Annotated in this window: 53 protein-coding genes (1 of these 53 only partly in view); 18 read left to right on the top strand and 35 right to left on the bottom strand. The window is 64.4% G+C overall.

Annotation, left to right across the window (positions count from 1 at the left end):
- From ilvG to C7435_RS17150, 4 genes are all read right to left on the bottom strand, one after another.
- Positions 1–1,623, bottom strand: partial view of an acetolactate synthase 2 catalytic subunit gene (ilvG, locus tag C7435_RS08900; RefSeq protein ID WP_199288363.1) — the 5' portion only. The gene continues 99 nt to the left of window position 1, outside the view; 1,623 of the gene's 1,722 nt are visible here — the first part of the coding sequence; the start codon lies at positions 1,621–1,623; the stop codon falls past the left edge of the window.
- 32 nt (positions 1,624–1,655) lie between these two features.
- Entirely contained in the window at positions 1,656–2,672 is a 1,017-nt protein-coding gene (gene ilvC, locus C7435_RS08895) for a ketol-acid reductoisomerase (RefSeq protein ID WP_075188449.1), read from the bottom strand.
- A complete protein-coding gene (gene ilvD / locus C7435_RS08890) occupies positions 2,669–4,393 on the bottom strand; it encodes a dihydroxy-acid dehydratase (RefSeq protein ID WP_121210999.1) in 1,725 nt (574 codons plus the stop codon). The genes ilvC and ilvD overlap by 4 nt, the downstream gene beginning before the upstream one ends.
- A gap of 86 nt (positions 4,394–4,479) precedes the next feature.
- Positions 4,480–4,617, bottom strand: a complete 138-nt coding sequence (locus C7435_RS17150) for a hypothetical protein (RefSeq protein WP_158025516.1) — start codon at positions 4,615–4,617, stop codon at positions 4,480–4,482.
- A gap of 191 nt (positions 4,618–4,808) precedes the next feature.
- Here C7435_RS17150 and C7435_RS08885 point away from each other — a divergent pair, with 191 nt between their 5' ends.
- The 3 genes from C7435_RS08885 (at position 4,809) to C7435_RS08875 (ending at position 8,028) form a co-directional block, all read left to right on the top strand.
- Positions 4,809–5,186 (top strand): YbaN family protein, encoded by a 378-nt coding sequence (locus tag C7435_RS08885; protein WP_075188451.1) that lies wholly within the window; start codon positions 4,809–4,811, stop codon positions 5,184–5,186.
- 570 nt (positions 5,187–5,756) lie between these two features.
- A complete protein-coding gene (locus C7435_RS08880; RefSeq protein WP_121210997.1) occupies positions 5,757–7,106 on the top strand; it encodes an ammonium transporter AmtB in 1,350 nt (449 codons plus the stop codon).
- 250 nt (positions 7,107–7,356) lie between these two features.
- Positions 7,357–8,028, top strand: coding sequence for a TorF family putative porin (locus tag C7435_RS08875; protein ID WP_121210995.1), 672 nt, complete (start codon positions 7,357–7,359; stop codon positions 8,026–8,028).
- Positions 8,029–8,091: 63 nt separating this feature from the next.
- Here the strand turns inward: C7435_RS08875 and C7435_RS08870 are convergent, their stop codons facing one another.
- A complete protein-coding gene (locus C7435_RS08870; RefSeq protein WP_121210993.1) occupies positions 8,092–9,126 on the bottom strand; it encodes a beta propeller repeat protein in 1,035 nt (344 codons plus the stop codon).
- The gene (locus tag C7435_RS08865) at positions 9,123–11,648 is read right to left on the bottom strand and encodes a zinc-dependent metalloprotease (RefSeq protein WP_233350724.1); all 2,526 of its coding nucleotides are present in this window, start codon (positions 11,646–11,648) and stop codon (positions 9,123–9,125) included. The genes C7435_RS08870 and C7435_RS08865 overlap by 4 nt, the downstream gene beginning before the upstream one ends.
- Before the next feature lie 245 nt (positions 11,649–11,893).
- On the opposite strand from C7435_RS08865, the gene C7435_RS08860 reads away from it, so the two are divergent.
- Together C7435_RS08860 and C7435_RS08855 are read left to right on the top strand one after the other, a co-directional pair.
- Complete coding sequence (locus tag C7435_RS08860; RefSeq protein WP_121210989.1) at positions 11,894–12,814, top strand: dihydrodipicolinate synthase family protein; 921 nt, start codon at positions 11,894–11,896, stop codon at positions 12,812–12,814.
- Positions 12,815–12,829: 15 nt separating this feature from the next.
- Positions 12,830–13,831, top strand: coding sequence for a 4-hydroxyproline epimerase (locus C7435_RS08855; RefSeq protein WP_121210987.1), 1,002 nt, complete (start codon positions 12,830–12,832; stop codon positions 13,829–13,831).
- Positions 13,832–14,151: 320 nt separating this feature from the next.
- Here C7435_RS08855 and C7435_RS08850 read toward each other — a convergent pair whose 3' ends face one another.
- The 7 genes from C7435_RS08850 to moaA form a co-directional block, all read right to left on the bottom strand.
- The gene (locus C7435_RS08850; protein ID WP_121210985.1) at positions 14,152–14,829 is read right to left on the bottom strand and encodes a GntR family transcriptional regulator; all 678 of its coding nucleotides are present in this window, start codon (positions 14,827–14,829) and stop codon (positions 14,152–14,154) included.
- Positions 14,830–14,919: 90 nt separating this feature from the next.
- The gene (locus C7435_RS08845) at positions 14,920–16,104 is read right to left on the bottom strand and encodes a molybdopterin molybdotransferase MoeA (protein ID WP_233350723.1); all 1,185 of its coding nucleotides are present in this window, start codon (positions 16,102–16,104) and stop codon (positions 14,920–14,922) included.
- Entirely contained in the window at positions 16,101–16,589 is a 489-nt protein-coding gene (gene moaC, locus C7435_RS08840; protein ID WP_121210981.1) for a cyclic pyranopterin monophosphate synthase MoaC, read from the bottom strand. The genes C7435_RS08845 and moaC overlap by 4 nt, the downstream gene beginning before the upstream one ends.
- Positions 16,589–17,101, bottom strand: a complete 513-nt coding sequence (gene moaB / locus C7435_RS08835) for a molybdenum cofactor biosynthesis protein B (protein ID WP_121210979.1) — start codon at positions 17,099–17,101, stop codon at positions 16,589–16,591. Before moaB ends, moaC begins: the two co-directional genes overlap by 1 nt.
- Positions 17,101–17,571: a molybdenum cofactor biosynthesis protein MoaE gene (locus C7435_RS08830; protein WP_121210977.1), complete on the bottom strand. Its 471-nt coding sequence runs from the start codon at positions 17,569–17,571 to the stop codon at positions 17,101–17,103. Before C7435_RS08830 ends, moaB begins: the two co-directional genes overlap by 1 nt.
- A 3-nt stretch (positions 17,572–17,574) precedes the next feature.
- Positions 17,575–17,826, bottom strand: coding sequence for a MoaD/ThiS family protein (locus C7435_RS08825; RefSeq protein WP_075188462.1), 252 nt, complete (start codon positions 17,824–17,826; stop codon positions 17,575–17,577).
- Positions 17,827–17,829: 3 nt separating this feature from the next.
- Entirely contained in the window at positions 17,830–18,843 is a 1,014-nt protein-coding gene (gene moaA / locus C7435_RS08820; RefSeq protein WP_121210975.1) for a GTP 3',8-cyclase MoaA, read from the bottom strand.
- Positions 18,844–19,240: 397 nt separating this feature from the next.
- Here moaA and C7435_RS08815 point away from each other — a divergent pair, with 397 nt between their 5' ends.
- The 3 genes from C7435_RS08815 (at position 19,241) to ppa (ending at position 25,829) form a co-directional block, all read left to right on the top strand.
- On the top strand, positions 19,241–20,662 hold the full coding sequence (locus C7435_RS08815; RefSeq protein ID WP_075188464.1) for an NAD(P)-dependent oxidoreductase: 1,422 nt from the start codon (positions 19,241–19,243) through the stop codon (positions 20,660–20,662).
- Complete coding sequence (gltB, locus tag C7435_RS08810) at positions 20,659–25,191, top strand: glutamate synthase large subunit (RefSeq protein WP_075188465.1); 4,533 nt, start codon at positions 20,659–20,661, stop codon at positions 25,189–25,191. Before C7435_RS08815 ends, gltB begins: the two co-directional genes overlap by 4 nt.
- 110 nt (positions 25,192–25,301) lie before the next feature.
- Positions 25,302–25,829: an inorganic diphosphatase gene (ppa, locus tag C7435_RS08805; RefSeq protein ID WP_121210973.1), complete on the top strand. Its 528-nt coding sequence runs from the start codon at positions 25,302–25,304 to the stop codon at positions 25,827–25,829.
- Between the two features lie 62 nt (positions 25,830–25,891).
- Here ppa and C7435_RS08800 read toward each other — a convergent pair whose 3' ends face one another.
- The 6 genes from C7435_RS08800 to C7435_RS08775 form a co-directional block, all read right to left on the bottom strand.
- Positions 25,892–27,538 carry a phytoene desaturase family protein gene (locus C7435_RS08800; protein ID WP_121210971.1) on the bottom strand — a complete coding sequence of 549 codons (1,647 nt, stop codon included), beginning with the start codon at positions 27,536–27,538 and terminating at the stop codon, positions 25,892–25,894.
- Between the two features lie 70 nt (positions 27,539–27,608).
- Positions 27,609–27,998, bottom strand: a complete 390-nt coding sequence (locus tag C7435_RS08795; protein ID WP_121210969.1) for a hotdog family protein — start codon at positions 27,996–27,998, stop codon at positions 27,609–27,611.
- Positions 27,995–28,390 carry a MaoC family dehydratase gene (locus C7435_RS08790; protein WP_121210967.1) on the bottom strand — a complete coding sequence of 132 codons (396 nt, stop codon included), beginning with the start codon at positions 28,388–28,390 and terminating at the stop codon, positions 27,995–27,997. The genes C7435_RS08795 and C7435_RS08790 overlap by 4 nt, the downstream gene beginning before the upstream one ends.
- Complete coding sequence (locus tag C7435_RS08785; protein ID WP_170150412.1) at positions 28,387–29,889, bottom strand: acyl-CoA synthetase; 1,503 nt, start codon at positions 29,887–29,889, stop codon at positions 28,387–28,389. The genes C7435_RS08790 and C7435_RS08785 overlap by 4 nt, the downstream gene beginning before the upstream one ends.
- Positions 29,889–30,686, bottom strand: coding sequence for an enoyl-CoA hydratase/isomerase family protein (locus C7435_RS08780; RefSeq protein ID WP_121210963.1), 798 nt, complete (start codon positions 30,684–30,686; stop codon positions 29,889–29,891). The genes C7435_RS08785 and C7435_RS08780 overlap by 1 nt, the downstream gene beginning before the upstream one ends.
- Positions 30,683–31,291: a TetR/AcrR family transcriptional regulator gene (locus C7435_RS08775; RefSeq protein WP_075188472.1), complete on the bottom strand. Its 609-nt coding sequence runs from the start codon at positions 31,289–31,291 to the stop codon at positions 30,683–30,685. Before C7435_RS08775 ends, C7435_RS08780 begins: the two co-directional genes overlap by 4 nt.
- Positions 31,292–31,372: 81 nt before the next feature.
- Between C7435_RS08775 and C7435_RS08770 the strand changes: the two genes are divergently transcribed.
- From C7435_RS08770 to C7435_RS08760, 3 genes are all read left to right on the top strand, one after another.
- Positions 31,373–32,284 (top strand): alpha/beta fold hydrolase, encoded by a 912-nt coding sequence (locus tag C7435_RS08770; RefSeq protein WP_170150411.1) that lies wholly within the window; start codon positions 31,373–31,375, stop codon positions 32,282–32,284.
- Positions 32,281–34,578: a TonB-dependent receptor gene (locus tag C7435_RS08765; protein ID WP_121210959.1), complete on the top strand. Its 2,298-nt coding sequence runs from the start codon at positions 32,281–32,283 to the stop codon at positions 34,576–34,578. Before C7435_RS08770 ends, C7435_RS08765 begins: the two co-directional genes overlap by 4 nt.
- 111 nt (positions 34,579–34,689) lie before the next feature.
- Complete coding sequence (locus C7435_RS08760) at positions 34,690–35,655, top strand: alpha/beta fold hydrolase (protein WP_121210957.1); 966 nt, start codon at positions 34,690–34,692, stop codon at positions 35,653–35,655.
- A gap of 19 nt (positions 35,656–35,674) precedes the next feature.
- On the opposite strand, the gene C7435_RS08755 is transcribed toward C7435_RS08760, so the two are convergent.
- Complete coding sequence (locus C7435_RS08755) at positions 35,675–36,043, bottom strand: BlaI/MecI/CopY family transcriptional regulator (RefSeq protein ID WP_158025517.1); 369 nt, start codon at positions 36,041–36,043, stop codon at positions 35,675–35,677.
- Between the two features lie 125 nt (positions 36,044–36,168).
- Here C7435_RS08755 and C7435_RS08750 point away from each other — a divergent pair, with 125 nt between their 5' ends.
- The 3 genes from C7435_RS08750 to C7435_RS08740 are packed head-to-tail and all read left to right on the top strand — an operon-like array spanning position 36,169 to position 38,960.
- Positions 36,169–36,483, top strand: coding sequence for a DUF4212 domain-containing protein (locus C7435_RS08750; protein ID WP_121210955.1), 315 nt, complete (start codon positions 36,169–36,171; stop codon positions 36,481–36,483).
- Positions 36,480–38,180, top strand: coding sequence for a sodium:solute symporter family protein (locus tag C7435_RS08745; protein WP_121210954.1), 1,701 nt, complete (start codon positions 36,480–36,482; stop codon positions 38,178–38,180). Before C7435_RS08750 ends, C7435_RS08745 begins: the two co-directional genes overlap by 4 nt.
- 9 nt (positions 38,181–38,189) lie before the next feature.
- Entirely contained in the window at positions 38,190–38,960 is a 771-nt protein-coding gene (locus C7435_RS08740) for a DUF1295 domain-containing protein (protein WP_121210952.1), read from the top strand.
- 213 nt (positions 38,961–39,173) lie between these two features.
- On the opposite strand, the gene C7435_RS08735 is transcribed toward C7435_RS08740, so the two are convergent.
- From C7435_RS08735 to hppD, 12 genes are all read right to left on the bottom strand, one after another.
- A complete protein-coding gene (locus tag C7435_RS08735; protein ID WP_121211398.1) occupies positions 39,174–39,638 on the bottom strand; it encodes a GFA family protein in 465 nt (154 codons plus the stop codon).
- 65 nt (positions 39,639–39,703) lie between these two features.
- Positions 39,704–40,456, bottom strand: coding sequence for a hypothetical protein (locus tag C7435_RS08730; protein WP_121210950.1), 753 nt, complete (start codon positions 40,454–40,456; stop codon positions 39,704–39,706).
- Positions 40,457–40,547: 91 nt separating this feature from the next.
- Positions 40,548–41,300 carry a hypothetical protein gene (locus tag C7435_RS08725; protein WP_121210948.1) on the bottom strand — a complete coding sequence of 251 codons (753 nt, stop codon included), beginning with the start codon at positions 41,298–41,300 and terminating at the stop codon, positions 40,548–40,550.
- Entirely contained in the window at positions 41,297–42,022 is a 726-nt protein-coding gene (locus tag C7435_RS08720) for a hypothetical protein (RefSeq protein WP_121210946.1), read from the bottom strand. Before C7435_RS08720 ends, C7435_RS08725 begins: the two co-directional genes overlap by 4 nt.
- Positions 42,019–42,789, bottom strand: a complete 771-nt coding sequence (locus C7435_RS08715; protein ID WP_121210944.1) for a hypothetical protein — start codon at positions 42,787–42,789, stop codon at positions 42,019–42,021. The genes C7435_RS08720 and C7435_RS08715 overlap by 4 nt, the downstream gene beginning before the upstream one ends.
- Positions 42,786–43,523, bottom strand: coding sequence for a hypothetical protein (locus C7435_RS08710; RefSeq protein WP_121210942.1), 738 nt, complete (start codon positions 43,521–43,523; stop codon positions 42,786–42,788). The genes C7435_RS08715 and C7435_RS08710 overlap by 4 nt, the downstream gene beginning before the upstream one ends.
- Positions 43,520–43,951: a hypothetical protein gene (locus tag C7435_RS08705; RefSeq protein WP_147422665.1), complete on the bottom strand. Its 432-nt coding sequence runs from the start codon at positions 43,949–43,951 to the stop codon at positions 43,520–43,522. Before C7435_RS08705 ends, C7435_RS08710 begins: the two co-directional genes overlap by 4 nt.
- A gap of 119 nt (positions 43,952–44,070) precedes the next feature.
- Positions 44,071–44,601, bottom strand: a complete 531-nt coding sequence (locus C7435_RS08700; protein ID WP_121210939.1) for a DUF4199 domain-containing protein — start codon at positions 44,599–44,601, stop codon at positions 44,071–44,073.
- A 103-nt stretch (positions 44,602–44,704) separates the two neighbouring features.
- A complete protein-coding gene (locus C7435_RS08695) occupies positions 44,705–45,187 on the bottom strand; it encodes a helix-turn-helix transcriptional regulator (protein ID WP_233350722.1) in 483 nt (160 codons plus the stop codon).
- Positions 45,180–46,997, bottom strand: a complete 1,818-nt coding sequence (locus C7435_RS08690; protein WP_147422664.1) for a hypothetical protein — start codon at positions 46,995–46,997, stop codon at positions 45,180–45,182. The genes C7435_RS08695 and C7435_RS08690 overlap by 8 nt, the downstream gene beginning before the upstream one ends.
- Before the next feature lie 162 nt (positions 46,998–47,159).
- Positions 47,160–47,693 carry a VOC family protein gene (locus C7435_RS08685; protein ID WP_121210935.1) on the bottom strand — a complete coding sequence of 178 codons (534 nt, stop codon included), beginning with the start codon at positions 47,691–47,693 and terminating at the stop codon, positions 47,160–47,162.
- A gap of 9 nt (positions 47,694–47,702) precedes the next feature.
- Positions 47,703–48,782 (bottom strand): 4-hydroxyphenylpyruvate dioxygenase, encoded by a 1,080-nt coding sequence (gene hppD / locus C7435_RS08680; RefSeq protein WP_121210933.1) that lies wholly within the window; start codon positions 48,780–48,782, stop codon positions 47,703–47,705.
- Positions 48,783–48,921: 139 nt separating this feature from the next.
- On the opposite strand from hppD, the gene C7435_RS08675 reads away from it, so the two are divergent.
- The 3 genes from C7435_RS08675 to typA all read left to right on the top strand — a co-directional run bounded on the left by C7435_RS08675 (position 48,922) and on the right by typA (position 52,745).
- Positions 48,922–49,473, top strand: a complete 552-nt coding sequence (locus C7435_RS08675; RefSeq protein ID WP_170150410.1) for a MarR family winged helix-turn-helix transcriptional regulator — start codon at positions 48,922–48,924, stop codon at positions 49,471–49,473.
- 83 nt (positions 49,474–49,556) lie between these two features.
- Positions 49,557–50,807 (top strand): cache domain-containing protein, encoded by a 1,251-nt coding sequence (locus tag C7435_RS08670; RefSeq protein ID WP_121210931.1) that lies wholly within the window; start codon positions 49,557–49,559, stop codon positions 50,805–50,807.
- 111 nt (positions 50,808–50,918) lie between these two features.
- Entirely contained in the window at positions 50,919–52,745 is a 1,827-nt protein-coding gene (gene typA, locus C7435_RS08665; protein WP_198928851.1) for a translational GTPase TypA, read from the top strand.
- Positions 52,746–52,932: 187 nt separating this feature from the next.
- On the opposite strand, the gene C7435_RS08660 is transcribed toward typA, so the two are convergent.
- A complete protein-coding gene (locus C7435_RS08660) occupies positions 52,933–53,385 on the bottom strand; it encodes a hypothetical protein (RefSeq protein ID WP_121210929.1) in 453 nt (150 codons plus the stop codon).
- A gap of 752 nt (positions 53,386–54,137) precedes the next feature.
- On the opposite strand from C7435_RS08660, the gene C7435_RS08655 reads away from it, so the two are divergent.
- The gene (locus tag C7435_RS08655) at positions 54,138–54,917 is read left to right on the top strand and encodes an SDR family oxidoreductase (protein ID WP_121210927.1); all 780 of its coding nucleotides are present in this window, start codon (positions 54,138–54,140) and stop codon (positions 54,915–54,917) included.
- A 471-nt stretch (positions 54,918–55,388) separates the two neighbouring features.
- On the opposite strand, the gene C7435_RS08650 is transcribed toward C7435_RS08655, so the two are convergent.
- Both C7435_RS08650 and C7435_RS08645 read right to left on the bottom strand, forming a co-directional pair.
- Positions 55,389–55,793, bottom strand: a complete 405-nt coding sequence (locus C7435_RS08650) for a hypothetical protein (RefSeq protein ID WP_147422663.1) — start codon at positions 55,791–55,793, stop codon at positions 55,389–55,391.
- A 9-nt stretch (positions 55,794–55,802) separates the two neighbouring features.
- A complete protein-coding gene (locus C7435_RS08645) occupies positions 55,803–56,513 on the bottom strand; it encodes a hypothetical protein (protein WP_121210923.1) in 711 nt (236 codons plus the stop codon).
- Positions 56,514–56,613 lie beyond the last annotated feature (100 nt).

The raw sequence follows: 56,613 nt of genomic DNA, 5'->3' as shown, positions 1-56,613 counted from the left end.
GGCGTTGAGCAGGCGGTCGATGGCCGCGGGAACTTCCTCGCGGCTGTGAACGGTGAAGGCCTCGATACCGAAGGCATGGGCCACTTCCGCGAAATCGGGATTGTCGTAGAGGTCGATCTCGGAGAAATTCTGGTCGAAGAAATATTCCTGCCACTGCCGGACCAGGCCCAGCGAGGCATTGTCCAGCAGCAGGATCTTGACCGGCACGCCATAGCGACGGGCGGTCGCCAGCTCCTGGATATTCATCATGATCGAGCCGTCGCCGGTGATGGTGACGACCTTGGCGTCGGGCCGCGTCATGGCAGCCCCGATCCCGGCTGGCAGGCCATAGCCCATGGCACCCAGACCGGCCGAGGTCAGATGATGTTCCGGGCGCGAGAAACGGCAATGCTGGGCGACCCACATCTGGTGCTGGCCGACATCGCAGGCGGCGATGAAATCGTCACCGGCCGCCTCCGATAATTGTTTCAGCATGGCCGGGGCGTAGACGCCGGATCCGGGCGCGTCATAGCGAAAGGCGTGGCGATGTTTGCGATCGACACAGGCATCACGCCATTCGGCGATGTCCAACCAGTCATTGGTGATGCCGGCCAGGATGGCGGTGATGTCGCCGGCCAGACCGATCTCGGCCCGGCGCAACTTGTCGATCTCGGCGGCATCGCCATCAATATGGATGATGCGGGCACCCGGCGCGAAACTGTCCAGCCGACCGGTCGCCCGATCGTCGAAACGGGCGCCGCAGCAGATCAGCAAATCGCTCTCATCGACGGCGACATTGGCGGCGCGGCCGCCATGCATGCCCAACATGCCCAGAAAGGTCTCGCTGTCCGGATCAGGACAGCCCAGCCCCTTCAGCGTCGCGACCGTCGGGATTCCGGTGCGGGCCATGAAGTCACGCACGGCCTCGACCGCGCCGCCAAGTGTGACGCCGCCGCCGATATAGAAGACGGGGCGTTTGGATTGGGCCAGCAGGGCCGTCGCGGCTGCCAGGTCTGATTCAGGCGGCTGCGACGGCCCGGCCTCAGGCCGAGGCTCTGGGGGTAGGGTGGGGTACGCCTCGGCTTGTAGGACATCCTTCGGCAGGTCGATCAGGACGGGGCCGGGGCGGCCACCCTCCGCGATCGCGAAGGCTTCGGCGATCATTTCCGGAATCCGCATCGGGTCGCGGATGATGATCGAGTGTTTGACGACCGGCATCGACATGCCGAAGACATCGACTTCCTGGAAGGCATCCGTGCCCATCAACCCTGACGGGACCTGGCCGGTCAGGATGATCATCGGGACGCTGTCCAGATAGGCATTGGCAATGCCGGTCAACAGGTTGGTGGCCCCTGGGCCGGAGGTCGCCAGGCAGACGCCGGCCTTGCCGGTCAACCGCGCTTGGGCGTCGGCGGCAAAGGCGGCGGCCTGCTCATGGCGGACCAGGATATGCTGCAGGGACGAGCCGGTCAGCGCGTCATAGACCGGCATGATGGCCCCGCCCGGATAGCCGAAAACGCGGGTGACACCCAGGGCTTCCAGCGTGCGCACGACCGCGTGCGCCCCGGTCTGTCGAGGGGCGGGGCGGGCGGCAGCGGCGGCGGTCGCCGTGTCGTCGATTTCGGTGGCGGGCAGGGCCGTCATCTCACTCAGTCCTTCTTGCGGTCACGGCCGGGTCAGGCATTGGCGCCGGGCTGCAGCCACGGCATGTCGGCGCGCAGGGCGGCACCGGTTTTCTCGATCGGGTGTTCCAGGTCCTTGCGCAGGAGCGCTTGGTATTGCGGCTTGCCGGCCTGGTTCTCGGTGATCCAGTCGCGGGCAAATGTGCCGTCCTGGATGTCCTTGAGGACTTCGCGCATGCGGGCGCGGGTCTCGTCATTGATGACGCGCGGGCCCGAGCGCAGATCGCCGTAAATGGCCGTTTCCGAGATGAATTCATGCATCTTGGCCATGCCGCCCTCATAGAGGAGGTCAACGATCAGCTTGAGCTCGTGCAGGCATTCGAAATAGGCCACTTCCGGCTGGTAGCCGGCATCGACCAGCGTCTCATAGCCAGCCATGACCAGCTCGGTCGCGCCGCCGCACAGAACGGCCTGTTCGCCGAACAGATCGGTCTCGGTCTCTTCGGCAAATGTGGTTTCGATGATGCCGGAATTGGCGCCGCCAATACCGGCGGTATAGGCCAGCGCCCGGTTGCGGGCTTCGCCGGTGGCGTCCTGCTGGACGGCAAACAGGCAGGGTACGCCGCGTCCGATCTCGTATTCACGGCGGACCAGATCGCCGGGACCTTTCGGGGCGACGAGGATGATGTCGACGCCTTCTGGCGGGGTGACGCGGCCGAAATGGACCGAGAAACCGTGCGCGAACAGGACCGCATCGCCGGCCGACAGGTTGGGCGCGATCGACTCGCGGAACAGGGCTTCATGGCTCATGTCCGGGGTCAGGATGGCGATCAGCTTGGCACCCTTGGTGGCTTCGTCCGGCGTCGCCGTCTTCAGGCCATCGGCCTTGGCCTTGGTCTCGCCGGCACCGCCGGGGCGGACGCCGACCGTCACGTCAAACCCGCTTTCCTTGAGGTTCATGGCGTGGGCGCGGCCCTGGCTGCCATAGCCGATCACGGCGATCGGCTGGGCTTTATAGGCTGTCGTGTCGACCTCGAAGGCGGCACGGCGGGACGGGGTGGACGCGGTCATGCGGGCATCTCCTGCTTGGATTGCATGGCTGTGGGTTGCGGCGACGCCTTGGCGGGCGACGGCGCGATGAGGGTGGTGGCGCCGCGCGAGGCCGAAGCGACCAGGGCGGCGTATTTGGCGAAGACACCGGTCGGTGCGGGCCGGCCGGAGGTGGATTGCGGGCGATTGGCCAGATCGGCCTCGACATCGATCCGGCGGGCGGCGACATCGATACGGATCATGTCGCCATTGCGGACCCGGCCGATCGGGCCGCCATCAGCCGCTTCCGGGCTGACATGGCCGATCACGAAACCCTTGGAGGCGCCGGAAAAGCGGCCATCGGTGACCAGGGCGACATCGCCGGCCAGGCCCTGGCCGACCAAGGCCGCGGTGACGCCCAGCATTTCACGCATGCCGGGGCCGCCCTTGGGGCCTTCATTGCGGATGATGATGATGTCGCCGGCCTTGACCGAATTGGACTCAACGGCGGCAAAGGCATCCTCCTCGCACTCAAAAACGCGGGCCGGACCGGAGAATTCCGAGCGGTCATGGCCGGACAGTTTCAGGACGGCGCCCTCGGGCGCCAGATCGCCGGTCAGGACGCGGAAGCCGCCATCGGGTTTGACCGGATTGGCGACGCTGTGAATGACGCGCTGATTTTTGGCCTCGGTGGCGCTGGCGCATTCGGCGTGCAGGCTCTGACCGGTCACGGTCGGTGTGTCGGTCAGGAGACCGCCCTCGATCAGGCGTTGGCCGAACAGGCGCGAGCCGCCGGCCAGGAACATGTGGTGGGCCAGGAAACGACCGCCGGGCTTCAGATCGGTGATGACGGGGGCCTGGCTGGAGATGCGGTCGAAATCGGCAATGTCGAACGGCACACCCGCTTCAGCCGCGATGGCGGCGACGTGCAGGACAGCATTGGTTGAGCCGCCGGAGGCCGAAGCAGCGATGACGGCGTTGCGCAGGGAGGCTTCGGTGATGAAACGGCGCGGCGTGGTGCCGGATTTCGCCAATTCGACAGCCAGTCGGCCGCAGCGGGCGGCGGCCGCTGGTTTCTCAGGGTGCGGCGCCGGGATGTCGTTCACGCCCATCGGCGACAGGCCCAGCATGGTCAGGATCATGGCCATGGTATTGGCCGTGAACTGGCCACCACAGGCACCGGCGCCGGGGCAGGCGGCTTTTTCGACCTTGGCCAGGCCGGCATCGTCGAGTGTGCCGGCGGCGTGGGCACCGACGGCCTCGAACACGTCCTGGATCGACAGGGCCTGGTCGCCCAGCTTGCCGGGCATGATCGTGCCGCCATAGAGGATGCAGCCGGGCACATCCATCCGGGCCAGTGCCATGGCGGCGGCCGGGATGGTCTTGTCACAGCCAACCAGGATGACGACGCCGTCCAGGCTATGGCCGCGCGTCGCCAGCTCGATCGAGTCAGTGATCACCTCGCGTGAGATCAGTGAGGCGCGCATGCCCTCGGTGCCCATCGAGATGCCGTCGGAGACAACAATGGTGTTGAAGTCGACCGGATGGCCGCCGGCCTCGCGCACGGCCTCACGGACCGGCTCGGCGAGATCGGCCAAATGCATGTTGCAGGGCGTGACCGTGGTCCAGGTGTTGATCACCCCGATCATCGGCTTGTCGAAATCGCCATCCTCCATGCCGGTGGCGCGCAACATGGCACGGGCCGGCGCGCGGGCCGGGCCTGCCGTGATGGCGTCTGAGGATTTGCGGTGGTCCTGGGTCATTTCATGTTCCGTGGTTCGAAACACAAAAAACCCCGCTCCGTGTCCGGGAGCGGGGTTTTTTGTGTCTGCGTGTCCGAGGTCTCTCGTCAGGCAGGCGCGCTAACCGCTCCCGTTATGGTGGGGATAATAAGTACAAGTACGAGAAGGAGGAGGCCGAGCGTGTTCGCCCGCTCGCCGGTCAGGGCAGCGGCCGGTGCAACCGGCAGGGCGTACGCAGTGATCATCAGATCGGCTTTCCAGAACTCTATTGCGGTGCAACGTGACCGGTGAATTTGGTTAAGGCAACCCCGATTTGGAAAAAAACTGCACCGAAGCTCAAATTTTGGCACAAAGCGGCAGGTTCATTCCCGGAATGAGGCTTTTGAGCACTGGAATACTACGCGCTCGCGCGCGCGAAACAGGGTAGGTTGCCACGATGTGGTTGAAACGCATGATCTGGCGCGGGCTTGGCCTGGTCTTTGTGGCCCTGGCGATCGCCGGTGTCGTGCTGCCACTTGTGCCGACGACACCCTTTCTCCTGCTTGCGGCCTTTTTCTTCGCCCGCTCCTCGCCCCGCCTGCATGCTTGGCTGTTGTCGCACCGGCAGTTCGGCCCCTTGATCCGCAACTGGCATGACCATGGCAGTATTGGCCGGCGGACCAAGTATTTTGCGGTTGGCGCGATGCTGGCGGCATTGCTGATCAGCATCGCCTTGGGGCTTCGCCCGCTCCTGATCGCGATACAGGCGCTGGTCCTGTCCGGTGCCGCCTATTTCATTTTGAGCCGCCCTGAGGGACCTCAAGACGAGGCCTGAAGCGCCATGTGACGGCCGGTTCACCTTGCTGCATCGGCAGGCAGGCCTGTTCATTTTCGTGCAGCGGGAAACGTCAGCACCGGAATCCTGATTAACCGGTTGACGGAACATTGAGCGCGCGCAGCAAATTTTCGGGCGACATCCGATCATGTCGCGACTCTGTGGATTGAACTGCTGGCGGCGGCCGACGCCAGCCTCTTTCCCGGAGAAGAAATTTGCAGGTCGGAGCAATATTTGGACCCGCGGTGAAAAAAAGCACCGCAAATGCATCGTTCGGAGAAATTTGTTGCGATGCAGCATAATGGGTCCTACACTGATGATATCAAGAGTCGCCTCAAGGTGACCTGACCACAGAGCGCACAGATTGGATCCGTCACCACAGCGATGTGGTGCGGATCGTGAGGGACGGCGAAACCACAGGGTTTTCGCTGGTGCGCGCCACGTATGGCGACCGTCAACTCATTGATCCTCGACAAGTTTTTTCAAGTGCTGCGGGCAGTCCGCAGCCCTGTTCGCGACCTGATGACAGGCCGGATGGTGAGGGGCAGTTGCCAGAACGGGGGGATCCCAATGATTGGCAGAACACAGATGAACAAGACACTGGCCAGGGGCGCATTGTGCGCCGTGGTGGCAGGTATCGGTTTGACCGGTGCCGCCCACGCCGAGGTGTCAGAGGAAACAGCGTTTGTTTTCAACACGCTCTTATTCCTGATCGGGGGGTTCCTGGTCATGCTCATGGCGGCCGGGTTCGCCATGTTGGAAGCCGGTTTCGTGCGCACCAAGCACACGGCCGCGATCTGCCTCAAAAACATCGCCCTCTACTCGATCGCCGGCATCATGTTCTACTTGGTCGGCTATCAGGTCATGTATGGCGGGCAGACCCCCTATTTCGGCATCCCTGAAATCTGGGCTCCCTCCGAGGTGGCCAGCGATGAGGCGATTGACCTGGGAACCGGCTATGCGGCGGCATCAGACTGGTTCTTCCAGATGGTGTTCGTGGCCACTGCGGCTTCGATTGTCTCCGGCACGATCGCCGAACGGGTCAAGCTGGGTCCCTTCTTCATCTTTGTCGTTGTCCTGACTGCGGTGATCTACCCGATCCAGGGCAGCTGGGAGTGGGGCGGCGGCTGGCTGGATGCCGAGTTCGGCTTCTCTGATTTTGCTGGCTCCACCCTCGTTCACTCGACCGGTGGCTGGGCGGCGCTCGCCGGTGCCATTCTGCTCGGTGCCCGCGCCGGGCGGTTCGGCCCAGACGCCAAGCCCATGATACCCGGCTCCTTGCCGCTCGCCACGCTGGGCACCTTCATCCTCTGGTTCGGCTGGTTCGGCTTCAACGGCGCCTCCCAGCTCGCCCTGGGGTCCTCGGCCGATGCGGTCGCGATCTCGCAGATCTTCGCCAACACCAATATGGCCGCAGCCGGCGGTGTGGTGACGGCTTATCTTCTGTCCATGCTGCTCGGTGGCGGCAAGGCCAATCTGGCCTATTGCCTCAACGGCGCCCTCGCCGGTCTTGTGGCCATCACCGCCGAGCCGCTGACGCCGACCATCATGGAGGCCATCGCCATCGGTGCGGTGGGTTCCGTGATCGCGACATTCGGTGCCAAACTGCTGGAACTGGTCCGCATCGACGACGTCGTCGGCGCCATCCCGGTCCACCTGTTCGCCGGTATCTGGGGCACGATGGCGGTGCCGCTGACCAATTCCGACGCGACCTTCTTCGGTCAGGCGGTCGGGGTCGGCGCCATCGGTGCCTTTGTCTTCGCCACCAGCTTCGTCGTCTGGCTGGTCCTCAAGATCACGGTCGGGATCCGACTGTCACCGGATGCCGAGAATGTCGGTGGCGACCTGTCCGAGCTGGGACACAATGCCGGCTCGATCTTCGCCAGTGACGTGGGAAAGACGTCGGCCCCGGCGCAGTAACGGCACATGTGGCCGGATCCGGTGAGCCTGTCTCGCCGGATCCGGCCCCGCCGCCGGACGGGGCCGTCCCGCAGCCAAGCCAGACCGTTTCATCAACCCCGGAGCGCCGGTCCAGCCCGACCTCCCTGCAGACACTGAAATCCGCGCCGGTCGTCACGCGGTCAACGGGAGAGCTGCGCTCCCGACCAGCGGGCCGGAGCACTCTGAAATCCAGACCATCAACACCCGATTTTCCACCCAGGAGTAAGTCATGAAAACCAAGTTTCTCGCCCTCGGCCTCGCGGCCTGCTGCTTCACCGCCCCGGTTGCCGCCCAGGAAATCACCGGCAATGTCGCACTCGCGACGGACTATATCTTCCGCGGCATCACCCAGACCGATAATGGCCCGGCGATTTCCGGCGGCTTTGACGTCGAAAGCGGTGGCTTCTATGGCGGTGTGTGGGCGTCCAGCGTCGATTTCAGCGACGACACCACCATGGAACTCGACCTCTATGGCGGTTACGGCTTCGCCGCAGGCGGTTTCGACTTTGACGTTGGCGGCATCTACTATGCCTATCCCGATAGCCCGAGTGCCGGGGGCGATCAGAACTTCTTCGAGTTCTATGGCGGCATTGCGCGCAGCTTCGACATCCTGAGCTGGGACGCCAAGCTGTCCTATTCGCCGGAATTCTACGGCGAGACCGGCCCGGCCATCTATCTCGAGACCGGCCTCGGTCTGGAAATCGGCGCCGGCATCACGCTGGACGGCCGTGTCGGAGCCAGTCGCTTCGATGACTTCTCAGGCGCGGATTATGAGGATTATAGCATCGGCCTCTCTGGCACGATCTTCGACAATGTCGGTTGGGGCCTGCGCGCTCACGATGTGTCGGGTGGCGGCAATGAGTCGGTCGTCCTGTCCTTCTCGCAGAGCTTCGGCGGTTAGTCGCGGCAACCCTCCGCTTAACGCGAACGCATTGACGGGCCCGGCCTTGCGCCGGGCCCGTTTCTATTGGGCCGTCAACCGCCAGATGCCGCCATTGGCACCAATGATCCAGCCGGTCTCGCCGGACGGTGAAAAGGCAACCGCATTGGGAGCGGCAATCTCCCAGCCGCTCGCCTCCCAGCTAATGGTGTCGCCACTCACACGACCCAGATCCACACCATTCGTGCCCACCGACATCCAGCCATCGCCGAGCGGGCTGATGTCAGAGCGGTAGCCATTCGGCTGCGGATCGCCCCAGACCCAGCTTGCGCCACCATCCCTGGTCAGGGCGAATGTGCCGTCCCGGCGTTCCGGGTCCTGGTAATCGCCACCGACTGCTGCCAGCAGGCCGTCCGGCCCGGCTGCCAGCGCGAAAATCCCGGCCCCGCCGGACCCCGCCGCCAGAGGCGCAGGCCGCGCGACCCAGCTCTCGCCGAAATCACAACTTGCGAGAACGCGGGCGATGGCACCGCCCCCGGTTCCGATATAGGCGCAACCGTCCGGGGCAAGCGCGATCGACGTGTTGGAAGCGGCAAACCCGGCTTCGCCGTCAAGCGGTTCGGGTAGTCCTTCGACCTGTTCCCAACTCGCCCCCCCATCGCGTGTTCGGAGGATCAGGAATTGACCATCGACCGGGTCGGAAAAAGCAAGGCCTTGCCTATCATCCCAGAAAGCGAGGCTGTCAAAGAAGGCGGACCCGCTCCCGTCTTCCCAGGCGATCGTGAAACTTGCTCCGCCGTCTCGCGTTTCCAGAATCCGGGCGGGCTGGCCTGCTGTGATGAACAGCGCGTGGCTGTCGTCAAAACCATGTGCCGAGCGCAGATCGGCGCCCTCGGCCGGCCCGGCTGTGGTGACCTGCCAGGACAGGCCGCCGTCCAGCGTCCGCAAAACGCCGCCTTCAGGCGCCCCGATCCAGACGACCTGGTCCGAGACGACACTTAGTCCGCGCAGCGACGTTGTGACACCGCTGTCCTGGCGCTCGACCTGCCAGGTCTCGGCGGAACACCCGGTGAGCGCGAGTGCGACCGTGGCCAGGCCGAACCGGGACTGCCGCTTCACTCTCCCAGCCCCAGCAAGCTTGCGCTGTCGCAATGCCAGCATGTGTCGGCCCCGATCGGGCTGCCGGGCGGGACCGGCGTGTCGACCAGCTCCGGCGTTTCGCCCTCATCAAACCGGGCCAGGCCGGCCGCCGCCGCACGGGCCAGCCAGAGCTGGTGGCTGGCTGCTGCGTCATTGCGCTGCCGGGCGGGTTCATTGCGAGCAATTGTTTCAAGGCGCTGCCGGGCCGCGGCGGAAGGTGCGGCGGGGTCCGAGACAAGAATGTCGAGCAATTGCGCGACATATTCGGTCTGGAGCACCCGGCGCAGCGGCACCAGCCGGGCCGCCTCATTGCGGGGCGCGTCGAACAATTGCGCCTCGACCCGGTCAAACAGGCTCGCAAGGTTCATCTGGCTGCCGTCCCGAGCCGCCTGGTCCGCCAGGCGGGACAGCCGGGACGGGTTGAGCATGGCTTCAAGCGTGATCTGTCCGGCTGCGGCGGCGGCGCCGGTGCGGCTGAAGGCCGGGTAATCATCGGACCGGAAGAGTTCCCGCGTTGCGGCCGGATCATAGTCGGCGAAGGGGGCCGGCACCATCAGGGTGAGGATATCATCGGAAATATCCAGCACTTGCGGATCGAGCGTTGCGAGGAGGGCGTCGAGCGCCCGGGTCTGATCTGCAGCGCTCACCGGCGTCAGCCCGATCAGGCCAGCCTGGTTGGGCCCGTAGTTGAACACCACGCCGCCAATGGATTTTCCAACTGCCTCAACCTGATAACGATGGTAGAGATAGATCGGCGGCAGCACCTGACGCAGGCCGCTGGCGGGTTCGCCCTGTGCCAGCACATGGGGACCAAAAGCCGCGAGAGCTCGCGCCCGGACGGCCAGCGTCTCCTCAAGCATGGCGACCGGATCGGCGCCATTGTCCCACAGATTGGCGAGCGGGTGGGCGCTGGCATTGCCGCGGGCATGACGGTCAGTGATGTAAAGCAGGCCGTTGGCGGCGGCGTCATCAAGAATGGCGTTGAGCGCTGCAGTCTCTGTCGACCCCTCACCGAACTCGCCATAAAGCCATGAAATCGCGACACGATCCCAGGCCGCTATGCCGGTGTCATAGGCCGCGCTGGTATCGATCTCGCCATTGCTGTCGAGTGTCACCAGGGGGGCCGGATAGTCCATCACCGAGGCGCGGTCCGAGACGCTGGCGGCGAAATTGTGGGCGAGGCCGATTGTGTGGCCGATCTCGTGCGCCGAGAGCTGCCGGATACGGGCAAGGGCGAGTTCCAGCGGATCATTTGCGGCACCGGTCCCGGTATTTTCCACTCCCATAAGCCCTTCAAAGATCATGCGATCCTGACGCACGCGCTGGGAGCCGAGTATGACATGCCCTTTGAGAATTTCACCGGTACGCGGGTCAATCACCGAGCCGCCATAGGACCAGCCGCGGGTCTGGCGGTGCACCCATTGGATGACATTATAGCGGACATCGAGCGGGTGGGCGCCTTCCGGCAGAAGCTCGACACGGAAGGCGTTTTCATAGCCGGCCGCGGTGAAGGCCTCGGCCCACCAGTTGCCGCCTTCGATCAGCGCGTCACGGATGAGGGATGGCGTGCCGCGGTCGAGATAATAGACGATCGGTTCGACGACTGGCCCGGATTGTGCTGACGGATCAACACGCTCCAACCTGTGGCGCAAGGCGAGCGAGCGCCGGACGGGGGCGTCCAGCGGTGTTGCCATGTCGTAGAAATCCAGCGTGATCGCGCCCGAGCGATCATCGGCTTCGCGCGCTTCATAGCCGGGTTCGGGCAGGGCCGCGAAGGAGTGGTGGACGGTGAGGGTGACCGACTCCGGTGCCGGCGTCACAGCCCGCACTTCCGACCCTGGACTGGAGCTGGATAGCGTCAGAAGGGCGTCAATTTCAACATTTTGCGGAAAGACCAGCGCACTGTCGGTAAGGGCGGTAGAGCGGTCGGTAGCGATCGAGAAACTGCCCTGGCCGCTGTTCGACAATTGCCGCACCGTGCCGATCGGATCGCGCTTGAGGAAATCGCCGAGATCGATCAGCACCGAACCGCCCTCTTCGGCGACGATATCGGTCGACCAGATGACCGAGCGGGCGAAGGAGTTTCGGGTCGCCGCAGCCTCGTCCGGCCCGGCACCCTCGGCGCGATAGCCCGTATTCTCGAACTCGGCGAACACCCGGTCGTTGACCCGGAAAAAACGCAGGATTTCGGAGCTTGAGCCGAGTCCGCGATCCAGTCCGACCGGATTCGATCCGAGGCCGGATGTCAGCCGGGCGGTGTAGATCATGCGACCAAGGTCATTGCCTTCGCCGCCGGTTAGCCGGGCCAGGATGCGACCGTCGGACGGATCGAGATAGAGCGGGATGAAACCGTCGCGCAATTCCAGTTCGGCAATCGTCTCGGCATAGCCCGCCGCGTCATTGTCCTGCCCCTGCGCGACCGGCGTCAGGGCGGAAAAGGCGAGTGCGCAGCCGGCAATCATGGCCAGCGTCTTCGTCGTGGTCATCCTGGTGATCTTCATGGTGGTCCTGGTCCCCTTCTTTGCGGCGACGCTAGCCGAGCTGTCACGCACTGTCACGTTGGCGGTTGACCGAATTGGATATTGTATACAATTTGGGTCTTGTTGATTTTCCCGCCGGGAATGACAGGCTGGTCGAGGCCGATCCGGTCGTTCGTCAGGCGCGGCGGCGGACACGGATGACACAGCGTTGAGCGAGACCCGGATGGCGCCCGAACAGGGCGTCGGTCCGGCAGAAGGGGTGAGTGATGACGGTATCAAGCTGGCGCGGGGTTTTCCCCGCCGCAACGACGCAATTTGCCGAGGATCTCTCGGTCGATCTCGAAGCGACCACGGCGGTGGTCAAGGCCCTGGTCGAGGACGGGGTGCACGGCCTCATCGCCATGGGTACTGTGGGTGAGAACAATTCCCTCACCGCAGCGGAAAAGCGGGCCGTCCTCACCGCCATCATCGATGCGGTCGATGGCCGGGTGCCGGTACTGACCGGCGTCTCCGAGCTGACCACCGACCTGGCCCGGACCTATGCCGTCGACGCGGCGCGGATCGGGGCGGACGGGCTGATGCTGTTGCCGGCCATGGTCTATGTCCCGTCCGAAGCCGAGCTGGAGGCCCATATCCGCACCGTCGCAGCGGCGACCTCACTGCCGGTCATGCTCTACAACAACCCGCCCGCCTATCGTGTCGCGATCTCCCTCGACACGCTGGAGCGCCTGAAAGATGTCGAGACCCTGGTGGCGATCAAGGAAAGCGCCCCCGATCCGCGCCGCATCACCGACATTCTCAATCGCTGCGGCGACCGTTACCGGGTCTTCGCCGGGCTGGATGATGTGGCGTTGGAGGAAATCCTGCTCGGCGCGGTCGGCTGGGTGTCCGGCCTGACCAATGCCTTCCCGGCCGAGTCGATTGCCCTGTGGGAAGCCGTCGAGAGCGGTGATCTGGAGACCGCCCGCGCCATCTATCGCTGGTTCATGCCGCTGCTTCATCTCGATGCCGAGCATGACCTGGTGCAATCGATCAAGCTGGCCGAACAGGTCATGGGCCGTGGTTCGGAGCGGGTCCGCATGCCGCGCCTGCCGCTGTCGGGCGCCCGCCGCGCCGAGGTCATCAAAATGGTCGAGACAGCGCGCGACACCCGTCCGGTCAAACTGCCCTCGGTGCTGGCGCACTAGGACGGGAGCGCGCCGGTGACACGCCATGTCTTCCAATGCCTGGACGGGCATGCCTGCGGCAATCCGGTCCGCCTGATCACCGGACCCTTGCCCTTCCTGGCAGGCGACACGATGAGTGAGAAGCGGGCCGATTTCATGGCCCGTTTCGACTGGATAAGGCGTTCGCTCATGTTCGAGCCGCGCGGCCATGACATGATGTCCGGGGCGATGTTCTACCCGCCCTGTGACCCCGATGCCGACGCCTCCATCCTCTTCATCGAGACCTCGGGCTGCTTGCCCATGTGCGGCCATGGCACGATCGGGGCGCTGACCATGGCGCTGGAAAATGGTGTCTTCACGCCGGCCGATCGCACCTGCGTCAAGCTCGACGCCCCCGCCGGACGGATCGAGGCCGAGATTGACTGGCAGGGCGATCGGGTCGCCGGCGTGCGCATCCGCAATATCGCCTCCTATCTGGCGGTCACCGGCCTGATGCTGGACATTCCCGGCTGGCAGGCGATCAGTGTCGATATCGCCTATGGCGGCAATTTCTACGCCATCATCGAGCCGCAGCCCGGCTATGGCGATCTCGACGAGATGAGTGTCGCCGACATCCTGCGCCTCAGCCCGCTGATCCGCGCCGCCGCCAATGAAGCCGTCACCCTCAGCCATCCCGACGACCCTCGTGTCCAGGGTGTCAGCCACGCCCTGTGGACCGGCCGTCCGCGCGACCCGAAAGCCCACGCCCGCAACGCCGTCTTCTACGGCGCACGCGCCATCGACCGCTCCCCCTGCGGCACCGGCACCAGCGCCCGCATGGCCCAGCTCGCGGCAAGAGGCGAACTCAAGCCCGGCGACGCCTTCATCCATGAAAGCCTGATCGGCAGCCTGTTTGAGGGCAAGGTGGAGGCCGCCACCACCGTCGGCGACCACGCCGCGATCATCCCCAGCATCAAGGGCTGGGCCATCCAGACCGGCATCAACACGATCTGGGTCGATGAGCGTGATCCGTATGCGGGTGGATTTACGGTGGGGTAGGGGCTTTCTTCTGACACGCACCCACCTTCCCTCTCCCCTGGGAGAGGGTCAGGGTGAGGGGGAAATCCAGGCGAACGCCGGAGCATCCCCCCTTATCCGGCCCTTCGGGCCACCTTCTCCCAGGGGAGAAGGACGGTCGTCATGGCACCGCCCTTTCAAACCAAACCCACCCTCATTTTTCCCGGACGCAGGCCCGGCCCTGAGCCGGGCGGAGATCCGGGACCCACCGCCTCCTCCGGCAAGCGATGAGCCTCCCGTCGGTCCCGGATGGCGCTTCGCGCCTCCGGGAAAAATGAGAGGGGAGGAAAGGGGGCGGAAACCTATCCCTCAAACGCCGTCACCAGCGCCGTTCGCGCCGTCACGATATGCTGCGTCATGCGATTGGCGCCGGCGATGGGGTCGCGGGACTTCATCGCGTCCAGCAGGCCGTCATGTTCGGTGTTGGCGGTCTTGCGGGCGTTGGGGGTGAGGGCGAGCTGGAGCCTCACATAGCGATCTATGTGCTGGTTGAGGGATTGCACGATGACCTGCGTGCGCGGGCGGTTGGCCGGGGCGTGCAGGGCGGCGTGGAAGTCGCGGTTGAGGGCGCCAAAGCGGGCGGTGTCGCCCTCGGCCAGGGCGGCGGTTTCGCGGGCGCGGATGGTCTCGACGGCGGCGATGTCGGCGGTGCTGGCGCGCTCGATGGCGTGGGCGAAGAGGCCGGGTTCCAGTTGCAGGCGGATATCGAACAGCTCGGCCATTTCGTCGACGGAGACAGGCGAGACGGTGACGCCGCGATTGGGCTGGAAGACTACCAGGCCCTCCACTTCCAACCGCCGCAGCGCTTCGCGGACCGGCATGCGGGACACCTTGTAGGCGTCGGCCAGTGTCTCCTGGCGCAGGGCTTCGCCGGGCTTGAACTCATTGGCCAGGATGCGGGCGCGGATGCGCGCAGCCAGCTGGTCGACGACCGAGGGCTGGGCGATGGGGTCGGAGAAGCTAGTATCAGTGCCCGGCAAGGGGGGCGCTCCCGGATGATTGGCGTCGGGGCAGATTAGGCAGGTGTGTCGCGCGTGTCATGCCGCCAGGTCCGCTGGCGGTCTTGTGGCTCAGTCGAGCAGCAGGACATTGATCATCTGGCCCGCCCGTGTCGGCGGCGCGTCGACGGCGCGCGGGATGAGGAGCTCAGCCCGGGCCAGGGCCGAGATCAGGCCGCTGTCCTGACTGCCGGAGGGGCGGACACGGCCCGTTTCGGCATCGAAACGACCGCGAATCCAGGTCTCGCGCGGCCCATTGCCGGGCAGGTCGACCATCAGCCGCACCGGGCGCAGGCGCGAGCGCGGCGTTTCGTCCAGCAGACGTTCGACCGCCGGGCGCACGACCAGTTCGGCGACCACAAGGGCGGAAACCGGATTGCCTGGCAGGCCCAGCACCGGCAGGCCCGGCAGCTGTCCGAACCAGGTCGGCTTGCCCGGTTTCAGCGCGATCTTGTCGAAGGCGAGCGTGCCGCCCATCTCGGCGAAGACCCGGCGCAGATGGTCATGATCCCCCACCGAAGCACCGCCGATCGTGACCAGAAGGTCGAGATCGCGGGCCTGTTCCAGCGCCGTTCGGACCGCGCTCGGCGTGTCGCGAGCGATGCCGAGATCAATGGCGATGGCGCCCCAGGCATTCAGCAGGGCCATCAGGGCCGGGCCGTTGGAATTGATGATCTGGCCGGGACCGGGCGGGGCACCGGCGGCGACCAGCTCGTCGCCCGAGGCCAACACGCCGATGCGCGGCTGGCGGCGGACCCGCAGCGAAGCGGCACCGCCCGCGGCGGCCAGCGCCAGGCGCGGCGCGGTCAGGCGCAATCCGGCTTCCAGCAGGGTCTGGCCGGTGGTGAAGTCCTCGCCGCTGGCGCGGACATGGCGCCAGGGCTGGGGCGGGTCCTGCAGGGTGATCTGGTCGCCGGTGCGCGTCGTGTTCTCCTGGATCACGACCTGGTCTGCGCCGTCGGGCAGGGCGGCGCCTGTGGAGATACGCACCGCGCTGCCGGGACGGATCGGACGGTCGAGGGCATGACCGGCGGCGGATTCGCCATCGAGCGGCAGGGTGACGGGATTGTCGCCGAGATCACCGGAACGTACGGCATAACCATCCATCGCCGAGGCATGGAAGGGCGGCTGGGTGAGACCGGCGGTGACCGCTTCGGCCAGCACCCGGCCCGCCGCCTCGCCAAGGCCGACCGTCTCGACCTCAATCGGCGTGAGACCGGCCCGCACGCGGGCTATGGCGTCGGAGAGCGGGATCACGGCGTCGTCGTCTCGCGCTGCCAGTCGCCGGACTTGCCGCCGCGCTTGCTGTCCAGCTGGATCGCGGTGATGCGCATGCCCTTGTCGAGCGCCTTGGCCATGTCATAGAGGGTCAGCGCCGCGACCGAACAGGCCGTCAGCGCTTCCATCTCGACGCCGGTCTTGCCGTCGGTGCGCACGGTGGCGGTAATGGCAAAGGCGGTCTCGCCGGCAACAGGTTCGATGGCGAGCTCAACCTTGGTGATCGGCAGCGGATGGCAGAGCGGGATCAGGTCGGATGTCTTCTTGGCGCCCATGATGCCGGCCAGCTCGGCGGTGCGGCAGGCATCGCCCTTGGGACCCTGGCCGTCGCGCACGGCGGCAAAGGCTTCGGCGCTCATCTCGATGCGGGCACTGGCCGAGGCGGTGCGGCGGGTGACGGGTTTGTCGCCGACATCGACCATGCGCACGCGGCCCTCTTCATCCTGATGGGTCAGTGACGACATCAACTTTCTCCCAGGCGCGGCAGGATTTCGACCAGGTTGCAGGGCTTGTGTGTGGCATCGAATTCATGCCGCAAAATCCCGTTCCAGGCATCCTTGCAGGCGCCCATCGAGCCGGGAATGGCAAACACATAGGTCGCCTTGGCAATGCCCGCCAGCGCCCGCGATTGCAGGGTCGAGACGCCGACCGACTGGAAGGAAATCTGGTGGAAGACGACGGAGAAGCCGTCGATCTCCTTGTCCAGCATCGGTCGGATCGCCTCCGGCGTGACATCGCGCCCGGTCAGGCCGGTGCCGCCGGTGGTGATCACGGCATGTATCGCTGGATCATCGAGCCATGACTGCAGGCGGGCGCGTATGGTCTCGATCGTGTCCGGCACGATGCCATGGTCGATGATGGCGTGACCGGCGGCGGCGATCTGTTCGCGCAGCCAGGGACCGGTCTTGTCGCTGGCCGCATCGCGCGTGTCGGAAATCGTCATTACGGCAAAGCCGAGCCGGGTCTCGTCGCTCATCAGGCATCCTCCTGCGCGATCTGGTCGCGCCAGTATTGCGATGCTGATGTGTCGCTGTCACGGGCCGCAACCCAGTGACTGCCGTCCTTTGTGTGGACCCGCTTCCAGAACGGCGCTTCGGTCTTCAGCCGGTCGATCAGGAAGCTGACCGCCTCCAGTGCGGCGCGGCGGTGCGGGGCGCTGGCGGCGACCACCACGATGGTCTCGCCGATGGCCATGCGGCCGACCCGGTGATGGATCAGGGCCTGGCTCAGCGACCAGCGGCTGATGGCTTGTTCGCGAAGCTCGGTCAGGGCGGTTTCGGTGACGCCGGGATAATGTTCCAGTTCGAGCGCTTCAAGGCCCGGCTCGGCGCGGACCTGGCCGACAAAGCTCGCCATCGCGCCGTCATCGGGATGGGTTCCTGTCAGGGCGGCGATCAGGGCCGCTGCGTCGAGCGGATCAGGCGTGACCAGGATGTCCGTCGTCATGGGTCAGCCTCCGGTGAAGGGCGGGCAGAAGGCAAGCCGGTCGCCATCATCCAGCGGGCTGGGGCGGGTGACGATGCGGTCATTGCGGATCAGGCGGATTTCCGGTGCTGCAAGCGCGGCGGCTGCAACGTCAGCGGATGTGAGATGGGCGATCAACGCTTCGCTGTCGGTGATCTCGCCGGGCAGGTCGAGCGTGGTTTCGCCCGCGCCGAGCCGGTCGCGCAGGGCAGCCAGATAGCGGATATGAACCTGCATGGATCAGCCTCCCGTGATGGCCATGTGCCGTGTCACCGAAGGTTTGGCCCCCGGGCTGACGTCGAAATTATGCGCTTCCGGCTTGGCGGCCACGGCGGCCTCCAAGGCTGAATGCAGGCCGGCGACACCGTGCTCGCGCAGGGCGCCGCGCAGATCGACGCTGCCCTCCTGTCCCAGGCAGGCATGCAGCTGGCCGGTGCAGGTCAGGCGGACGCGGTTGCAGCCGGCGCAGAAATTCCCGGTCAGCGGCGTGATCAGGCCGAGCTTGCCGCCAGTCTCCGCGACATGATGATAACGCGCCGGCCCGCCGGTGGTTTCATCCAGCGGAGTCAGGGTCCAGCGTTGGTCGAGGCGATCCCGGACCGCGCTCAGCGGCAGGAACTGGACCGAACGATCGGTGCCGACATCGCCGACCGGCATGACTTCGATCAGGGTGATGTCATGGCCCTGGCGATGCGCCCAGGCGATGAGGTCGGGCAGTTCGTCCTCATTCTCGCCCTTCATGGCGACCGCATTGATCTTGACCTTGAGACCGGCAGCCTTGGCCGCTGCGATGCCGGTCAGCGTGTCGGCGAGACGGCCGCCACGGGTCAGGCGGGAAAAGCGCTCGGCGTCCAGCGTGTCGAGCGAGACATTGATGCGCATCATGCCGGCAGCAGCGAGGCGTTCGGCAAAGCGCGGCAGCTGGGTGGCATTGGTGGTCAGGGTCAGCTCGTCGAGGCCGCCTTCCTGACCCAGACGGGCGCCGAGCCGTTCGATCAGGCTGACCACATCACGCCGCACCAGGGGTTCGCCGCCGGTGATGCGGATCTTGCGGACGCCGCGCGCGATGAAGGCGCCGGCGACCTGTTCCAGCTCTTCCAGGCTCAACAGCTCCGATTTCGGCAGGAAGTCCGGCTGCGCTTTCATGCAGTAGACACAGCGCAGATCGCAGCGGTCCGTGACGGACAGGCGCAGATAGAGGATCTGGCGACCGAAACTGTCGATCAGCGGCGAGTAGGGGTGGGAGACGGCCATGCTGCGAATTTGGGGGGGAAGGCGAGGCGGGGCAAGGCGTTTTGGCGGATGAAAGCCGGTGGCACGCAATCGTGACCGGGCGTGTTGCCAGCGGGCATTGGTTCTGCAAATTGCGCCCGGAGGGCACGTCTCGCCCGCGTCGTCGCGCTGATGATCCCCAATCTGCCACATTGGCGAGCAGGCTTGCATCATTCTTGCGCGCTCGGGTCGGGCGGCCACCCCACGGGATGCCAAGTATTTGCCGTGGTGGCGGTATCAAGTCATAATTCGTGGAAATCCATTCCCTGAATTCCACTTTCAGGGCATAAAATGCCAATTCGCCGCACAGGCTCCGACTTGTGCGCATGCGAAGTCTGTGCTGCATTAGCGAACTTTCGGCTGTGTGAAGGGGGCAGGATTGCTCAGATTTGTGGACATCGACCAGGCCTATCCGGAGAAGCGCTCGGAGAGCGAACGGCGCAAGGATTTCAATGAAATCTATCGCGGTTTCTCGACCGAGGCCGCGGCCGGCCAGGCCTCGCGCTGTTCACAATGCGGCGTCCCTTTCTGCCAGTCCGGCTGTCCCTTGCAGAACAATATCCCCGACTGGTTGATGCTGGCCGGCGAAGATCGTCTCAAAGAGGCCTATGACGCCTCCGCCGCAACCTCGACCATGCCGGAGATCTGTGGCCGCATCTGCCCGCAGGACCGTCTGTGTGAAGGTTCCTGCGTGGTTGAAAAGTCCAAGCACGGCGCCGTGACGATCGGTGCCGTCGAGCAATACATCACCGATACCGCCTGGAAAGAAGGCTGGGTCGAGCCGCTCAAACCCGGCCCTGAACGCGGTCAGAGCGTCGCCATCATCGGCTCCGGCCCCGCCGGTCTTGCTGCCGCAGAACGGCTGCGCGAGAGCGGGTTCGCGGTCACCGTCTACGAGCGCGCCGACCGCGCCGGCGGCCTGTTGATGTATGGCATTCCCGGCTTCAAGCTGGAAAAGTCCGTTGTCCAGCGTCGGCTCGACCGGCTGGCCCGGGGCGGTATTGCCTTCAAGATGAATTTCGAGGTCGGCCGAGACGCGACGCTGGACGAGATCCGGGCCGAACATCATGCGGTCCTGCTGGCAACCGGGGTCTATAATGCCCGCCTGCTGACCTGTCCGGGCTCCGGTGACGGGGTGCTGGCGGCGCTGGATTACCTGACCCGCTCCAATCGCGATGATCTGGGCGACCCGGCGGCCAATGACAGTGTGCTCGATGCCAAGGGCAAGGATGTCGTCGTGGTCGGCGGCGGCGATACGGCGATGGACTGTGTCCGCACCGCCGTGCGCCAGGGCGCCAAATCCGTGACCTGCCTCTATCGCCGCGACCGCGCCAACATGCCCGGTTCGGCCCGCGAAGTGAAACATGCCGAGGAGGAGGGGGTCGTGTTCGAATGGCTCTCCGCCCCGCTCGCCGTCCTGACCAAGGGCGATGCCATTTCAGCCGTCCGCGTCCAGGGCATGCGCCTCGGCGCGCCCGACCTGTCGGGACGCCGCGCCCCCGAGCCCGATCCCGGCAAGACCTGGGACCGGCCCGCCGACATGGTGATCTCGGCCCTCGGATTCACCCCGGAAGACCTCCCCGTCCTGTTCGACGCGCCGGACCTCTCCGTGCATCGCGACGGCCGGGTCGAGGCGGATCGGGATACCCGCATGGCCAGTCTTGACGGCGTGTTTGTCGCCGGCGACCTGCATCGCGGCGCTTCGCTGGTGGTCTGGGCGATCAAGGACGGACTCGATGCCGCGCGCTCGATCGAATCCTATCTCGACAACCGTATGCGTGTTCTGGGAGCGGCCGAATGACGAACAAGACCTGGTCCGAAGCCGCCCACCGCCAGGGGCTGGAAACCCTCACTCGTGCCGGCCTGATCGATCCGCGTGATGAACGCGATGCCTGTGGTGTCGGCCTTGTCGCCGACATGAAGGGCCGCGCCCGTCGCGATATTGTCGAGCTGGCGATTGATGCGCTCAAGGCAGTCTGGCACCGCGGGGCCGTCGATGCCGACGGGCTGACAGGTGACGGGGCCGGCCTGCGCGTTGGCGTGCCGCAGGACTTCTTCAAGGCGGCCGTGGCCCGCACCGGCCACGAGCCCGAGCGCGGCGATGTCATTGTCGGCATGGTCTTCCTGCCACGCACCGATTTTGCCGCCCGGGAACGCGCCCGCGCCATCATCGAGGCGGAAATCCTGCGTGAGGGTTTTGCCTTTTACGGCTGGCGCCAACCGCCGATCGACACGTCTGTTCTGGGCGACAAGGCCCGCGCCACCCTGCCGGAAATCGAACAGGTCCTGTTCCGCGATCCGCGCGAACGCGACAGCGAGGCGGTCGAGCGCGTGCTCTATATTGTCCGCCGCCGCATCGAGCGTCGGGCCCGTGAGGAGAATCTCCGCGACCTCTATGTCTGTTCGCTGTCCTCGCGCGACATCATCTACAAGGGCCTGTTCCGGGCCGAGGATATCGATGCGTTTTATCGCGACCTGCAATCGCCGGACTTCGTCTCGCCCTTCGCCATTTTCCACCAGCGCTATTCTACCAATACCTTCCCGGAGTGGCGGCTGGCCCAGCCCTTCCGGATGCTGGCCCACAATGGCGAGATCAACACGATCCGCGGCAATATCAACTGGATGCGGAGCCATGAGGTCCACATCGCCGAGACGGCCTTTGCCGATGTCATCAGCGATGTGAAACCGGTGATCCAGCCGGGGGCCTCGGACAGTGCCGCGCTCGACCAGACCTTTGAAATCCTGGTTCGCGCCGGCCGCTCGGCGCCGATGACCAAGACGCTGCTTATCCCGGAAGCCTGGTCCAAGCGGGCCGATGTCATGCCCGAGGGCTGGAGCCGGATGTATGAGTATTGCAATGCGGTGATGGAGCCCTGGGACGGGCCGGCCGCGATTGCCGCCTTTGACGGTCGCTGGGCGATTGCCGGTCTCGACCGCAATGGCCTGCGGCCGATGCGCTATGCCCTGACCAATGACGACGTCTTCGTCGCCGGCTCGGAAACCGGCATGGCGCCGGTTGATCCGGTGACCGTCACCGAGCGCGGTTCGATCACGCCGGGCCGCCTGATCGCGCTCGATATCGTCGAAGGCAAATTCTACCGCGAGCAGGACATCCTCAACGAGCTGTCGGAACAGCACCCCTATACGCGTTGGCTCGGCGAGATGGAGGATCTTGAATCCGTCGTCGGACCGGGATCGGAAGACCAGATTTTCAGCGAGGATGACCGCACGCGGCGCCAGGCGGCATCGGGCTTTACCTTCGAGAATATAGAACTGGTCATCAAGGCGATGGCCGAGGATGGCAAGGAGGCGGTCGGCTCGATGGGCGATGATGCGCCGCTGGCCGTGCTGTCTGAGAACTATCGCCCGCTCTCGCACTTCTTCCGGCAGAATTTCTCCCAGGTCACCAATCCGCCCATCGACCCGCTTCGCGAAGGCCGGGTGATGGGACTGAAGACCCGCTTCAGAAATCTGGGAAACATTCTCGGCCAGGGCGAAGCACGCGCGAGCGTGCTCGTGCTCGACAGCCCGATCCTGACCAATGGCGGATATGAACGCTGGCGCGGCCATATGGGCGGTGCGGTCAAGGAGATTGATTGCTTGCTGCCGGTCGTGGCGGCCTCAGGCGACGGTCAGGTTCTGCGCCAGGCCATTGATGATGTGATCCGCGAATGTGTCGCCGCCGTCCGGGATGGTGCTGCCCATCTCGTGCTCACCGATCACCGACAGGATGCCGAAAATGCGGCCCTGCCGATGATCCTGGTGGCCGGTGCCGTCCACTCGACCCTGACCCGCGAGGGGTTGCGCAATTTCTGCTCGCTCAATGTGCGGGCGGGGGAGTGTTTTGACGCCCATTATGCCGCCGTGCTGATCGGGCTCGGCGCGACCACGGTGAACCCCTATCTCGCCTTCGACACGGTGACGGCCGGACGCGAAAGCGTGGGCGGCGAAAGCTGGGCCCGCGCCCGGGCCGGTCGCCTCAAGGCGGCGCTTGATGGCGGGCTTTTGAAAATCCTCTCCAAGATGGGGATCTCGATCATTTCCTCCTATCGGGGCGGCTGCAATTTCGAGGTTCTCGGCCTGTCACGCGCCCTGGTCGAAGCCTATCTGCCGGGCGTGGTCAGCCGGATTTCCGGCATCGGCCTGCCGGGCCTGGAAGTGCGGACAGTGGAGCTGCATCGCAAGTCCTGGCGCGATGACGAGGCGCGCCTGCCGATCGGTGGCTTCTATCGCCAGCGTTCCAGTGGCGACCGCCATGCGCTCAACGCGCCGGTGATCAGCGCCCTGCAGGCCGCCGTGCGCGGCAATGATGCCAAGGCTTGGAAATCCTATCGCAGCGCGATCCGTGACCAGGGCCCGATCCAGCTTCGCGATCTGATGGACATGCGCCCCATCGGCCCGGCCGTCGGGCTCGACCGGGTGGAATCGATCAATGGCATCCGTCGCCGTTTCGTGACGCCGGGCATGTCGCTGGGCGCCCTGTCGCCGGAAGCGCATGGCGCGCTGAATGTGGCGATGAACCGGATCGGTGCCAAATCGGTGTCCGGCGAGGGTGGCGAGGATCCGGCCCGCTACAAGCCGCTGCCCAATGGCGACAACATGAACTCCGCCGTCAAGCAGATCGCCTCCGGCCGGTTCGGCGTGACGGCGGAATATCTCGGCCAGTGCCGCGAGATGGAAATCAAGGTCGCCCAGGGCGCCAAGCCCGGTGAGGGTGGCCAGCTGCCCGGCTTCAAGGTCACCGAATTCATCGCCCGCATGCGACTGGCGACGCCGGGCGTCAGCCTGATCTCGCCGCCGCCGCATCATGACATTTATTCGATCGAGGATCTGGCCCAGCTCATCTATGATCTCAAGCAGATCAATCCGACCGCCCGGGTCGGTGTGAAGCTGGTCGCGGCCGCCGGTGTCGGGGCTGTCGCCGCCGGCGTGGCCAAGGCCAATGCCGACATCATCAATATCTCCGGCTCGGTTGGCGGGACGGGCGCTGCGGCCCTGTCCTCAATCAAGTTTGCTGGCGGTCCGCTGGAACTCGGCCTCGCCGAAGCCCACCAGATGCTGTCACTCAACGGGCTGCGTGAGCGCGTCACCCTGCGTGCTGATGGCGGGATCCGCACCGGGCGCGACATTGTCATTGCCGCCATGCTGGGGGCCGAGGAATTCGGCGTCGGCACGGCCTCGTTGATCGCGCTGGGCTGTCTGATGGTGCGGCAATGCCATTCCAACACCTGCCCGGTCGGCGTCTGCACCCAGGATGATGATCTGCGCGCCCGTTTCGGCGGTTTCCCGGACCATGTCGTCAACCTGATGACCTTCCTGGCCCAGGATGTGCGCGAAATCCTCGCTGGTCTTGGTGCCACGTCGCTGGAAGACGTGATCGGGCGGGCCGACCTGCTCGACCAGGTCTCGCGCGGTTCGGAATCGCTCGACGATCTCGACCTCTCGGCGATCATGTCGCGGGCCGATGCGGTGGAGCGTCCGGCACGCTCGACCCGCAGCCTGCGCAATCCTGTCGCTCCGGCGCTCGACGAACAGATTATCGAGGATGCGGCCCCGGCCTTTGATCGCGGCGAGAAGATGCAGCTCGATTATGGCGTCAAGAATACCGACCGCGCCGTCGGCACGCGGACCTCGTCGGAGATTGTCTCCCGCTTCGGTCTGGACGGGCTGGGTACTGATCACCTCACCCTGCGCCTGCGCGGTTCGGCCGGTCAGTCGCTGGGGGCTTTCGCCGCCAAGGGGCTGCGCATCGAGCTTGATGGCGATGCCAATGACTATGTCGGCAAGGGCCTGTCCGGTGCCAGCATCATTGTGCGGCCCTATGGCGGCGCGACCGAGGCCAATGAGGAACACGCCATCATCGGCAATACCTGTCTTTACGGTGCCACTGCGGGCCGGCTCCTGGCGGCCGGTCGTGCCGGGCAGCGCTTCGGCGTGCGCAATTCCGGCGCCGATGCGGTGATCGAGGGCTGTGGCACCAATGGCTGCGAATACATGACCGGCGGCACCGCCGTCATTCTTGGCCCGGTCGGCGATAATTTTGCCGCCGGCATGACCGGCGGCGATGTCTTCGTCTATGATCCGGAACGCCGTCTCGATGCCCGCCTCAATCGCGAGACCGTGCTCGCCTTTGATCTGGAAGGCGAGGGCGAGCGCCGCTGCCTGACCCTGATCGAGGCGCATGCGGCCGAGACCGGCTCGCGTGTCGCCCGCCGACTGTTGGCGGGCTGGCCGGAAGAGCGGGGACATTTCGTCCATCTGCGCGGCGAGGAAGTGGTCAAGCGGGAGCGCGCCGCGCTGGCGGCCGCGAATGACAGCCAGACCGCCTGATTTGCCGTTTCTTGTGACCTTGAGAATTGATATTGCGGCGCAACACGGGCATTGGTCGCGCCAGCATTTGGGCGTAAAACCTCGCCCGGACCAGCCGCAAGGAGCACAGGATGCGGATCGACAAAATCTCCGCGGGCGAAAATCCGCCTGAAGACATCAATGTGATCATCGAGGTCCCGGTGGGCGGCCAGCCGGTGAAGTACGAGATGGACAAGGATGCCGGCACGCTCTTCGTCGATCGCTACCTGCACACGCCGATGAGCTATCCGTGCAATTATGGCTTCATGCCGCACACCTTGTCGGAAGATGGCGATCCGATCGACGTGATGATCGTCGGCCACACCACGCTGGTGCCGGGCTGCGTCGTCCGCGCCCGTCCGATTGGCGTTCTCCTGATGGAAGACGAGAGTGGCATGGACGAGAAAATCCTCGCCGTCCCGCACCACAAGCTCTCCCCGCTCTATGGCAAGGTCAATGAGCCCGACGATATCCCGGAAGCCCAGCTGATGCGGATCAAGCATTTCTTCGAGCACTACAAGGATCTCGAGCCCAATAAATGGGTCAAGGTCATCGGCTGGGGCGACGCCGCCAAGGCGCGCGAGCTGATCTCGGAATCGATCGAGCGCGTGAAGGGCTGAGGCCTTTCCCACCACCGACACGAAAGAGCCCCGGACTGGCTGGTCCGGGGCTTTTTGTTGCGCTAACCCATCCTTTTGCCGAAATCCTTGAGGATTTCGCGGGCTGCATTATGGCCGGGGGCGCCGGTGACGCCGCCGCCGGGATGGGTGCCGGCCCCGCATTGGTAGAGGCGTTTGACCGGGCTTCGATGGTCGGCATGGCCGAGCACGGGGCGGGCAGAAAAGAGCTGGTCCAAGCTGAGCGCGCCGTGGAAAATATCGCCGCCGACGAGGCCGAAAGTCCGTTCCAGGTCCTTCGGTGTCAGGGCCTGATAGCCTAGCACGCTGTCCCGGAAACCCGGCGCCCAGCGCTCGACCGTGTCGAGCATCACTTGCGCCACCTCATCGCGATGATCATCCCAGTCGCGGCCGCCTGAGAGTTCCGGCGCGACATGCTGGCAGAACAGGCTGGCGACGTGCTGGCCCTCGGGGGCGAGGGTCGGGTCGAGGGTTGAGGGGATCAGCATTTCGATGATCGGTGAGGTCGACCAGCCCTGGCGGCGGGCATCGACATAGGCCTGTTCCATATAGGCCAGCGAGGGCGCCATGATGATCCCGGCGGTCAGGTGGTCGCCCGGGCCGGGCAGGGCGGTAAAGCTGGGCAGGCGGTCGAGCGCGACATTCATCCGGAAGGTGCCGGAGCCGCATTTATAGTGGCGGATGCGCTCGTTGAAATCGGTGGGCAGGGCGGCAGGATCAACCAGTGAGCCGAACAGGAGTTTCGGGTTGAGATTCGAGACCACGGCACGGGCGCTCAGTTGCTCGCCACTGTCGAGCACCACCGTACCGGCACCGCCATCCGTGACCAGCACTTCGCGGACCGGACAGCCGGTGCGGATCTCGACGCCGCGCGCCTCGCAGCAACGGGCCATGGCCTGGGTAATCGCGCCCATACCGCCGATGGCATGACCCCAAGCGCCCTTCTTGCCATTCACCTCGCCGAACAAATGATGCAGCAGCACATAGGCGCTGCCGGGCGTGTAGGGGCTGGCGAAATTGCCGACAATGCTGTCAAAGCCGAACAGGGCCTTGATGGCGTCGCTCTCGAACCAGCCATCGAGCCAGTCGCCGGCGGATTTTGAAAACAGGTCCAGCAGGTCGCGCCGTGCCGTCATCGACATGGCGCCGAGCCGTCCGCCCAGATTGGCGGCTTTCATCATCTCCGGCAGCGCGCCCAGCCAGCTGCCCTCGGACAGGTTGGGCGGGGTTTCCAGCACCAGCGAGCGTAGCGTGTCGGCGACCACTTCCAGCCGGGCGCCATATTCGGCCAGTCGTTCGGCATCACGGGTTGAGAATTTCGCGACTTCGTCGCGCGTCAGCCCGTCGCCGGCCAACAGGTATCGGCCGTGCTCGAGGGGCAGGAAATTGCCGATCTTCCGCTCGACGATTTCCAGGCCATGCCCGTGCAGGTCGAGATCGGCAATGATTTTCGGGTTGAGCAGGGAGACGGTGTAGCTGGCCACCGAATTGCGGAAACCGGGATGAAATTCCTCGGTGACGGCCGCGCCGCCGACAACGTCCCGGCGTTCCAGCACGGTCACCTTGAGGCCGGCCTTGGCCAGGTAGGCGGCGCAGACGAGGCCGTTATGGCCACCGCCGACGATCAGGATATCGCGGTCGAGACGGGTCTGGCCGTGGCGCTGCGGGCGCGTTGCGGTGAGGGCGGTCATGGCGCGGCAGATTGGCCGCGAACCGGAAAAAGCGCAATGCAGCGTGGAGGTTGTGGCGCTGGAGGCCTGTTCAGACAGGCGTGTTGAAAGCGCCGGCCACGTCTTTCGCCAGCACCAGGGCGCGGCCGTCGGCGATTTTGACGCCGCCGGACGTCGTGCAGGTCGTGGCCAGGTCGACCAATTGCTTGTCCGGACGCAGGCGGGTGATTTCGACCCGGGCGATGAGTGGGTCGCCGAACGGGGCGTCGGCCAGGAAACGGGTTTCCTGCTTGAGATAATTGGTCCCCTGGCCCGGCAGTTCGACACCCAGCAGGTAGGAGAAGAGACCGTTGATCAGAGGTTCCGGCACGTGGTCGGTTTCCGGCGGGGCGCCGGCGAGCGCGTGCAGTTCAGCGGCATCGGCGGGCGTGAAGCGGCGCTGCGTCTGCGCTGATTGGCCGATTGTCAGCGCGGCGCTCATGCGGTGACCTCGGTCTGGCCGAGACAGGTCACCACCCCATCGCCGAGGCGGGTGACTTTCAGGGCGATCACCATACCGTCAGGCGTTTCGCCGGTTGTTTCGGCCTCGAAACGAAGGGGCTCGCCGACCGGGCTGGGGGCCGGATACTGTGTGTCCTGGCGGATCTGCCGGGCACCGGGACGGATTTGCGCCACCAGCCCGCGCAACACCGAGCACAGCAGGGCGCCGTGGGCGACGGTTTTTGCGAACCGGGTTCCAGCCGCGAAATCCGGATCGACATGGATCGGATTGTCATCGCCGGACAGGCGCGCGAAAGCGTCGAAATCGGCCTGGCTGAAGGTCTTGTCCAGCACGATATGAGCGGTTGTCGGCCGCGGCTTGGTGGGGGTCATCGCACCCCCTCCGGGCGAGGCAGAAGATGTTTCTGGACCTTGCCGGCGGCGGTGCGCGGAAAGTCGGTGCTGCGCAGGAAATGGCGCGGCACCTTGTAAGCGGCCATGCGCTCGCGGCACCAGGCCCGCAGCGCCTCGTCGCTGACGCTTTGGCCTTCGCGCAGGATAAGATGGGCGCAGCCGACCTCGCCCCATTTCTCGTCGGCGATGCCGGTGACGGCGGCTTCGAGGATGGCGGGGTGTTCGTCGAGCACGTTCTCGACCTCGGCCGGATAAACATTCTCGCCGCCGGAGATATACATCTCCTTGATCCGGCCCGCGATATAGCAATAGCCCTCATCGTCGAACCGGCCCAGATCGCCGCTTTTCAGCCAGCCATCGGGCGTGAAGAGCTGGGCCGTCTCACTGTCGCAATGCCAATACCCCGGTGTCAGACCGGGACCGAAAAACTGCACCTCGCCGGTCTCGCCGGCCGGCAGCGGCACGCCCTCCGGCGTTGCGATGCGGGCATCGATGAGGAGTTGCGGCTTGCCGACCGAACCGATCTTGTCGAGCGCGTGTTCGCGGTCCATCAGGAAGGCGGTCGGGCCGGTCTCGGTCATGCCGAAACCATTGCACACGACCGCGCCGCGGGCCGCGAATTGCTCGATCAACACGTCCGGCATCGGCGCACCGCCACAGGCCCAGTGGCGCAGCCGGGTCAGGTCGGTGGTGGCGAAATCGGGATGCAGGGCAAGCTCGCGATAGACCGCCGGCACACACAGCATGACATCAAGCCGGCCGGTATTGATCAGGTCGAGCACGGCGCCGGCCTCGAAACCCGGCAGGATATGGTTGAGGCCGCCGGCCATCAGCACCGGCAAGGTGTGCAGATTGATGCCGGCGGTATGGAAGAGCGGCAGGAAGTTGAGGCTGGCATCGCCGTCGCGCAGGCCGATGGCTTGCGAGATGTTGACGTAATTCACCAACGCCATGCGATAGGTCTGGATCACGCCCTTGGGGCGCCCGGTCGTGCCGGACGTGTAGATCAGATACCAGGTCTCCTCGCCGGGCCAGGCCGGCCGGCCGGGGTGTGGTTCGGCGGCGTTCCGGGCTGCGGGCCAATCCTGCTCCAGGTCAAGCAGCGGCGTGCCGTGCGGCTGCGCGGCCTCGGCCGCAGTCGCTGCGTCCTCGGCACCGGTCAACAACAGGCTCGGCGCGCAATCGGCGAGCAGGTCGGCCAGTTCACGGGCCGGCATGCGCCAGTTCAATGGCGCGAGAATGGCGCCCAGCTTGGCACAGCCGAACAGGGCCTCAAAAAATTCCACCCGGTTGCGGCACAGGATGGCAACCCGGTCACCGGGGCCGACACCGCGATCAGCCAGCAGCGTCGCGGCCCGGGCGCAGCGGTCCTCGAGTGCGGCAAAACTGACAATCTCGCCGGATTTGACATCGTGGAAGGCCGGGCGATCGGGTGTCAGGGCTGCGCGGCGGGCAGTGATGTCGGTGACGATATCCATCAGCGAACCGCCTCCCGGTGTGGTGCGAGGAAGGCCGCCATGCGCGACCGGGTCTCCGGCCGTACCAGCAGGTCGCAGAAGGCCGCACGCTCGCGGTCGAGCCGGTCACCGAGCGGATCGCGGCCCTGCCGGGCATCAAGCAGGCGGCGGCTGGTGGTGGCGACAGCGGGATCGTGGGCGGCGAGCGTTGTGATGATGTCGGTCAATGCAGCGTCGAAGCTGCCGGCCCCGGCGAGGCGGTCGACCAGGCCCATTTCGAAGGCGGCGACGGCGCTGACGCGGTCGTCCAGGGCCAGCCAGGCGCCGGTTCTGGCGCTGCCGATCCGCTCCGGCATCAGGGCGGTCCAACCGCCATCGGGCGCAAAGCCCATCTTGGCGTAGTAGGGCTGGATGAAGGCGTCGCGGCGCATCAGGACGGCATCGCAGGCCAGCATCAGGCCGATCGCGCCGCCGGTTACCGGCCCGTTGACGGCGGCAATGCTGGCGCAGGGCAGGGCCCGCAGGGCAAGGATGGCCCGGTTGAGGGCGCTGACGAGTTGGTCGCCATAGGCCTCCAGCTGAGCCAGATCGCCGGTTCGGGCGTGAAACTCGCCGATATCACCGCCGCTGGAGAAGGCCCGACCCTCGCCGGTCAGGATGACGGCGCGCGCGTCACCGCAATCGGCCAGAGCCACACAGAGCGCGTCCAGCAGCTCCGGTGTCAGCGCATTGCCGCGCCGTGGCCGGTTCAGCCGCAGCCGCACGATTGTGCCGCCGCGGTCAATGAGGAGCGGTGGTGCTGCGCCGGTATCTGTCATGGCTTCAGGCCGTTGGCGATCAGGTCCGAGACGACGCGGGCGATGTCTTCCGGGTCGCGGTCACGCTCCCAGATGCCGAAGCGCAGACCCATGAACACGCTCATGCCGATCAGGGCCCAGGCGCGTTTGCCCTGGTCTCCTGCCCGCACTTCGCCGCGTGCCTCGGCCTCTTCCAGATTGCGCTGATAGCGCTCCATGAAGACGTCATAGTGGGCCTTGTAGGCGTCCGGCGCGACGAACTGGCTCTCTTCGATGATGCGATAGAGATTCGGGTGGGCCCGGGCGAACTCGATATAGGCGACGAGGCCGCGATGCTCGGTTTCCAGCCGGTCCGGCGCGCCTTTGACACGTTCGGCGATCCAGCCGCGTGTCATCTCGCCCATATGGGCGACGAGGGCGCGGAAAATCTCGTCCTTGGAGTCGAAATAGACATAGAAAGTTCCCAGTGCCACCGAGGCCCGGCGCGTGATGTCGCCGATCGAGGTGGCATGAAACCCGTTCTCTCCGAAGGCGCCCTCGGCGGCCTCCAGAAGCTTGTTCCGGGTCCTCAGACCGCGGGCGGTTTTGGGTCTTTTATCGACCGTGCTCGTTTCAGAAGTTGACATATGATTCAGTTTTCACAAAATGGCTCCTAAATCAATATGACACGATCCAGCGAAAATTGGACGGTCGAGGGGAGATGCAACGTGGCCGAAGCGCAGCCGCACAGATCAGACGAGGGTGGGCGCCGCGCGCAGCACCTGACGCTGCGTGACGGCACCGTGATGGCCTATCGCGATCTCGGTCAGGGTCCGGCGCTGGTTCTGGTCCATGGCTGGGCCGCCTCAAGCGAATTTTTCGATACGATTGCGGATCGGCTGGCCGACGAGCACCGGGTTCTGGTGCCGGACCTGCGCGGCCATGGCGAGACGCCGGCAGGCGCAGGCGCGGCTTCGATTGCCGATCTTGCCGATGACATGAATGAGTTTCTCACCGCGCTCGGTCTCGACCGGGTCGTGATGCTGGGCTGGTCGATGGGGGCCACCGTCCTGTGGTCGATGATCGAACGCCACGGGTCCGACCGGCTGGCCGGCATGGTGATCGAGGATATGAGTCCGCGCATTCTCAATGATGAGAGTTGGGCGCTGGGCATGTCGAGCGGCATGGATGTGGAAGCCTCCGTCCGCGCCACCGCCGCCATGCGCGCCGACTGGCCGGCCTACGCCGCCGCCTTTGCGCCGCGCATGTTCGCCCGGGATCGCGCCGCCCGCGAGCCGCAGATCGTGGCCGATGCCCTGACTTTACTGACAGCCCGCAACGCCGATGCCATGGCGGATTTGTGGGCGTCGATGGCGCAGCAGGATCTGCGCGCAAGCCTTCCGGGAATGGCCATCCCGGCGCTGATCGCCTTTGGCGAACGCAGCGATGCCTATGGCCCGGAGACGAGCCGCTATCTCGTCGAAACCCTGCCCGCCGCCACGGCGCACGGGTTCGCCCACTCCGGGCATGCACCGCACCTCGAGCAACCGGAAGAATTTGTCGACGCGGTCAAATCCTTCGCCCGCCAGGCCCTGGCGCAGGCGACATCAAAACAGACCATCGAGGGGAGTATCTCATGAAACACTTCAAGACCCTGACGGGCACCGCGCTTCTGTTGAGCACGGTTGCCGCATCAGCCCTGGTTGCGGCACCCGCCGTCGCCCAGGACAATGGCGCGTCGGAAAGCCGTGACGTCATCACCGTCACCGCCCGCCGCCGCGAAGAAACACTGCAGGACGTGCCGCTGTCCGTGTCCGCCATGTCCGGCGAGGACCTGGAGCGCATGGGGGCACTCGACATTGTCGCGATTGCCGACACCACGCCGAATATCACGCTGGAAGTGTCGCGCGGTACCAATTCGACGCTGTCCGCCTTCATCCGCGGTGTCGGCCAACAGGACCCGGTTGCCGGTTTCGAAGCCGGTGTCGGTATCTATGTCGACGACGTCTACCTGAACCGTCCGCAAGGCGCCGTGCTCGACATTTATGATGTTGATCGGATCGAAGTGCTGCGCGGTCCGCAAGGCACGCTCTACGGTCGCAACACGATCGGTGGCGCTGTCAAATACGTCACTCGCCGTATCGATGCCGACGAGCCGACCATGACGGCCCGCCTCGGCATTGGCAGCTATGGCCAGCTCGACACCGTGCTGTCCGGCAGCGCGCCCTTGACCGACACTTTCCGCGTCGGCGGCTCGATGGGCCGTTTCACCCGTGACGGTTTCGGCGACAACCTGACCACCGGCGAAGACAATTACGACAAGAATGTCTTCGGCTATCGCGTTTCGGCCGAGTGGGAACCGACGGATAATTTCTTTGTCCGTCTGGCTTATGACAATGTCTCCGACACGTCGAATGCCCGTGGCGGTCACCGCCTGACGGCCGGTGCCCTGTCCGGCGCGCCGGTTCTGTCGGATGTGCATGATACCCGCGCCGGCCTGAATGTGGTCGACCAGGAAGTTGAAGGCGACGGTCTTGCCCTGACGGCCGAATGGCAGATCAACGACAACTGGACCGTCCGCAATATCCTTGCTGATCGTTCCGACACCTCGGTCACGCCGATCGATTTCGACAATCTGGCCTCGGGCGATCTCGATGTTCCGGCGATCTACGACAACGAGCAGTTCTCCGAGGAGTTCCAGCTGCTCTATTCCGGCGAGCGCCTGAACGGCCTGGTTGGCTATTACTATCTCGATGCCAGTGCGATGACGGTGTTTGACGTGCTGCTGGACAATGTCCTGGCCGGTCTCAACGCCCAGACCTTCGGCGAAGTGGACACCAAGACCTGGTCGGTGTTTGCCAACTTCACCTATGATCTGACCGACGAATTCTCGCTGACCCTCGGCGGTCGCTATACCGAGGACGAGCGCACCTCGCGCGTCCTGCGCCGCACCTATCTGGGTGGATTCTCGGAATTCTTCGGTGGTAGCGGGTTCTCGATTGCAACGACGTCGGACTTCCAGGGCACGAATTCCTGGGATGATTTCTCCCCGACGGCATCGCTCGCTTGGCAGCCCAATGACGCGAATAATTTCTACCTGACCTATTCGCAGGGCTTCAAGGGCGGTGGTTTCGACCCGCGCGCCCAGACGACCGGCGCCCCGGACTTCGACCAGAATGGCACGGTCGAGGCGGACGAAATCTATGAGTTCATGAGCTTTGATCCGGAAACGGTCGACAGCATCGAGATCGGCTGGAAATACCAGGGCAATGGCTATCGCCACAGCCTGGCCGTTTTCAACATGGACTATACCGACATCCAGGTCCCGGGTTCGGTCGGCATTGATACCGACAATGACGGAGTCAATGACAGCTTCACCGGCGTGACCACCAATGCCGGTGCCGCGACCATTCGCGGTATCGAGTATGAAGGCTCACTCGATCTCGGCACTGACGTGTTCAGCGCTGGCGACATCATGACGCTGGGCTGGGCCGTTGGCCTGCTGGACGGTGAATATGACCAGTTCATCAACGCCTTCGGTGTCGATGTTTCCGATGACGTCGTAATCCAGAACACGCCGGACACGACGGCGTCGGCGACATTGACCTACATCACGCCGATGCGTGGCGGTGACCTGTCGGTGATCAACACGATCAGTCATCGCGGGGCGTCCAGCCAGTTCGAATTCCCCTTCCCGCTGCTTGACCAGGGTTCCTACACGCTGTGGAACGCCTCGGCTGTCTGGGAAGGTGATGATGGTCACTGGCAGTTCGGCCTGCATGGTCGCAACCTGACCGACGAAGAATACAAGGTCTCCGGCTATGACTTCGTCAACAACACGACCCTGGCTCCGGAACTCGGCGCCGAGGGCACGCTGGTTGCCTATTACGGTCCGCCGCGGACCTTCACGGCGACCCTGACCTGGCGCTACTGATCCGGCTTGTCCGGCGGACGGGAACCTCCCCCGTTCGCCGGAACCGGGCTATCCTGCGGCGGCGCCCCTCCGGGTGCCGCCGTTCATTTTGTTTTTGCGATGAGGTTTGCCATGCGTCTGGTCATCGGTCTTTTGCTCGGTCTGGCTTTGCTGGCCGGTCTCGTTGTTTTCTGGTTGCAGCGGGAAAATGCGGACGCGCCCGACCCGGTCGGCGATGACATCGGCGTCGCGGCAATCCCGGTCATGATCGACTCGCCCTGGTGGGGTGAAAGCGACCGTCTGGTCGATGTTGACGGGGTCATGACGCGGGTCCGCATTGACGGGCCGGACGATGCCCCGGTCCTGGTCATGGTGCACGGTTTCTCGCACTCGCTGGAGAGCTGGGATGCCTGGGCGGCCGACTTGTCGGCCGATTATCGCGTGGTCCGCATGGACTTGCCGGGGCACGGTCTGACCGGACCGGATCCGCAATCCCGTTATTCCGTGCCGCAAACGGTCGAGTTCCTCGATCAGCTGATGGCAGAACTCGATATTCCCGAGGCCACGCTGGTCGGCAATTCCCTGGGCGGGCTGGCGAGCTGGCGGCTGGCGGTGGCGCATCCGGACCGGGTCAACCGGCTCGTCCTGCTGGCGCCCGGTGGTTATTCGATCAATGGCGTGACGGAGGAACCGGTGGCGGTGCCAATGCCGGTGCGCTTTTATCTGACCCAGGCGCCGCAACCGGTGATCCATGCTGCGACACAAGCCCTGTTCGGCGATGCCGCGCGCATGCCGGAGGGCATGTCAGACCGCGTCTATGCGTTGATGCAGGGCGACGGCGTCGGCGAGGCGATGATTGAGCGGCTGGAAGTTTTCACCCTGCCGGAACCGTCCGCCGACCTGGCCCGGATCGATGTGCCTACCCTGATCCTGTGGGGCGAGGCCGACCGTGTCGTGCCACCGTCGCACGGCCCCCTGATGGCAGCCACGATCCCGCAGGCACAGCTGATCACCTATCCCGGTCTGGGGCATGTGGTGCATGAGGAAGCGCCGGACCAGACAGTCGCCGACATGCGGGCCTTTCTGGCGGCACAATAGTCCGGTCGGCGTTTCGGCGTCAGGCCTTGCGGCGCTGGGCGATCTCGGCTTGCAGGTCGGCCCAGTCCTTCGGGTCGACATCGCTTTCGCGCAGTACGACGACGCCCAGCCCGTTATCGGCGGCAGTGCTGTCGCCGCACAACAGGCGACCAAGTGCATGGGTGCGGGCGGTCTCGCGATTGAGGCGTGGTCGGTAGACGGTATCGCGGCCGGCCTGCTGGCGCTCGACGGCGCCCTTGCGGCGCAGCCCGTGCAGCAGGTTGAGCGTGGTCGCGGCCGGCTGACGTGTGGCGATGGCGAGTTCGCTGACCGAGGCGCCGCCGCGGTCCCACAGGATGCGCATGGTGGCATTCTCGTCGTCGGTGAGGCGTTGTTGGCTCTGGCTCATCATCGTCATCCTTCCACAAGTCGGTCCTGACCTGAATTGCAACAGGTCTGGTGTGTTAAGGATTTGTTTGCAAAGCTCGCGCCGAAGATCGCCATCAAAGTCATGCGATCAGTCTGGGGGAGTACATGGCGCAAGACAAGTCATCCGCGCGCAAGGCCTATTGGCGCGCCAATCTTGGCCTCATGGGGATATTGCTGGCGATCTGGTTTGCCGTATCCTTCGGTTTCGGCATCCTTTTACGTCCCTGGCTGGACCAGGTCTCGCTTGGCGGCGCGCCGCTGGGCTTCTGGTTCGCGCAGCAAGGCTCGATCTTCACCTTCATTGTGCTGATCTTCTACTACGCCTGGGCGATGAACCGGCTCGAAGCGCGCTTTGCCGACCGGCTCGGCAGCGATGACATGCCGCCCCCCGTCCCGCCGGGACAGGAGGACGCATCATGACCCCGACCCTGTTCTGGACCGGTTTCTTCGTCATCACATCCTTCGCGCTCTATATCGGCATCGCGATCGCCTCGCGGGTCGGCTCGACGGACGAATTCTACGTCGCCGGGCACCACGTCCCGCCGGTCTTCAACGGCATGGCCACCGCCGCCGACTGGATGAGCGCCGCCTCCTTCCTGTCGATGGCCGGGCTGATTGCCTTTTCCGGCTATGATGGCTCGGTCTTCCTGATGGGCTGGACCGGCGGATACGTCTTGCTGGCCTTGCTGCTGGCGCCCTATCTGCGGCGCTTCGGCAAGTTCACCGTGCCGGACTTCATCGGCGACCGCTATTATTCCGATACCGCCCGCGTGGTTGCGGTGATCTGTGCGATCTTCGTCTCCTTTACCTATATCGCCGGCCAGATGCAGGGCGTCGGCATTGCCTTCTCGCGCTTTCTGGAAATCCCCATCGAGGCCGGTGTGGTGATCGGGGGACTGGTCGTGCTCATGTACGCCACGCTCGGCGGCATGAAGGGCATCACCTACACCCAGGTCGCCCAGTATTGCGTGATGATTTTTGCCTTCATGACGCCGGCCATTTTCATCTCGCTGCAGCTGACCGGATCGCCCGTCCCGCAGCTCGGTTTCATCGGCAATGTGGCCGACGGGACGCCTTTGCTGGTCAAGCTGGACGGCATGCTCACCGAGCTTGGCTTCGCCCCCTATACGGACGGCTCGAAATCGACCTTCGACGTGTTCGCCATCACTCTGGCCCTGATGGCGGGAACGGCCGGCCTGCCGCATGTCATCGTGCGCTTCTTCACCGTGCCCAAGGCGGCGGATGCCCGCAAATCGGCCGGCTGGGCGCTGCTCTTCATCGGCATCCTCTATGTCACCGCCCCGGCGGTCGCGGTCTTTGCCCGCACCAATTTTATCGAGACGGTGAATGAGAGTGTCTATGACGCCGAGACCACCACCCTGGTCGAGGGCGAGCGCGAAACGCCGGACTGGTTCCACCGTTGGGAAAACACTGGGCTTCTGGCTTTCGAGGACCTCAATGGCGATGGCCGCATCCAGTATCGTGCCGATCCGGCGACCAATGAGGTGACCACGCTCAATCGCGACATTTTCGTGCTCGCCAATCCGGAGATTGCCAACCTGCCCGGCTGGGTGATCGGTCTCGTCGTGTCCGGCGGCATCGCGGCCGCCCTGTCCACCGCGGCCGGCCTGTTGCTGGTGATCTCGTCTTCGATCTCGCACGATCTGTGTCGCAAGGTGTTGTTCAAATCGATGACCGACAGGCAGGAACTCCTGATCGCCCGACTATCGGCGACGGGGGCGGTGCTGATCGCCATCCTCGCCGGCATCTATCCACCGGGCTTTGTCGCCTCGGTCGTGGCGCTGGCCTTCGGGCTCGCTGCCGCCAGCTTCTTCCCGGCCATCCTGCTCGGCATTTTCTGGCAGCGCATGAGCAAGGAAGGGGCGATCGCCGGCATGGTGACGGGGCTCGGCGTGACCGGCGCCTATATCCTGACCTACAAGATCTTCGGCTGGATCCCGAATGATGCCGAACACTGGATCCTCGGCGTCTCGCCGGAAGGTTTCGGCACGATCGGCATGGTCATCAGCTTTATCGTCTCAGTCACCGTCTCGCTGCTGACATCCGCTCCGCCGGCCGAGGTCAGGGAGCTGGTCGAACGCATCCGCGCGCCCTAGATCCCAGCCATGATTCCCTATCTTCTCAATCTCGCCCTGATCCTTGCCGTGATGGTGCTGGCCTGGCCGTTCAGCGTGCCGCGCAAGGACCCGTCCTATATCGACGCGATCTGGCCCATCGGCTTTCTGGTGCTGGCGCTGTCCTCGCTGCTGTTCGCCGGGGCAGATGGCGCGACCTGGTATGTCGGCCTGGTCGCGATCTGGGCCGTGCGCCTGGGGCATCACCTCTTCACGCGCTGGCAGCATGAGGGGGCGGACAAGCGCTATCAGAAACTCCTGCAGCGTTCGCCGCCGGGCAAGGAAGCGATCTTCATGCTGGTCACCGTCTTCCTCCTGCAGGGTGTCCTGCTGTGGGTGACCGCCCTGCCGATCCAGCATGCGGTGATGGAGGGGGGCCGCTTTGCCACGCCTGCTGCGATCGCGGGGGTCATCCTCTTCGCCATCGGTCTTGCCTTCGAAGTGATCGGCGACCGCCAGCTCGCCGCCTTCAAGGCCGATCCGGCCAATAAGGGCCAGGTCATGGATGCAGGCCTCTGGCGCTATACCCGCCATCCCAACTATTTCGGCAATGCCGTCCTGTTCTGGGGCCTGTGGCTGATCGCCGTCGCCGATGGCGATGGCTGGTGGACCGTTATCGGCCCGCTTTTCCTCACCTTCACCCTGACCCGCTGGACCGGCGCCAAAATTCTGGAAGACGGCCTGCATGAGAGTCGCCCCGGCTATGCGGATTATGTCGCCCGGACGCCGGGCTTTGTGCCCTGGTGGCCGAAGCGGGGGTGAGGGGGTGCGTTGTTATGGAAGCTCGGCGCCTTGCGCAGAGCGGTCCATACATCACTTGTCAGCCAGCGGGCCGTATCCGGTTCTCGAGGTCAAGGGCGCCGCAGGCGCCGCTTCGCGGGCGAGACCCTTGAGCTCGAGAACCGGATACGGCTTTCTCTCGGCAAGTGATTTATGGCCGGGTGTGCGCCGGCGCTCCCTCCCGACAACGGCCTTCTAGTCAGCTTTTCCGGGGCCGGCGGTGTAGGCGGCCAGCAGGTCACCGAATTCCTCCATTGTCGGGAAAGCCTCATAGCTGTGCGGGGCCGTTATCGTGACGCCTTCGAGCCGGTCTTTGGTGCAGGTTTCCAGGAAGGGCGTGAAGCCGGACGGGTCGTCCAGCATGGGGGTTCGGACATTCACGAAATCCATGCCGGTGGGGCGGGTGAAAACCCAGCTCAGGCAGTGCGGGCAGTGGAAATGCCGGATGTCGTCACCGTGCAGGCCGCCAATGACGGGTTCGCCTTGGGTTACTGCAAACTGGGCGTCGGGCACAGCAACCGTGAGCGAATAGGCGCCGCCGCTCATGCGCTGGCAGCCCCGGCAATGGCAGGCGGCCGTGAACAGGGCCGGTTCGGTCAGGCGAAATCGCAGCTCGCCGCAGCGACAGCCGCCGTTTCGGGTTTTCTGTGCTTGCGTCATGTCTGATGGCTCCCGCTTGGTCATGCGTCTGGTTGTCGCTCGCGCCGCCCGAGAAATCCATCGGTTCAACGATCCGCCTCATCCGGTTCCGGTTCGAGGGGCATGTCCCAGACCGACCCTGTGGGCGCCTCGACCGGTTGTTCCTCACGCCAGCGCTTGAAATAGACAGTGAAGGCCCGCTCCCAGGCCTTGTCGATGCGGGCCGTCGCCTCGCATTCCAGCTCGCCACGATACATGCCCATTCGGCGGGGGATCATGTTGGCCCGGAAGGTCCGTTCATACTCGGCCTGGAGGGCCTCCGCCTCGTCGAACAACGGGTCTTCGTAGTCAATTTCCACGCCGTTGAATGTGTCGTATATTTCTACGAAGGGCATGCTCTGCCCCCTGAAAAACCAGTTTATCACCGGCCAGCCCGCGACCTCATCCTGGAACCAGGCGTAGATGCGCGCCTCGTCTGATTGCGGCCGGACCATCCCCCACTGGAAAACGCTGATCAACACTATCCAGAAGATCATCTTGCCCTGGAAAAAACGGATCCAGACCGGGATGCGTTCGCGTTTGGGGCGGACGATGAGGACGCAGAACCACAGCGCCAGTGTGACCGCATAAAGACTGGTCCATTGCAGTGTCGCCATGCCGAACATCTCGCGGTCGAACCACCAGTCATAGAACTCGCGGCAGTTGTAGGAGACGGTCGAAAACAGATGGATCAGATACCAGAAAAAGGCCGCCAGCATGATGACCCAGGTCGTCATCCAGGCATGGCGCACGGGAAGGGGCGCGGACCGTTCAACCTTGCGGCGGACGCGTCGCCTCATCCGGCACCACCGGGCAGCGCCCGAGCGACCAACGAATGTCCAACGGCCAGCCAGTTCTGATCTTTCAGGGCGCGGGCGATACGGGCCAGGATCATTCGCCCAGCTCCGCATTGATAAGGGCAAGCAGGGCGCGGGCCTCGTCCTCCCGGGCCAGAATGCTGGCGGTCTGGAACTGCCCGGTTTCCCGACTGGTTCGCAGATAGGCGAGGATGGCGGGATCGTTGCGGGCGGCGTCGAGCACGGCGTCGACGTCATGGTCGGAGAATAACGAAAACCCGTGCTCGAACAGTACTGGCAGGGCCGCGCTGCGAATGTCCCGGAAGGTGTTCAGATTTCTCTGGAAATCGTCATAACCGGCATAATAGCGCTGGATGGAAGAGCGCAGCTCGCCGGCCTCGATCAGGCGCAGGCTGCCGCCATTGACCAGGCTTTGATATCCCGTACGTCGCCCGGTGACGCCGCGGATCAGATTGACCCGCGCCAGAAGCATCGGCAGGTCGGCCTCGGTCACGGTGGGCAGGAGGGTCGCGTCAACCGTGCCTCCGGGCGCCGTCGACATCGATCGCAACCCGGCCCCGTCATTGGCCTCGGTCAGCAGGTGCTCCGCCGCGGCGAGACGCCAGAGGCTGGCATCGCGGGTCAGCTCAATGGCCGTGATGTCGGCCCGGATATCATCGCGAACTTCGTGCAATTGCCGCGTGATCACGTCCTGTTCGGCGCGGTCGGCATTCCAGGCCGTGACCTGAAAGCCGATCACCACACCCAGGATCACGATCACGAATTCGATGCCGACGGCGAGCCAGTTCTGGTCTTTCAGGGCGCGGGCAATGCGGGAAAGGATCATGGTGCGTTTGCCTCCGGGGCGTCGTCGGGCATCGCCGCGAGCACGTCACGGGCCCGTTCCAGCGTGCCCTGATGCCAGACACGATTGACGAAATTCGCGCGGGTGGTGAGGCGGGCGGCGGTATAGACTTCGGCCGACTGGCGGATCTCCGCGAGCGCCGCATAGAGGTGCGGCGGCAAGCTGTCGGGGTCATCGGAGGCGTAGGTCTGCACGTTCAGCAGGATGCCGGCATTATCGGTGATCAGCCGCGCCAGCGAGGCATAGGCGAGCTCCTGGCGACGCACCTGCTCGTCAAATTCGACCAGGGTTTCACGCAGGGCTTCGGACCGGATCAGCCGCATCTCGCCGGAGGCGACCAGTTCGGCATAGGTCGCCGAGCGTCCATTGGGGACCGGCGTGCCGATGGCGTTTTGCAGGCTGGCGAAGAATTCAAGATCGCTGACCTCGCTCTGGTTTCGGCGCAGTAAGGCCTCGAAGGCATGGCCGGCCTCGATACGGGCTTCCAGTTGTTCGATGACGGTTGCGGTGCGCGTTTCGATCTCGGTGAAGTCGGTGTGCAGGCGTTCCAGGATCAGGGCTTCGCGTTGATGCTCGATCCGGGTCTCATTCCAGGCAGAGATCTGGAAACCGATCACCACGCCGGCCAGAACGATGATGAATTCGACGATGACGGCGAACCAGTTCTGGGTCCGCAGGGCCTGGGTGATGGACGTGAGGATCAAGCGCGCTCTCCCAAGGTGGCGAGTCGCTCGCGCAGGGCTGTTTCCAGTCCGGCATAGTGATCGATCACCCGTTCGATCTGGCCGCGATACCCGGTGATGATAAAGCCTCGGTAGAGCAGGATGTTCTGGAATTCGCGCTGCCGCGCGACGGCCCTGAGATCCCGCAGGTTTTCGTCGGGCGAGAGCCACTCCAGACCCGGATTTCCACTGTGCGCACTTGGCAAAAACGTCGTCTGGCGCAGGTCAAAATGCTCGATCAGATAGGGGTCGCTGAATTCATAATACACGGAGACGATGTCGGCCCGGGTCTCCGCGATCCCCGCATGGATAGCGTCGATTTCCTGTAGTCGCCGGCGAATATCACGGCTTCGGATCAGGGCGAGCCGGCCGGACTGACGCAGATCGTCAAAGGTCAGCATCTGAGGATTGTAGAGGCTGAACACGAAGACGCCCGTGTGAAGGTCAATTTGAAAACCGTCGGGCAGGTCCTGCTCGGGCGGCTGGTCGCTGACGAGAGTCAGCCGCTCCAGGGCGGCAAGCTGGTCGCCAATCAGCACGGCCACACTCGCCGCGACCTCGATGGAGTGGCTGGTATCCTCCAGCATTGCAGACAGGACCGCTGCTTCCTCGCGCCGGTCCTGCCGGCCCGTATTCCATTCGGTGACCTGGAAACCGAACACCACGCCGGCAATGACGATGACGAATTCGAGTCCGACGGCGAACCAGTTCTGCTCGCGGATGGCCCGGGTGATACGGGAGAGGATCATGGCGAGGTCTCCGGGGCGGGCACGGGCGAGGGCTGGCCCAATTCTTCCGCCAGTGAGGCGCGAAGCTGGTCGACCTCGTTTTTCAGCACGCGCAGGAAAAGGGCGGCCGAGCGATTGAGATAGATCGCAAAGGCCAGGTTGTTGGCCAGCTCGATATCGTCCGGGGTGAAACTGTCAGCCAGGATGACCGAGTCCACGCCCAGACCGTCCATCGTGACGCGAAGATGGGGACGCAGGGTGGCGACGATATCGACTTGCTGGGCCTTGATCTGGTCGATGACCCCGTGGGCATCGGCCTCGACCAGCGGCAGATTGGCCAGTTCCGCGCGCAGCGCCTCATTGCGGATGAGGCCGAGCCGGCCGCTGGAAATCAGCTCGTGCAGCGCCGCCGACTGGATCTGGACTTCCGAAACGCGGGTGATGGCCAGAAGCGCGAACGTATCGCGCGCCATCGTCTCGCGGTCGCCGGCGTCAAAGGCGGCCAGAAAGCCTTCCGCCTGATCGCGCGCATCATCAAGATCGCCGCTGGCATCGTCCAGCTCGTCGCTGACAACCTCGAACTCACTGAAGAGCCGTTCCAGATAAGCCTGCTCCAGCCCCCGTTCCTGACGCGCCTCATTCCAGGCCGAGACCTGGAAACCGACCACCACACCGGCGATGACGATGATGAATTCAAGGCTGACGGCGAGCCAGTTCTGGTCGCGAACAGCCTTGGAGATCCGGGCGAGGATCATGTGTCGGCCTCACCGTCCGGCTCCGGCCGGTCAATGCGCCTGGCGCGGACCACGAGGAAGAAGCCGAGCGAGCCGATATAGGTGACGGCCAGCAGGACGGAGATCATGACCGGCATATTCCCCATGCCCGCACCACCCGGCCCGGCCGGGCCGAGCCAGGCGAGGTCTGCGGACTGGCCGGCAGTTTCGTGGATATGCACGCCCAGGGCGGCAAAGTCGGAAAAGGCGAAGAGGACGCCCGACCCGGTCATCACCGCTCCGATCGAGTAGAGCAGGAGAAAGAGCGCCGCGACCCAGCGCTCCATGCGGTGGGCGAGGAAAAAGGACGCCGTCAGCATCGCAAAAACCAGCGCCATGAAATTGGAAAAGATGAAATTGGCGGTGTTGAGATATTCCGAGAATAGCAGCGCCAGTTCGAAATCGGACATTGTCACCGCCTCCCCAGCCGGTTGAGCGCCAGTTTTCAACAAAACCGCAAGGTGTGAAAGGGGGATGGCAGCGGGTTTGGTCCCCGTCGCGCAGCAAGCCGGGCGCGACGGGGAGAGGATCAGACCCGGTGCGGCAGGAGTTTGCGATTGCGCAGCAGGGCCGCGGAGATCAGGCTGACCAGCACGCCGATCGGGAAGATTTCGATGAAGGTCATCGGCAGGCGGAACCACCAATTACCGTACAGCTCCATCATGGCGCTCATCTCGTCGCGGAAGGCAGCCAGTTCCGCAGCGGTCGCTCCGGCGGCTTCGCGGGCGGCGATCTGGCCGTTGAGATAGCTGTCCATGAAGGCGCGGTCGGTGGCGTTGAAATAAATCTCCCAGGCGGTGACGTAGAAAACACCGGCCAGGGCGGCAACGCCGAGGCCCAGCGCCAGGGCCGGCCAGAAGCGGATCACCCCGCCCAGATTGATGTCGCGATGACGCTTGATGGCGATGAAGATGATGGACAGCGACAGCAGCATGCCCAGATAGCCGATGGCTTCCGAGCCAACGCCGTCGGACCCGGCCAGCAGCGTCATGCCGAGGATCAGGAAGAGGGCGACAAGGCTGCCGGCGATGCTGCCGAAAACGAGAATGATACGGGTCATGATGTCGATATCGCCCGGTCGGGCGCCTCCTTGTTTGATGGACCGGTCCAGCCTGCCGGTCCCGCGCCGCGCGTCGTCACCCGGATGGGTGATTGTGACGAAATCACCCGTCTGACCGGGTCGTCGGAGTGGGCGTATCGCCCGCCGCCGGGATCAGACGCAGGTCGCGTCCAGTTTCGATCGCCTGGATGCGGCTGGTGACGCCCAGCTTGTCGAACAGGCGGGCGATATGGGTCTTCACCGTGTTGGGCGAGACGCCGAGCGTGCGGGCGAGTTCCTTGTTGCTGTCGCCGCTGACCAGGGCTTCCAGCACGTCCAGTTCGCGCGGGGTGATGGCGAGGGACTTCAGCGCCGCCTCATTGCGCACGAAGGGCGCGGGCGGCGCCCGGCGCGTGAGCCGCATCCCGACCCAGACCCCCAGTGCCGCGAAGGCGGCACCGATCAGCCCGATCATGATTTCAAGCGGGATCATGCGGGCCCAGAAGCGGTATTGCAGCCATTCCAGCGCGAAGGCCCCGAGCGCCAGCGCCGCCGCGTAGAACAGGACGGGGCGCCACAGGCCGCGTATGGCTGCAGGGTCAGTCACAGGCGAAATCATCAGCGCCGACCGGTCGGCAGGGAGCCGGGAAACCGTGCTCGCGCCAATAGTCGAACGTGCCGCTCGAGCGCATCAATTGCCGGAAGGCCGGTGTTTGCCGATAGCGCGAGGCGCCGGGTTGCCAGATCGACACCGGCGAGACTGGCAGGCCCTCTGCGCCGAGCGGGGTGAGCACGAGCGACAACAGCAAGGCGGGGTGGTCACGATCGTCCGGCGGCATGTAGTCGAGCGCTTCGCGCAGGAGTTCCGAATGGTCGGCATTCGGGGTCTGATAGGCGTCATAAATCTCTCCGAGGCGCGGAAACCCCGGTAATATCCAGGGCTGATTGGCCGCAATCAGGAAAGCAAGCCGTTCGTCATTCTCCTCCAGAACAGCGAAATTGACCCATTGGGTGGTGCTCAGCCCGTTGGCCAGATTGGCCTCCAGTGCCGCCAATGCTTCGTCCGTCCGGCCCATGGCGGCCAAGGTGTCGTAGTAATTTTCGGCGCATGCTGCGTACCGCGCCTCGATCTGCACGCAGGTCTGGAAGCTTGACAGGGCACCGTCCAGATCACCGACAAAGAGCCGGCCCATGCCCAGCCAGTTATGGATTGTGGCGTCGTGGGGATTGAGCGCCGCCGCTCGATTCAGGTCCGTGAGAACCGAGCCAATGTCGCCCGGCTCGCCGTGGAACATCATCCGCTGCGATCGATGGCTGGCCCGAACCGCGATGGCAAGCGCATTGTCTGGATCCAGCGCCAGGGTTTGCCGGGCATAGCTTTCGGTCAGGGTCGCCTGGTCCACCCCGGCTTCGGGGCCATAGCCATGGGCCCCCCGCACATTTGAAATCGCTGCCCGCAAGGCCCAGGCTGCGGTGAAATCGGGTGACTGCTCGACGGCCAGCGCCACCAGGTCGGCGGCGACGTCGAGATCGGTGCGGCGATGGAAAAGGTCGCGTGCCTGCAGATAAAGGTCATAGGCATCGACACTGTCCGTCAGAGGTGCGACCGCGATCTCAGGCGCTTGAATGTCCAGTACCTCGCTGAGGGCGCGGACGATGGCATTGGCGATCTCGTCCTGGATGGCGAACAGGTTTTCCGCCGTCAGCGACTGGTCATAGGTCTGCGACCATAAATGCACATCGCTCCGGGCATCGATCAGCTGGGCGGTGATGCGGATCGTGTTTCCCGAGCGACGGACAGACCCTTCCAGCACGTGGCGAACCCGCAGCCGCTCTGCGATCTCGGGCACGCCCATCGTATCACTTCGATACTGGAAGGCCGAGGTTCGCGAGGTGACGTCCAGCCCTTCGATCCGGACCAGGACATTGAGGATCTCCTCTGAAATCCCGTCCGAGAAATATTGCTGGTCACCGGCCGGCGAGAGATCGAGAAAGGGCAGGACGGCGATCGAATTGTCACTGGGGATGCCGTCGGCAATCGCGCCTGCGTCCGCTGTCGGTATTTCCGATTGGCCGGGACGTGTCAGCATCTGGCTGCTTGCGATTACGGCGACGATGACCAATGCCCCGATCAGCGCATAGTCGGGCATGCCCGCGGCCGGGACCTGACTGGCCTTGTCCGCCGACCCGGTTCGCTTAAGCCCGTCCGGTGAGAGTTCGAAGGCCCAAGCGATGAAGAGAATGACCGGGAAGCCGGCCAGCAGCAGGACCAGGGCGAGACTGTCAGCCCAGTCGGGCAGGCCGGCAGCGCCGCCGATCGTTGCCACCACCTGCATGATCAACCAGGCAACCACCAGATAGGCGGCGGCGACGCGAAACACGCTGCGACGGCGCAATTCGGCAATCAATCCCAACATCTGTTCCGATTTCCCCCGGCGCTTGCGTGGCATCCTGACCATATTGGCAGAATAGGCAAGCTGACGCGGGACCCGGTCGAGCCGGGGCATCGGGCAAAGAAAACGCCCCGTCCGGGCAGACGGGGCGAGAGGTCATGACAGGTCTAGCGGGTTTGGGGGATGCTAGTCCTGCTCGTGAAGCCAGGCTGCGTGCTTGGGTGCGCGCTTGGTCTGGCTCCATTCCTCGATCATCGCCGGGGCGACGCGTTTCAGTTCGGCCATCTGCTCGTCGGTGCCGGTATTGGCGGCGAGTTCCAGACGGTGGCCATTCGGGTCGAAGAAGTAGATCGACTTGAAGATGCCGTGATTGATCGGGCCAAGCACGTCCAGGCCTTGTGCCTCGATATGCGCCTTGGAGGCCAACAGCGCGTCCATGTCCTCGACTTCAAAAGCGATGTGCTGGACCCATTCCGGCGTATTGCCGTCGCGGCCCATTTCCGGCGAGTTGGGCAGTTCGAAAAAGGCCAGGACATTGCCCATGCCGGCGTCCAGGAAGACGTGCATGTACGGGTCCGGCGCTTTGGTCGAGGGGACTTCATTCTCGGCAATGGCGAGTTTGAAATCCATGCCCATGACACGCTGGTAGAATTCGACCGTCTCTTTCGCGTCCTTGCAGCGATAGGCGACGTGGTGGATGCGCTTGATGTTGACGGACATGATGTCCTCCTACTCGGCTGCGTTGATGACGCCGCGTTCGATCTGGTCGCGTTCGATGGATTCGAACAGGGCCTTGAAATTGCCTTCGCCGAAGCCTTCATCTTCCTTGCGCTGGATGAATTCGAAGAAGATCGGGCCGATCGCCTTGCCCGAGAAGATCTGCAGCAGCAGGCGCGGCTGGCCGCCTTCGGTGGTGCCGTCGAGCAGGATGCCGCGCTTCTTGAACTCTTCTGTCGGCTCGCCATGGCCCGGCAGGCGGTCTTCCAGCATGTCGTAATAGGTGGCTGGCGGCGCTGTCATGAATTCGGTGCCGGCCTTTTTCAGACGGTCCCAGCATTCCAGCAGATTGTCGCAGGAGAAGGCGATGTGCTGGATGCCTTCACCCTTGTACTCGCGCAGATATTCCTCGATCTGGCCGACGGCTTCGGACTTCTCTTCGTTCAGCGGGATGCGGATCAGACCGTCGGGTGCCGTCATGGCGCGGGAGACCAGGCCGGTATATTCGCCCTTGATGTCGAAATAGCGGATCTCGCGGAAATTGAAGAGGTCCTCGTAATACTTGGCCCAATAATCCATCCGGCCCTTGTAGACATTGTGGGTCAGGTGATCGATCACGTTGAAGCCACAACCCTCGGGGTGGATGTCGACGCCGTCGAGATAGACAAAATCGATGTCATAGATCGACTTGCCGTCCTCGAAACGGTCGATCAGATAGACCGAGGCGCCGCCAATGCCCTTGATCGCCGGGATGACCAGCTCGGAAATGCCCGGCTCGGTCAGCACCGGTTCGGCGCCGCGCTCCAGCGCTTCCTCATAGGCCGCAGCCGCATCGCGAACGCGAAAGCCCATGCCGCAGGCTGACGGGCCGTGTTCCTTGGCGAAGAAGGACGCTTGCGTGTCGGGCTCGTAATTGATCAGGAAGTTGATCCCGCCCTGGCGCCACAGCTCGACATCCTTGGAGCGGTGATTGGCGATATGGGTAAAGCCCATGGCCTGGAAGACCGGCTCGATGAGGCCGCGCTCGGGGGCGGTGAATTCCACGAAATCGAAGCCGCAAAGCCCTATCGGATTTTCGAACAGGTCAGCCATGTCATCTCTCCTGGAGTGTCGGGGCGACGCCGTGGGGCCGCTCCCGGACCGGGGCGGAGGCGCGCTGTGTTCAATGTGCCCCTTGACTACCTTATTGGTTGCTATTGCGTCAAGTTGTGATTGCAACTATCATGGTGTCATGACCCAGACGAATACCCATGCAGCCAGCCCGTCCGCTGACGCCCTGGCGTCCGCCGACCGATCCGACCTTGCCGAGACGTCGGCCGACTTGGTGACCGACGTGGACTGCGAGCCGATCCGGCTCACGGAATACTGGCCCTACCAGGTCACCGTGCTGGCCGACCGGATCGCCCGTCTGACGGCGGCCATCGTCAAGCGCGAGGCCGGACTCAACCTGTCGCAATGGCGGGTGCTGGCGGCGATTGCCGAGGCGCCCGGGCGGACGGCGGTTGAGGTGGTGACGGTGACACCCATGGACAAGGGCATTGTCTCGCGCGCCACGAAGGCATTGCTGGAAGGCGGTCTTGTGGTGCGCCGGGCATCGCAGGCCGACGGCCGGGTCAGTCATCTCTACCTGACCAGCAAGGGCAAGACGGTCTATGCCCGTTTGCGTCAAGCGGTGGAAGTGGTGCCGCTCGCCGCCAACCGGATGATGGATGCCGGCGAGCAGGGGGCGTTTTGTTCCCTTGTGACACGACTTGCCAATTCCGTGCCGGACGAAGCGCGATAGACAAGCGAATCGGCTCATCAAATATCACCGTATGTCAGCCAGTCCCGGTGTATAGGAAGGTCTCGAATCAAGGTCGGTTTTCCGTGCGCCAGGCGATCATTATTGCTGTCCATGTCCTGATTTCGGTGGTTTTTGCCGGAATTTCCGGCCTTGCTGCGCACAAAATCCTGATGTCGTCCCTGTCGATGGCGCGGGCCGAAATGCTGCACTCCTATATCCGGGTACGGGCGGATCGCGAGCAGACCCTGTTCGACGAAGCGCGCACTCTGGCCGAGGCTGCCGAAGCAGCCTTCCTGCGTCGCCACGCCCTGATCGATGGCGAGGATATCGTTGACGACTTCAATGCCTTGTTCCCGCCCTTTGGCGACGGCACCCGGCGCAGCCATCCCGACCTGTTCGACGGCCGCTCCCTGCCCGGCGCCGATCATGTGTTCGGCATCGGCGCCTATATGGGCGACGGCGAGAACATGACCATCGAGGAACAGCGCCGCTACATGGCCGGCTTCCATGTCGTGCGCGCCTTCGGTGAAGCGCATCTGGGCGAATTCTCCAGCCTCTATTATTTCACGCCGGACCGCCGCGTCGTGATCTTTGCGCCGGAGCGCGCCGACCGGCTCGCCTTCTACCGCTATGAGGCGCCGGCTGATTTCAACCTGCAGGCGGATGAAGACCCGCGCCTGTTCAGCCTCGAGACCAATCCCGACAGCGCCATGCAATGCACCCGCCTGTCGCGTTTTGTCTATTCCGACGGTGGCGAGCGCTCGGCGACCGCCTGTCGCAAGCCGATCCGCGTCGATGGCGAGCTGATTGGGGCTTTCGGCACCTCGATCGACATGACCGAACACCTGGCCTCTTCGCTGGAAGCGCCGCCGGCCGGTGGCGTGAATCTGGTGTTCGACCGCGACGGCAGTGTCATCGCCCGAGGGCAGACCCTGCAGCAGGCCCGCGCGATCGGTATCAACCCGGTCGAGATCATGGCCCTTCTGCGCGATGATCCGCGACCGCGCGGTGTCGTCGGAACGCCGCGCAGCGAGTTTCTGGTCGCCTTCAGCCGGATTGCCGGTCCCGACTGGTATTTTGTCTCGGTCAGTCATCTCGCCGAAATCAAGGCCGCCTCGGATCGCTGGGGCTGGCGATTGTTCTGGTTCATCCTCGTGGTGTCGCTGGTGATCACCTCGCTTCGTGGCTTGTTGCGGCGCTCGAACTTCGTGCGCGCCTTCCTCGAACCGCAGGCGCCAGCCCCGGCGACGCGTCGCTACATGTCGACCCCGGCCCGCCCGGCACAGGACGCCAAGCCGCCCCGTGATGCCGGTCCGCCGCCGGGCGGACACTGACCGGCCGGGCACCCGCTCATCAACTCTTGACGCCCGTGCGCGGAATAAGCACTGGCCAGCCACGCCCTCACAGCGTATGAGGGCGCGCCTTTTCACGACAGGAATGACATCATGAGCGCGTCCCTCGACAAGCTGCGCAATATCGCCATCGTGGCGCACGTTGACCACGGCAAGACCACGCTGGTCGACCAGCTGCTGCAACAGTCCGGAACGCTGGGCGAGCGGGCCAATGTGTCCGAGCGCATGATGGATTCCAACGATCTGGAAAAAGAGCGCGGGATCACCATCCTGGCCAAGAACACCGCCGTCACCTGGAATGACTGGAACATCAATATCGTCGACACCCCCGGCCACGCCGATTTCGGCGGCGAGGTTGAGCGCGTCCTGTCGATGGTCGATGGCGTCCTGCTTCTGGTCGATGCCGTCGACGGCCCGATGCCGCAGACCTCCTTCGTGACCAAGAAGGCGCTGGCCCGCGGCCTCAAGCCGATCGTGGTGATCAACAAGGCCGATCGTCCCTCCGCTCGCCCGGACTGGGTGGTCGACCAGACCTTCGACCTGTTCGACCGTCTCGGCGCCAATGAGGAACAGCTCGACTTCCCGGTCGTCTACGCCTCCGCCCTGCAGGGCTGGGCCGCCAATGAGGCCGGCGTGATCGGCACCGACATGACGCCGCTGTTCGAGATGATCACCGCCCACACGCCGCGCCCGGATGTCGACCTCGACGGCCCGCTGCAGCTGCAGGTCTCGGCCCTGGACTATTCCTCCTTCACCGGTGTGATCGGCATTGGCCGTGTCGCCCGTGGCCGTGTCGCCCGCAACCAGCCGGTCGTGGTCGCCAAGGCCGATGGCAGCGAACAGCGCGGCAAGGTGCAGCAGATTTTCGGCTTCCATGGCCTCGAGCGGGTTGAGCGCGAGAGTGCCCAGGCGGGTGACATCATCACCTTCACCGGCATCGACAATCTGAAAATCTCCGACACGCTATGCGATCCGGCCAATGTCGAGGCGCTGCCGCTGCTCTCGGTTGACGAGCCGACCCTGTCGATGACCTTCCAGGTCAATGACAGCCCCTTTGCCGGCCGCGAAGGCAAGTTCGTGACTTCGCGCAATCTCAAGGAACGTCTTGACCGCGAGCTGATCCACAATGTGGCGCTGAAGGTCGAGCAGCAGGACAATCCGGACAAGTTCACCGTTTCCGGGCGTGGCGAACTGCACCTGTCCATCCTCATCGAAACCATGCGCCGCGAAGGCTTCGAGCTGGCCGTCGGTCGTCCGCGCGTGGTCATCAAGGAAATCGATGGCGAGCTGTGTGAGCCTTATGAGAGCCTCACCGTCGACCTGGAGGAAGATCACCAGGGCGGCGTCATGGAGAAGCTCGGCCAACGCAAGGCCGAGATGAAGAACATGGTGCCGGACGGGCATGGCCGCGTCCGCATCGACTACATCATCCCGACCCGCGGCCTGATCGGTTTCCGCTCGGAATTTCTCACCCTGACCTCGGGCACCGGCCTGATGTTCCACACCTTCGACCACTACGCCCCCAAGACCGGCGGCGAGATCGGCCAGCGTCACCATGGCGCCATGGTCTCGATGATCGACGGCAAGGTGCTGGGCTTTGCCCTGTTCAACCTGCAGGAGCGCGGCAAGCTCTTCGTCGGACACGCCGTCGAGGTCTATGAAGGCATGATCATCGGCGTCAATTCCCGCGATGACGACATGATCGTCAACCCGACCAAGGGCAAGAAGCTGACCAATATGCGGGCTTCCGGCACGGACGAGAACATCGTCCTGACCACGCCGATCAAGCTGACCCTGGAATACGCGCTGGAATTCATCAATGACGACGAACTCGTCGAGGTGACCCCCCAGACCATCCGCATCCGCAAGACCTTCCTGAAAGAGCACGAGCGGAAGAAAGCCTCGCGTTCCGCGGGTTAGATTCACAACACCTTGTCATCCCCGTTGGACGTCCGGCGAAGGCCGGACGCAGGACGGGGACCCATATGCCCGCCACTAGTTAGGTCCCTGACTTTCGCCCCGCCTTCGCGGGGCGGGAACCTGCGCCCGCGCAAGCGGGTGGCAGGGATGACAAATTTGCGGCAGGCCCGGCTCTCGCGCCCCTCCCTCACGTCCCCACATAAAGCTTCCGCTTGCCGGACTCGGCCTGTTTCTTCGCCTGCTTGAGCAGCTTGTGATATTCGTCGGGATCGCGGGCCCAGCCGTTGGGCTCCATGCCTTCGCCGAACTCGCCGTCGAGCATTCGGGCGATGTCGCGCAGGGTCTGCACCATGTCCAAACGGACGCTGTTGTCATCGGCGCGGAAATATTCGTTCAGCTCGCCCAATGCATCGGCCAGCCAGCTGGACTTGAGGCGGTCCAGCAGGATTTCGGCTGAGACGATGGCGGCCTTGCTGTCGCCTTTGGCGAGTTGCTGGTTCATGGCCTCGTGAATGGCCTTCAGGGCCAGGCATTCATAATGCACGCAATCGCCGATCAGCGCGCCTTGCGTGGTGGTGAGGTCGGGGTTCTTCGGGGTTATCGGCGCTTGCGGGTCGATCGGGCGGGTTGAGCGCGGCATGGGTGTCTCCAATCTTTGGTAGGTTTTCAGACAGGGTGAGGGGTCCGCACGCGTGAGCGCCGGAGAGATGGGAGGGAGCGGGATGCCGGCCGGAGCCGATAAAGCGCTGATTTAATAACGGTAGGCTTCGACAAGCATCCCGCTCACGGAGTTTTCCCGGACGCTCTCGCGACCGATTCCAATGCGTCAGGTAGATGGGGTCGGTCGTTTAGTGCCCCGCGACCTGGTCGCACGCCCTGCCGGAGCTTCGGGATGTCACCCCCGAGACGCGGACAGGCTCCGCTCGTTTCCGGGCACAAGTGACTGAGCTCGCGCCTCCCGTCCCGAAAACCGAGGGCATTATCGCTTGCGGTGAAGGGGAGCGGATAAGTTTGCCGCCTATCCCCGCAACAAACACCGTCATCCCGGCGCACGCCGGGACCCAGTCTGCGACGCAAGCTGTTACCAGGCCAGGCGAAATCGTGTGCGCGAGACTGGGTCCTGACTTTCGTCAGGATGACGATTATTGGGCGGCCAGGGCGGGGATAAATTCCCGCTTGTCTCCCCGCATGCGGGGAGGTGGGCTCGGTATCGCGCAGCGATGCCGAACTCGATGGAGGCGAAAAAGGGCGGGTGAGCATCGCGAGGGAAAGACATGTCGGCGGCCCTTCACCGGTGAATGTCGCTCATTCCGTACCCGACCCTCGACAGTCGCGTTTTCACCCGCTACGCATCCCGTAACAAAACATAAACCCTGACGGGAGGTCCGTACCATGTTTGATAATCTGTTTTCCCTTGAGGGCCGTGTGGCTCTGATCACCGGTGGCTCGCGCGGCATTGGCGAGATGATCGCCGAGGGCTATGTGCGGGCCGGGGCCAAGGTTTACATCACCGCGCGCAAGGCGCCGGAATGCCTGGCGACGGCCGAGCGCCTGTCCGAGCTCGGCACTTGTATCGCCCTGCCGGGTGACGCGTCTGGCGCAGATGGAGCCCAGGCTCTGGCCGCCAAGTTTCTCGAGCATGAAAGCAAGCTCGACATCCTGGTCAATAATGCGGGTGCTGCCTGGGGTGCACCGTTGGACGAGTTCCCCGAGAGCGGCTGGGACAAGGTCATGGACCTCAATGTCAAGACGCCCTTCTTCCTGATCCAGGCCCTGCACGGCGCCCTCAAGGCGGCCGCCTCGCCGCAACAGCCGGCCAAGGTGATCAATATCGCCTCGATCGACGGGCTGTCGGTCAACATGATGGAGACCTATTCCTATGCCGCGTCCAAGTCCGGCATCATCCATCTGACCAAACGCCTCGGCCTGGAAATGGCCAAGGAAAACATCAATGTCACCGCGATCGCGCCGGGCGCCTTTGCCTCTTCGATGAACAAGGTGGCGCGCGATCATGCCGACATGGTGTCCAAGGGCGTGCCCTCGGGCCGGGTCGGTGAGCCGTCCGACATGGCCGGCGCGGCGATCTTCCTGGCCTCGCGGGCCGGGGATTATGTGGTGGGCTCGACCGTCGTGGTGGATGGCGGCGTGGCGCAGGCGCGCGGGGCGTTTTAGGGGCGGATCGAATTGAGTTTTTGGGGGCGGGTCTCGCGTGGCGGGCCCGCCCCTTTTTGTGAGCGGAAGCAAGCATTGTGGTCTTGTCAGCCAGCTGAAACTCCCCCTGAGGCGTCTTCCCGGCAAGACAATCAAGGGTGAAAGGGCGCGGATCGCGCCATTTTCGACTCACGCCCGCTCCCCCTTGCCTCCCCCGTTCCGGGTATTCCCGGCAGGCGGGGCTGCGACCGATGTAGCGCGCCGCCCGGTTTGGCAAATTGTGCCACCGGGTTTGTCATCGGCGTAAGGTGGCCGTCTAACCCTCTTCGGCGGGGCCTCAAAGCGCCTTTGAACGCCTTACTTCAATCCTCTACCGAATCACCGCTCACACGGTGAGCATATCGCTGTAGACCGAGCAGCCGACTGCTGACCAGAAAGTACGCGTTGACCATGTCGACGTAAGCCGTCTCATAGTCCGTACACTGGCGCTCTTCAGGGGCTGTCGAAATCCCCGCCACCAGCGGTGGGGGCACCATCAGGTTGGGCGCCGGCGGCGCGTAGGGCGGCGTTGGCTTCCTCGACGGCGCGATCGACGAGCAGGCTGCGGTCAGGATCGCTGGGGCAATCAATGCCAGTAGAGATGCGCGCAATTTCATTTCGTATTCCTCCAATGGTCTGTGCCCAATCGCTAGTCAATCGGGCCGTAGCCTCACCGTCCTCGAGCGCCACCTGAAGGTCGGCCATAAAGCTGGTTTGAGATGCCGTAATGGCAGCCAAGTCCGCTGCGTCCTGGGCTGCGTCGCGACGCTCCCAGCCGTCCACCCGGCCACTCAGATAAGCCCACGAGATCATCGCGAGCACAGCAACCAGCAAGGCTGGACCTCGATGATTTAGCATTGGCCGCTCCTAACTCAATCCCGCCAGCGTCGTCATCATGGCGGCTTCGGCCGCATCGATGCGGGCCGGGATGGCAGCAATATCCGTTTCCGGATCGGCGATATCGGCCTTGGCGGCGAAATAAAGGCCTTCGATTGCGGCGTTCACCGGCGTCCAGGCAACGTGCTTGGCGCGGATCAGAGTGGCGACGTCTGCAATGCTTTCGCCGTGAACACCCACCTCGGCCGACAGGTATGGATAATCGGCCGGGTCGATCTCTTCCTCGTTCAAGGCGGCCGCTTCGTGGCGCTCCACCTCGGCCAGCTTTTCGCGATAGGTCTGCGCTTTGGCGGCGCCGCCTGTCAGGACGGACAGGCGCAGGCGCTCGGCCCGATTGGCCAGATCGGCAATCCCACGCTGGCGATAGGCGGCGATATCGTCTTCCGACATCTCGGCCGGAGCCACCACCGGCAGCGACTCCGGATTGACAACCGGGTCAGCCGCCAGTGCGTCCCGCACAGACTTGGGAAGGTCAGCCTCGGCGAGGAATTCTTCACGGGAGATCGTCGACCAGGTCGACAGCCCATAAGCCGCGATCAGGGACATGCGCCCGGCACGGTCGATTGCAGGTTGTCCGGCGAAATGGACAGCCGCCTCAACCAGTTCTGGCGGATAGTGGCCGGCCGAATGGCCCCATTCGATCAGGGCAAGAGCGGCGTGGGCAGGAGACTTGGACTTCATGATGTGTTCCTTTCAGGTTAAGCGGCCAGGTCTTCCAGCGCCGCATTGGAGAGCCGGTAATCCCAAAACGAGACCCGGCGAAGGTAAGAGGAAAGATTGG

It is taken from the genome of Maricaulis maris (assembly GCF_003634045.1).
GTDB classification, from domain to species: Bacteria; Pseudomonadota; Alphaproteobacteria; order Caulobacterales; family Maricaulaceae; genus Maricaulis; species Maricaulis maris.
The sequence above is the reverse complement of the archived record's forward strand: the minus strand, read 5'-3'. Positions and strand labels throughout refer to the sequence as shown.

Bases quoted from the DNA above. Each gene is read 5' to 3' on its own strand.
- ilvC (WP_075188449.1), bottom strand. From the start codon at position 2,672: ATGACCGCGTCCACCCCGTCCCGCCGTGCCGCCTTCGAGGTCGACACG.
- ilvD (WP_121210999.1), bottom strand. From the start codon at position 4,393: ATGACCCAGGACCACCGCAAATCCTCAGACGCCATCACGGCAGGCCCG.
- C7435_RS17150 (WP_158025516.1), bottom strand. From the start codon at position 4,617: ATGATCACTGCGTACGCCCTGCCGGTTGCACCGGCCGCTGCCCTGACC.
- C7435_RS08885 (WP_075188451.1), top strand. From the start codon at position 4,809: ATGTGGTTGAAACGCATGATCTGGCGCGGGCTTGGCCTGGTCTTTGTG.
- C7435_RS08880 (WP_121210997.1), top strand. From the start codon at position 5,757: ATGATTGGCAGAACACAGATGAACAAGACACTGGCCAGGGGCGCATTG.
- C7435_RS08875 (WP_121210995.1), top strand. From the start codon at position 7,357: ATGAAAACCAAGTTTCTCGCCCTCGGCCTCGCGGCCTGCTGCTTCACC.
- C7435_RS08865 (WP_233350724.1), bottom strand. From the start codon at position 11,648: ATGAAGATCACCAGGATGACCACGACGAAGACGCTGGCCATGATTGCC.
- C7435_RS08860 (WP_121210989.1), top strand. From the start codon at position 11,894: ATGACGGTATCAAGCTGGCGCGGGGTTTTCCCCGCCGCAACGACGCAA.
- moaC (WP_121210981.1), bottom strand. From the start codon at position 16,589: ATGTCGTCACTGACCCATCAGGATGAAGAGGGCCGCGTGCGCATGGTC.
- moaB (WP_121210979.1), bottom strand. From the start codon at position 17,101: ATGAGCGACGAGACCCGGCTCGGCTTTGCCGTAATGACGATTTCCGAC.
- C7435_RS08830 (WP_121210977.1), bottom strand. From the start codon at position 17,571: ATGACGACGGACATCCTGGTCACGCCTGATCCGCTCGACGCAGCGGCC.
- C7435_RS08825 (WP_075188462.1), bottom strand. From the start codon at position 17,826: ATGCAGGTTCATATCCGCTATCTGGCTGCCCTGCGCGACCGGCTCGGC.
- moaA (WP_121210975.1), bottom strand. From the start codon at position 18,843: ATGGCCGTCTCCCACCCCTACTCGCCGCTGATCGACAGTTTCGGTCGC.
- gltB (WP_075188465.1), top strand. From the start codon at position 20,659: ATGACGAACAAGACCTGGTCCGAAGCCGCCCACCGCCAGGGGCTGGAA.
- ppa (WP_121210973.1), top strand. From the start codon at position 25,302: ATGCGGATCGACAAAATCTCCGCGGGCGAAAATCCGCCTGAAGACATC.
- C7435_RS08800 (WP_121210971.1), bottom strand. From the start codon at position 27,538: ATGACCGCCCTCACCGCAACGCGCCCGCAGCGCCACGGCCAGACCCGT.
- C7435_RS08795 (WP_121210969.1), bottom strand. From the start codon at position 27,998: ATGAGCGCCGCGCTGACAATCGGCCAATCAGCGCAGACGCAGCGCCGC.
- C7435_RS08790 (WP_121210967.1), bottom strand. From the start codon at position 28,390: ATGACCCCCACCAAGCCGCGGCCGACAACCGCTCATATCGTGCTGGAC.
- C7435_RS08785 (WP_170150412.1), bottom strand. From the start codon at position 29,889: ATGGATATCGTCACCGACATCACTGCCCGCCGCGCAGCCCTGACACCC.
- C7435_RS08780 (WP_121210963.1), bottom strand. From the start codon at position 30,686: ATGACAGATACCGGCGCAGCACCACCGCTCCTCATTGACCGCGGCGGC.
- C7435_RS08775 (WP_075188472.1), bottom strand. From the start codon at position 31,291: ATGTCAACTTCTGAAACGAGCACGGTCGATAAAAGACCCAAAACCGCC.
- C7435_RS08765 (WP_121210959.1), top strand. From the start codon at position 32,281: ATGAAACACTTCAAGACCCTGACGGGCACCGCGCTTCTGTTGAGCACG.
- C7435_RS08760 (WP_121210957.1), top strand. From the start codon at position 34,690: ATGCGTCTGGTCATCGGTCTTTTGCTCGGTCTGGCTTTGCTGGCCGGT.
- C7435_RS08755 (WP_158025517.1), bottom strand. From the start codon at position 36,043: ATGAGCCAGAGCCAACAACGCCTCACCGACGACGAGAATGCCACCATG.
- C7435_RS08750 (WP_121210955.1), top strand. From the start codon at position 36,169: ATGGCGCAAGACAAGTCATCCGCGCGCAAGGCCTATTGGCGCGCCAAT.
- C7435_RS08745 (WP_121210954.1), top strand. From the start codon at position 36,480: ATGACCCCGACCCTGTTCTGGACCGGTTTCTTCGTCATCACATCCTTC.
- C7435_RS08740 (WP_121210952.1), top strand. From the start codon at position 38,190: ATGATTCCCTATCTTCTCAATCTCGCCCTGATCCTTGCCGTGATGGTG.
- C7435_RS08735 (WP_121211398.1), bottom strand. From the start codon at position 39,638: ATGACGCAAGCACAGAAAACCCGAAACGGCGGCTGTCGCTGCGGCGAG.
- C7435_RS08730 (WP_121210950.1), bottom strand. From the start codon at position 40,456: ATGAGGCGACGCGTCCGCCGCAAGGTTGAACGGTCCGCGCCCCTTCCC.
- C7435_RS08725 (WP_121210948.1), bottom strand. From the start codon at position 41,300: ATGATCCTTTCCCGCATTGCCCGCGCCCTGAAAGACCAGAACTGGCTC.
- C7435_RS08715 (WP_121210944.1), bottom strand. From the start codon at position 42,789: ATGATCCTCTCCCGTATCACCCGGGCCATCCGCGAGCAGAACTGGTTC.
- C7435_RS08710 (WP_121210942.1), bottom strand. From the start codon at position 43,523: ATGATCCTCGCCCGGATCTCCAAGGCTGTTCGCGACCAGAACTGGCTC.
- C7435_RS08705 (WP_147422665.1), bottom strand. From the start codon at position 43,951: ATGTCCGATTTCGAACTGGCGCTGCTATTCTCGGAATATCTCAACACC.
- C7435_RS08700 (WP_121210939.1), bottom strand. From the start codon at position 44,601: ATGACCCGTATCATTCTCGTTTTCGGCAGCATCGCCGGCAGCCTTGTC.
- C7435_RS08690 (WP_147422664.1), bottom strand. From the start codon at position 46,997: ATGTTGGGATTGATTGCCGAATTGCGCCGTCGCAGCGTGTTTCGCGTC.
- C7435_RS08685 (WP_121210935.1), bottom strand. From the start codon at position 47,693: ATGTCCGTCAACATCAAGCGCATCCACCACGTCGCCTATCGCTGCAAG.
- hppD (WP_121210933.1), bottom strand. From the start codon at position 48,782: ATGGCTGACCTGTTCGAAAATCCGATAGGGCTTTGCGGCTTCGATTTC.
- C7435_RS08675 (WP_170150410.1), top strand. From the start codon at position 48,922: ATGACCCAGACGAATACCCATGCAGCCAGCCCGTCCGCTGACGCCCTG.
- typA (WP_198928851.1), top strand. From the start codon at position 50,919: ATGAGCGCGTCCCTCGACAAGCTGCGCAATATCGCCATCGTGGCGCAC.
- C7435_RS08660 (WP_121210929.1), bottom strand. From the start codon at position 53,385: ATGCCGCGCTCAACCCGCCCGATCGACCCGCAAGCGCCGATAACCCCG.
- C7435_RS08655 (WP_121210927.1), top strand. From the start codon at position 54,138: ATGTTTGATAATCTGTTTTCCCTTGAGGGCCGTGTGGCTCTGATCACC.
- C7435_RS08650 (WP_147422663.1), bottom strand. From the start codon at position 55,793: ATGCTAAATCATCGAGGTCCAGCCTTGCTGGTTGCTGTGCTCGCGATG.
- C7435_RS08645 (WP_121210923.1), bottom strand. From the start codon at position 56,513: ATGAAGTCCAAGTCTCCTGCCCACGCCGCTCTTGCCCTGATCGAATGG.